50 protein-coding genes and 1 other annotated feature (2 of these 51 cut by a window edge) are annotated in these 57671 nt (G+C 44.1%); of the genes, 34 read left to right on the forward strand and 16 right to left on the reverse strand.

Translation table 11 applies throughout. The features are described 5' to 3' along the window. The 6 genes from LRL21_RS21495 to LRL21_RS21520 all read left to right on the forward strand — a co-directional run. Positions 1-903, forward strand: partial view of an MFS transporter gene (locus LRL21_RS21495; protein ID WP_240417834.1) — the 3' portion only. Its footprint begins 360 nt before the window's first position; only the last 903 of its 1263 coding nucleotides appear in the window; its start codon lies beyond the left edge, outside the window; it ends in the stop codon at positions 901-903. A gap of 236 nt (positions 904-1139) precedes the next feature. Then, positions 1140-2624, forward strand: coding sequence for a spore germination protein (locus tag LRL21_RS21500; protein WP_240417835.1), 1485 nt, complete (start codon positions 1140-1142; stop codon positions 2622-2624). A gap of 11 nt (positions 2625-2635) precedes the next feature. After that, complete coding sequence (locus tag LRL21_RS21505) at positions 2636-3733, forward strand: GerAB/ArcD/ProY family transporter (protein ID WP_240417836.1); 1098 nt, start codon at positions 2636-2638, stop codon at positions 3731-3733. Beyond that, positions 3723-4838, forward strand: a complete 1116-nt coding sequence (locus LRL21_RS21510; protein WP_240417837.1) for a Ger(x)C family spore germination protein — start codon at positions 3723-3725, stop codon at positions 4836-4838. Before LRL21_RS21505 ends, LRL21_RS21510 begins: the two co-directional genes overlap by 11 nt. Positions 4839-4936: 98 nt before the next feature. Continuing rightward, the gene (locus tag LRL21_RS21515; RefSeq protein WP_240417838.1) at positions 4937-5545 is read left to right on the forward strand and encodes a DUF2238 domain-containing protein; all 609 of its coding nucleotides are present in this window, start codon (positions 4937-4939) and stop codon (positions 5543-5545) included. Positions 5546-5624: 79 nt separating this feature from the next. Then, entirely contained in the window at positions 5625-6716 is a 1092-nt protein-coding gene (locus LRL21_RS21520) for a winged helix DNA-binding domain-containing protein (RefSeq protein WP_240417839.1), read from the forward strand. A 3-nt stretch (positions 6717-6719) separates the two neighbouring features. Here the strand turns inward: LRL21_RS21520 and LRL21_RS21525 are convergent, their stop codons facing one another. Both LRL21_RS21525 and LRL21_RS21530 read right to left on the reverse strand, forming a co-directional pair. Then, complete coding sequence (locus LRL21_RS21525; protein ID WP_240417840.1) at positions 6720-9644, reverse strand: DEAD/DEAH box helicase; 2925 nt, start codon at positions 9642-9644, stop codon at positions 6720-6722. Continuing rightward, positions 9641-11200 (reverse strand): SWIM zinc finger family protein, encoded by a 1560-nt coding sequence (locus tag LRL21_RS21530; protein ID WP_240417841.1) that lies wholly within the window; start codon positions 11198-11200, stop codon positions 9641-9643. Before LRL21_RS21530 ends, LRL21_RS21525 begins: the two co-directional genes overlap by 4 nt. Positions 11201-11373: 173 nt before the next feature. On the opposite strand from LRL21_RS21530, the gene LRL21_RS21535 reads away from it, so the two are divergent. Both LRL21_RS21535 and LRL21_RS21540 read left to right on the forward strand, forming a co-directional pair. Beyond that, positions 11374-11700, forward strand: a complete 327-nt coding sequence (locus tag LRL21_RS21535) for a GNAT family N-acetyltransferase (RefSeq protein ID WP_240417842.1) — start codon at positions 11374-11376, stop codon at positions 11698-11700. A 104-nt stretch (positions 11701-11804) separates the two neighbouring features. Beyond that, entirely contained in the window at positions 11805-13550 is a 1746-nt protein-coding gene (locus LRL21_RS21540) for an Ig-like domain repeat protein (RefSeq protein ID WP_240417843.1), read from the forward strand. A 70-nt stretch (positions 13551-13620) separates the two neighbouring features. Here the strand turns inward: LRL21_RS21540 and LRL21_RS21545 are convergent, their stop codons facing one another. Then, positions 13621-14673, reverse strand: coding sequence for an LLM class flavin-dependent oxidoreductase (locus LRL21_RS21545; RefSeq protein ID WP_240417905.1), 1053 nt, complete (start codon positions 14671-14673; stop codon positions 13621-13623). A gap of 272 nt (positions 14674-14945) precedes the next feature. Then, positions 14946-15410 (reverse strand): GlcG/HbpS family heme-binding protein, encoded by a 465-nt coding sequence (locus LRL21_RS21550; protein WP_420832473.1) that lies wholly within the window; start codon positions 15408-15410, stop codon positions 14946-14948. Between the two features lie 101 nt (positions 15411-15511). Here LRL21_RS21550 and LRL21_RS21555 point away from each other — a divergent pair, with 101 nt between their 5' ends. The 5 genes from LRL21_RS21555 (at position 15512) to LRL21_RS21575 (ending at position 19697) form a co-directional block, all read left to right on the forward strand. After that, positions 15512-15997 (forward strand): MarR family winged helix-turn-helix transcriptional regulator, encoded by a 486-nt coding sequence (locus LRL21_RS21555; RefSeq protein ID WP_240417845.1) that lies wholly within the window; start codon positions 15512-15514, stop codon positions 15995-15997. Between the two features lie 94 nt (positions 15998-16091). Further along, positions 16092-16292, forward strand: coding sequence for a hypothetical protein (locus LRL21_RS21560; RefSeq protein WP_240417846.1), 201 nt, complete (start codon positions 16092-16094; stop codon positions 16290-16292). Further along, positions 16255-16758: an anthrone oxygenase family protein gene (locus tag LRL21_RS21565; protein ID WP_338044657.1), complete on the forward strand. Its 504-nt coding sequence runs from the start codon at positions 16255-16257 to the stop codon at positions 16756-16758. Before LRL21_RS21560 ends, LRL21_RS21565 begins: the two co-directional genes overlap by 38 nt. 95 nt (positions 16759-16853) lie before the next feature. After that, positions 16854-17107 (forward strand) — a binding site (T-box leader). A 74-nt stretch (positions 17108-17181) separates the two neighbouring features. Beyond that, the gene (locus LRL21_RS21570) at positions 17182-18861 is read left to right on the forward strand and encodes a glutamine--tRNA ligase/YqeY domain fusion protein (protein WP_240417847.1); all 1680 of its coding nucleotides are present in this window, start codon (positions 17182-17184) and stop codon (positions 18859-18861) included. An 80-nt stretch (positions 18862-18941) separates the two neighbouring features. After that, positions 18942-19697, forward strand: a complete 756-nt coding sequence (locus tag LRL21_RS21575) for an NRDE family protein (RefSeq protein ID WP_240417848.1) — start codon at positions 18942-18944, stop codon at positions 19695-19697. Between the two features lie 38 nt (positions 19698-19735). Here the strand turns inward: LRL21_RS21575 and LRL21_RS21580 are convergent, their stop codons facing one another. Next, positions 19736-20122 carry a MerR family transcriptional regulator gene (locus LRL21_RS21580; RefSeq protein ID WP_240417849.1) on the reverse strand — a complete coding sequence of 129 codons (387 nt, stop codon included), beginning with the start codon at positions 20120-20122 and terminating at the stop codon, positions 19736-19738. Between the two features lie 229 nt (positions 20123-20351). Between LRL21_RS21580 and LRL21_RS21585 the strand changes: the two genes are divergently transcribed. Continuing rightward, complete coding sequence (locus LRL21_RS21585) at positions 20352-22634, forward strand: S-layer homology domain-containing protein (RefSeq protein WP_240417850.1); 2283 nt, start codon at positions 20352-20354, stop codon at positions 22632-22634. Positions 22635-22641: 7 nt separating this feature from the next. Here LRL21_RS21585 and LRL21_RS21590 read toward each other — a convergent pair whose 3' ends face one another. Continuing rightward, a complete protein-coding gene (locus LRL21_RS21590; protein WP_240417851.1) occupies positions 22642-23820 on the reverse strand; it encodes an anti-sigma factor in 1179 nt (392 codons plus the stop codon). Then, positions 23810-24313: a sigma-70 family RNA polymerase sigma factor gene (locus LRL21_RS21595; protein ID WP_240417852.1), complete on the reverse strand. Its 504-nt coding sequence runs from the start codon at positions 24311-24313 to the stop codon at positions 23810-23812. Before LRL21_RS21595 ends, LRL21_RS21590 begins: the two co-directional genes overlap by 11 nt. Before the next feature lie 335 nt (positions 24314-24648). On the opposite strand from LRL21_RS21595, the gene mle reads away from it, so the two are divergent. From mle to LRL21_RS21625, 6 genes are all read left to right on the forward strand, one after another. After that, the gene (gene mle, locus LRL21_RS21600; protein ID WP_240417853.1) at positions 24649-25500 is read left to right on the forward strand and encodes an alpha/beta fold macrolide esterase; all 852 of its coding nucleotides are present in this window, start codon (positions 24649-24651) and stop codon (positions 25498-25500) included. 264 nt (positions 25501-25764) lie between these two features. Continuing rightward, a complete protein-coding gene (locus LRL21_RS21605) occupies positions 25765-27087 on the forward strand; it encodes a response regulator (protein ID WP_240417854.1) in 1323 nt (440 codons plus the stop codon). A gap of 111 nt (positions 27088-27198) precedes the next feature. Beyond that, the gene (locus tag LRL21_RS21610; RefSeq protein WP_240417855.1) at positions 27199-28587 is read left to right on the forward strand and encodes an ABC transporter substrate-binding protein; all 1389 of its coding nucleotides are present in this window, start codon (positions 27199-27201) and stop codon (positions 28585-28587) included. Positions 28588-28691: 104 nt separating this feature from the next. After that, positions 28692-29603, forward strand: coding sequence for a carbohydrate ABC transporter permease (locus tag LRL21_RS21615; RefSeq protein ID WP_240417856.1), 912 nt, complete (start codon positions 28692-28694; stop codon positions 29601-29603). After that, complete coding sequence (locus tag LRL21_RS21620; protein ID WP_240417857.1) at positions 29600-30481, forward strand: carbohydrate ABC transporter permease; 882 nt, start codon at positions 29600-29602, stop codon at positions 30479-30481. Before LRL21_RS21615 ends, LRL21_RS21620 begins: the two co-directional genes overlap by 4 nt. A gap of 168 nt (positions 30482-30649) precedes the next feature. After that, positions 30650-32395 carry a sensor histidine kinase gene (locus tag LRL21_RS21625; RefSeq protein WP_240417858.1) on the forward strand — a complete coding sequence of 582 codons (1746 nt, stop codon included), beginning with the start codon at positions 30650-30652 and terminating at the stop codon, positions 32393-32395. Between the two features lie 59 nt (positions 32396-32454). Here LRL21_RS21625 and LRL21_RS21630 read toward each other — a convergent pair whose 3' ends face one another. The 5 genes from LRL21_RS21630 to tcmP all read right to left on the reverse strand — a co-directional run bounded on the left by LRL21_RS21630 (position 32455) and on the right by tcmP (position 37642). After that, positions 32455-33264, reverse strand: a complete 810-nt coding sequence (locus tag LRL21_RS21630; RefSeq protein ID WP_240417859.1) for an MBL fold metallo-hydrolase — start codon at positions 33262-33264, stop codon at positions 32455-32457. Between the two features lie 269 nt (positions 33265-33533). Further along, positions 33534-33836: a hypothetical protein gene (locus LRL21_RS21635; protein WP_476703985.1), complete on the reverse strand. Its 303-nt coding sequence runs from the start codon at positions 33834-33836 to the stop codon at positions 33534-33536. Between the two features lie 498 nt (positions 33837-34334). Then, the gene (locus LRL21_RS21640) at positions 34335-35177 is read right to left on the reverse strand and encodes a thermonuclease family protein (protein WP_240417860.1); all 843 of its coding nucleotides are present in this window, start codon (positions 35175-35177) and stop codon (positions 34335-34337) included. Positions 35178-35579: 402 nt separating this feature from the next. Continuing rightward, on the reverse strand, positions 35580-36317 hold the full coding sequence (locus LRL21_RS21645; protein WP_240417861.1) for a DUF5131 family protein: 738 nt from the start codon (positions 36315-36317) through the stop codon (positions 35580-35582). 53 nt (positions 36318-36370) lie between these two features. Then, a complete protein-coding gene (gene tcmP, locus LRL21_RS21650) occupies positions 36371-37642 on the reverse strand; it encodes a three-Cys-motif partner protein TcmP (protein WP_240417862.1) in 1272 nt (423 codons plus the stop codon). A 179-nt stretch (positions 37643-37821) separates the two neighbouring features. Here tcmP and LRL21_RS21655 point away from each other — a divergent pair, with 179 nt between their 5' ends. Beyond that, complete coding sequence (locus LRL21_RS21655; protein WP_240417863.1) at positions 37822-40065, forward strand: HD domain-containing protein; 2244 nt, start codon at positions 37822-37824, stop codon at positions 40063-40065. A 203-nt stretch (positions 40066-40268) separates the two neighbouring features. On the opposite strand, the gene LRL21_RS21660 is transcribed toward LRL21_RS21655, so the two are convergent. Beyond that, the gene (locus tag LRL21_RS21660) at positions 40269-40397 is read right to left on the reverse strand and encodes a helix-turn-helix domain-containing protein (protein WP_240417864.1); all 129 of its coding nucleotides are present in this window, start codon (positions 40395-40397) and stop codon (positions 40269-40271) included. Positions 40398-40916: 519 nt separating this feature from the next. Between LRL21_RS21660 and LRL21_RS21665 the strand changes: the two genes are divergently transcribed. Next, positions 40917-41063, forward strand: a complete 147-nt coding sequence (locus LRL21_RS21665) for a hypothetical protein (RefSeq protein ID WP_240417865.1) — start codon at positions 40917-40919, stop codon at positions 41061-41063. Positions 41064-41360: 297 nt separating this feature from the next. Here the strand turns inward: LRL21_RS21665 and LRL21_RS46315 are convergent, their stop codons facing one another. Continuing rightward, complete coding sequence (locus LRL21_RS46315; protein WP_240417866.1) at positions 41361-42200, reverse strand: helix-turn-helix transcriptional regulator; 840 nt, start codon at positions 42198-42200, stop codon at positions 41361-41363. Between the two features lie 233 nt (positions 42201-42433). On the opposite strand from LRL21_RS46315, the gene LRL21_RS21675 reads away from it, so the two are divergent. After that, positions 42434-43459, forward strand: a complete 1026-nt coding sequence (locus tag LRL21_RS21675; RefSeq protein WP_240417867.1) for a glycoside hydrolase family protein — start codon at positions 42434-42436, stop codon at positions 43457-43459. 99 nt (positions 43460-43558) lie between these two features. Here the strand turns inward: LRL21_RS21675 and LRL21_RS21680 are convergent, their stop codons facing one another. Further along, positions 43559-44413: an alpha/beta fold hydrolase gene (locus LRL21_RS21680; RefSeq protein WP_240417868.1), complete on the reverse strand. Its 855-nt coding sequence runs from the start codon at positions 44411-44413 to the stop codon at positions 43559-43561. Beyond that, entirely contained in the window at positions 44406-44969 is a 564-nt protein-coding gene (locus LRL21_RS21685) for a PadR family transcriptional regulator (RefSeq protein ID WP_240417869.1), read from the reverse strand. Before LRL21_RS21685 ends, LRL21_RS21680 begins: the two co-directional genes overlap by 8 nt. A gap of 203 nt (positions 44970-45172) precedes the next feature. Here LRL21_RS21685 and LRL21_RS21690 point away from each other — a divergent pair, with 203 nt between their 5' ends. The 11 genes from LRL21_RS21690 to LRL21_RS21740 form a co-directional block, all read left to right on the forward strand. Further along, positions 45173-45958, forward strand: a complete 786-nt coding sequence (locus tag LRL21_RS21690; RefSeq protein WP_240417870.1) for an arylamine N-acetyltransferase family protein — start codon at positions 45173-45175, stop codon at positions 45956-45958. A 204-nt stretch (positions 45959-46162) separates the two neighbouring features. After that, the gene (locus LRL21_RS21695) at positions 46163-46816 is read left to right on the forward strand and encodes a M48 family metallopeptidase (protein WP_240417871.1); all 654 of its coding nucleotides are present in this window, start codon (positions 46163-46165) and stop codon (positions 46814-46816) included. A 115-nt stretch (positions 46817-46931) separates the two neighbouring features. Next, positions 46932-47597, forward strand: coding sequence for a tetratricopeptide repeat protein (locus LRL21_RS21700; RefSeq protein WP_240417907.1), 666 nt, complete (start codon positions 46932-46934; stop codon positions 47595-47597). 279 nt (positions 47598-47876) lie between these two features. After that, positions 47877-49946 carry a helix-turn-helix transcriptional regulator gene (locus tag LRL21_RS21705; RefSeq protein WP_240417872.1) on the forward strand — a complete coding sequence of 690 codons (2070 nt, stop codon included), beginning with the start codon at positions 47877-47879 and terminating at the stop codon, positions 49944-49946. A gap of 302 nt (positions 49947-50248) precedes the next feature. Continuing rightward, entirely contained in the window at positions 50249-51106 is an 858-nt protein-coding gene (locus LRL21_RS21710; RefSeq protein WP_076238070.1) for an ABC transporter permease, read from the forward strand. Positions 51107-51142: 36 nt separating this feature from the next. Beyond that, a complete protein-coding gene (locus LRL21_RS21715) occupies positions 51143-52018 on the forward strand; it encodes a carbohydrate ABC transporter permease (protein ID WP_240417873.1) in 876 nt (291 codons plus the stop codon). A 20-nt stretch (positions 52019-52038) separates the two neighbouring features. Continuing rightward, a complete protein-coding gene (locus tag LRL21_RS21720; RefSeq protein WP_240417874.1) occupies positions 52039-53595 on the forward strand; it encodes an extracellular solute-binding protein in 1557 nt (518 codons plus the stop codon). A 38-nt stretch (positions 53596-53633) separates the two neighbouring features. Next, positions 53634-54716, forward strand: coding sequence for an oligogalacturonate lyase family protein (locus LRL21_RS21725; RefSeq protein WP_240417875.1), 1083 nt, complete (start codon positions 53634-53636; stop codon positions 54714-54716). 9 nt (positions 54717-54725) lie between these two features. Continuing rightward, on the forward strand, positions 54726-55766 hold the full coding sequence (locus tag LRL21_RS21730) for a Gfo/Idh/MocA family protein (protein ID WP_240417876.1): 1041 nt from the start codon (positions 54726-54728) through the stop codon (positions 55764-55766). Next, positions 55763-56737: a Gfo/Idh/MocA family protein gene (locus LRL21_RS21735; protein ID WP_240417877.1), complete on the forward strand. Its 975-nt coding sequence runs from the start codon at positions 55763-55765 to the stop codon at positions 56735-56737. Before LRL21_RS21730 ends, LRL21_RS21735 begins: the two co-directional genes overlap by 4 nt. A gap of 18 nt (positions 56738-56755) precedes the next feature. Then, positions 56756-57671, forward strand: the 5' portion of a protein-coding gene (locus LRL21_RS21740) for an oligogalacturonate lyase family protein (protein WP_240417878.1). Its footprint extends 131 nt past the window's final position; the window shows 916 of its 1047 coding nt (coding positions 1-916); the start codon lies at positions 56756-56758; the stop codon falls past the right edge of the window.

The following is a 57671-nucleotide window of genomic DNA, read 5'->3' on the forward strand; positions in this document are numbered from 1 at the left end:
GCCTTATTGGCCATAGAAGCTCCCAAGCAACAGGTGGGTAACGCATTAGGCACACTGCAAACCGGACAAGTCACCGGTCAATTGTTAGGGCCGTTGATTGGCGGCGTGCTGGCTGAGTGGTTGGGGATACGGGATTCCTTTTTTATTACAGGCTTCTTTATATTCCTGGCTGCGCTGCTCACCGTATTCGGAGTGAAGGAAACCCATACATACCCGACATACAAGTTCAAAAGTTTGTTGAAGCTGAGTAACCCGTTTAAGTCCAGGATTCCTCAAACGAAGGTTCATGATAAGAAAGCATGGCATGATATTTTTACGCAATCTCCACTTATTATCACGCTATTTATATCTACATTCCTGATCTCTATAAGCTTTGCGAGCATTAGTCCGATGATTTCGTTGTATGTAAAAAGCATGAATATCGTCGATCACATTGAAATTATGGCTGGTCTCATATTTGCTTCTACGGCTTTAGGCACGATGATCACGGCCCCGCTGCTCGGAAAAATGGGAGATCGACATGGTCATACTATCATCCTGCTCGTATCACTTATTCTGATTGCCGCTCTGCATGTTCCTCAGGGGTTAGTCACCAATGCCTGGGTGCTCGTGGGCATACGGTTTATTACCGGGTTATGTATCGGTGGAGTGATCCCGTCGATCAGTTCCCTGCTGCGCAAATTGACCCCGACCCCTGTCCAGGGCAGCGTATTTGCCTATAATGCTAGTGCCGGATCATTGGGAAACTTGTCAGGAGCGATATTCGGAGGGCTTGTGGCAAGCAGCTTCGGCATTTCTCTTGTATTTTATGTTATTGCCGGAGTTTTCTTTGTACATTTCCTGATGATAGCTGTTCAATTCAGGAGGTTCAGGAAAGCGGAACAGGTACAGGATGTATCCTAAGAAATAAACATATAAAATATGAGAGATGGTCCTGTTCAGAAGTAAGTGGACAGGATGATATTTCATCGGAACCCGCGCTTAGCGCGGGTTTTTCGGTTATGCATTCAGGTGCTGAAGATATGTATATGACGGGAAAGGGTAGGGTGAACATGTTCAGCATTCATCTGTAACAATATGGGAATGAAAGAGTATCATAGACAACCTTTTGGGGATAATACCCATTGAGGTGGGGGTACATGTTGATTCTGAAAAAGCTATTAAAGTTTGCCGCTGAAAAAAAACAAGCGGATTTCAAAGAAACGGTTATTGAGGCAAACGAAAGACCGAGCCTTGAACATACGACCAAAGAGTTTACGAATTGTATAGATTTCACACATCAATCATTCCTGAATTGCAATGTCAATGTAGTGTATCTTCACATATTAATTGGAAATGATGAATATCTTCAGGAAATCATTGATCCTTTCTCTAATGCAACGGAAGAGGAAGCGGTCCTTATCCTGGAGCGTTCCCAATATCATCGCATTCAAGATAGCAAAGAATGTATTAAAGGTATTTTAGACGGTCAGGCATCTATCTTTTTTAAGCAAAATACATATTTGGTTGATGTAGCCCATCCAGTCGGTCGATCCATTGAAAGATCGGAGACAGAATCTGTTATTGTGGGGCCTCACGATGCTTTTGTGGAAAACATTTCACAAAATCTAGGTGTGCTTCGAAAAAAAATAAAAAGCTCCCATTTGAAAACCATTAAACTCCAGGTAGGTGAAGTGGCCAAATCCGACATCATCATCGTATATATGGATGGCATTGCCAATCAGGAGCTTGTTCAATTGTTAATACAACGAATCCAGAATATTGAAATTGACTTTGTTCTGGATGGAAACACATTAGTACAGATGATCGAAGAAAATCCTAATTCCATTTTTCCGCAATTTATGACAACAGAACGTCCGGATGTAGTGATCTCTAAAATTATTGGAGGCAGAATTGTCGGTTTTCTTGATGGGAGCCCTTCTGCTTTCAGTGGTCCAACCTCTTTTTTTGATTTCTTTTCTTCACCTGATGACTACTACAGCAGATGGGTTTTAGGCTCAGCTACAAGAATTCTTCGTATGATCGGTTTTATTCTTACTCTTGTATTAACAGCATTGTATGTTTCAGCTACTACCTATCATTACGAAATGATTCCGCATGCGATGCTGTATAACCTGACCGAATCGAGAAGCAAGGTCCCCTTTCCGCCGCTATTTGAAGCCCTAATGATGGAAACAACCATTGAGTTGCTGCGAGAAGCCGGCGCAAGGCTTCCAACCAAAATCGGGCAAACCATTGGCATCGTTGGTGGTATTGTAATCGGACAAGCGGCTGTTCAAGCCGGCTTTACAAGCAATATTCTAATCATGACCGTTGCAACGTCTGCCATCGCCTCATTTGTTGTTCCAAGCTACATTATGAGCGGATCTATCCGGCTAATCCGTTTTGGATTTATCATATTAGCAGGCTTGCTAGGCAACTTGGGACTGATCATCGGAATCGGGTTTATGACTATTCATCTTGCAGGCATCACCAGCTTAGGTACTTCGTATTTAACGCCCGTTTCTCCTCTTAATTTATCCGATATTTTGGACACTTTTATTAGAGGGCCATTCTGGGCTTTAAAGAAGCGTCCGAGCATGATTAAAACGAAGAATGCTAATCGAAATAAAATGAGAAGATGACGGTGACTAATATGAAAGAAAAGTTAAATGTTTTTCATATTGCAATTCTCATCTACATGATTGAATTAGACATTACGATCTTCGAACTCCCGCGTGTCATTGCCCAAAACATCGGGACTAATGGCTGGCTCGGTTTTATTGCTCTTTCTTGTTTAGCTTCTTTCAATATTTATTTGTATTGGCTTGTTTATAAAATGGGAAATGGAAGGTCCGTGTTTCACATCCTGGAAGGAGCTATTCCCAAAGCATTTCTATATCCGTTCTACCTATTATGCGCCTTGGTCTGGATAGGTCTCGCTTCATTAATTGGGAAGCACTTCATTTTTGTATTTCAATTGCTGTTTTTACAATCGATGAATCCAATGATCATATTCTTCTTACTGTGCATCATGGTTTATAGCTTGCTTAGCAAAGATCTGTACAGTATTAGTAAAGCCAGCACCATGTTTTTCATCTTGACCATTTGGATACTCGGTTTGAGCTTTTTCTATTTTAATGATTGGAAAATCATTCGGTTCACAACCTCATATTTTCAAGGAGCTTCTGAAGCACCCTCCATTCATGGTTGGGCGGAAGTGTATCAAGCGTTTATTGGATACGAGCTGTGCATGTTCCTTTTTCCTTATGTAAATAAAGAAAGTAAATGGTTTAGAGGCGTATTCGGTGGACACTGGTTAGTGACCTTTGTTCAATTAATAGTGATTTGGATTACTTTTGGATTCTATAGTCTTAAACAACTGCAGACGTTCCTGTATCCACTTATTAACTTGTGGGGGTATGTCGAGCTTCCGTTTATCAATCGTATTGAAAGCATTATCTTCCCTTTCTTTCTATTAGTGAATCTGATCTCCACAGTCATGTACTGTTTTGCCGCGCTTGTAACCGTAAAGCAGATATTCCCTAAAGCACGACCGAAACTACTCGAAATTGTTATTACTTGCATCACTTATATAGCGGGTTTTATTACCTTGACGTTAAGAAAATCTGAAGAGCTGCTCAGTTTTACTTTTAATATTGAGACAGGCATCGCGTTTTCATTTCCAATTATCTTAATAATTATATTGCAACTGCAAAAACGGAAGGGGAGAAATACGAAAGGTGAAACCTAAAAGTGCAGTTCTAATAGCTCTCATTTTCCTTATCGGGTGCACGGATACAAGAGTTATCGAAAAAACGGGTTTCATACGTTCCATCGCCTACGATGCTGCAAGCAGCAAGGACGACGATAAATTACTGAAGCTTACCATTGCCATACCCAAATCCAACGTAAAGGAAGTCTTGCTTTACACAACTACTGCCAAATCAAGCAAGGAAGCCAGAAAGCTCTTTGACCGTCAAAACAATCGGAAAATTGTGAACGGTCAATTACGTCAAGTGTTATTTGGCGAGAAGATGGCACGCAGAGGTGTATGGTCACACATTGACACCCTGGTCCGAGATCCGTCTATCGGGAATCGGGTCCACGTTTTAGTTGTAGAAGGGGACGCAGAGAAATTGTTATCCAGAAAGCTACCGCAAGGCTCCGGTGTCGGTGAATATATTGATGACCTGATCCGAACTGAGTCAAAATTCAATGAAATTCCTAATTCAAACCTGTACACCTTCATCCGTGATTATTATGATGACGGCATAGATCCTGTAGCTCCCTTAATCAAAGAATCCAAGAATAGCTTGATTCTCACTGGAATTGCATTATTCAAAAAAGATCAATATGTGGCTAAAATAAAACCGGAAGATATGATATACTTTGCTTTTCTTGGCGACAGCAGCATGAATTCAGGCGATTTAAATATGGCTTTGAATAATAAAGGGGGGCAATCCGAGGAGGTAGCGTTATTATTTATATCGAGCCGCAGAAAAGTGAATATTGTATCCGGAGATACATTCCTGCGCGGCGAAAAGCTGAAGGTGTCCATTGACGTAAGTGTGAAAGGCTCCTTGCTGGAATATTCGGGTGCCTTGAACTTGAATAATGATAGCGACCAGAAAAAGCTGGAATCTGCGATGAGCCATAAGATTCAAGAGAAATGTCAATCGATAATTACCATTATGCAAAAGAACAAGGTTGATTCTTTAGGGATTGGGCAATACGCGAGAAATTTAATTCCATATAAGGAATGGGTCAAGCTGCCCTGGGAAAATATTTTATCTGAAGCGGATATTACGGTTCATGCTCATGTAGAAATCAAGGATTATGGAAGATTACAGCAATAATAGTAAGTTCAATCTGACTATGCCATTAGCAGGATGATGTTTACCTGAATGATAGAATGTGTATATATAGATAGGATAGTTCGGAAAGGAGAGATTCCATGAGCACTGACAATAAACAGCGCTTCAACAACTACTTTGAACTGGGTCTGTACCTAGTATCCACAGGATGCCTGATTTACTTTTTGATCCGAGGAATACCTATGAAAGCCTTTCAAGGCATACTCATTATTTCTGTTCTGACGATTATTCGCGGTATTGTTGCGTTTACGAAAACGGAGCTGTTTCCCGCATTGAGGTTTTCGATCTTATTTTTTATTTTCCTTACAATGCTGCTGGCCAACGAATTCGGATTTTATGGTATCATCCCGAATCTGGATAAAATCGAGCATTTGCTGTCAGGCGTAATTCTCCATTTTATCGGCATGTTAATTTACTGGAAGCTTACTGCTGCTGAAGGAAACCAACGTTACGTGTCTTCCACTGCGATCTGGTTTGGCTTCTTTTTTTCTGTGGCGATGGCGGGCTTTTGGGAGATCTATGAATTTACTACGGACTACCTGTTTGGGCTTCAATCTCAGAGAGGCAGCTTGACCGATACGATGGGAGACATCATTTGCGGGTCGATCGGTGCTATGGGGACCAGTATTTATTTGGCGTTTAAAGTAAAAAAAGAATATCCTTCGCCCTCATCAACTTCACATGTATGAATTTCTACTATACATTCGATGGCCCGTCCACTTACAATGTATGAGAAATTACAAATGATTCGATGTTGGGAGGCAGTCCATGAAGGAGCAAAGTATTCCTTATCGTCGGTTGTTCAATTTGCGTATCAATTCAGGAAGGCTCGATAGGCCTGAACAAGTTGTCCAGCAGCTCGGTGCTATGCAGGCACAGGACTACCATCAAGCTCTGTGGGCAATAGGTTTGCGGATGCAAGCATCAACCGCGGCGGATATCGAACAAGCCATCGCAGATCGCAAGATCATCCAGACTTGGCCAATGCGCGGAACGATCCACTTTGTATCGCCAGACGATGTGAGATGGTTGTTGAAGCTTTCTGCTGCCCGTACATTGGCCCAGGATAACCGAAGGCTGGAACAACTGGAGCTTAATCAGGAAATCATCGAACGCAGTAAGCAAATTATGTATGACGCTCTTCAGGGCAATAAGCAGATATCCCGGCCTCTTCTTATGCAACTGCTGGAGGAAGCAGGGATCAGTACGATCAATCAGCGTGGGTATCACCTCCTGTGGTATATCGCACAGTCCGGTCATATTTGTATGGGGCCAAGGGAAGGCAAGCAGCAAACCTTTGTATGGCTGGATGAGTGGGTGCCCAAATCCAATGAATTATCGATGAGCGAAGCGCTTGCCGCGCTTGCTGAAAGATATTTTACAAGTCATGGGCCTGCAACCGTGTATGATTTTGCCTGGTGGGCTGGAATTACTCTCTCTGCTGCCCGTCAGGGAGTCGAGGCTGTGAAGTCCCGGCTGGTGTCGGAGAAGGTAAACAATCAGGAATATTGGGAAGGCGAGCATACTCAAACAAGAGCTACCGATTCTGCATCCACTGTTTATCTGCTACCGGGATTTGACGAGCATCTGCTCGGCTATAAGGACCGCAGTGCGGTGCTGCAAGCCGAAGATGCTCAACATATTGTACCTGGCAATAATGGTGTATTCAGATCGACCATTATCATTGATGGTCAAGTCGCGGGCATATGGAAACGCACAATCAAGAAGAAGGGTATTGATATCGAGTTCCAATTATTTGCGCATCATCAAGACAGGGAAGATGGCATCCTGGAAACTGCTCGTCGATACTGCGGGTTTATGGGACTGCCGTTAGCTTCGACATCATTTACGAATCGATAAGCATTACCAAGCTTGCCGAAGCGCGAACAAATCACGAAGCTCCTCATTAGACAGCTCAGTAATCCAATTTTCCGAGGTAGAGATTACGTTCTCGCTCAGGCTCATCTTGCTTTCGAGCATCTCGTCGATCTTCTCCTCCAGCGTACCCAGTGAAATGAACTTATGCACCTGCACGTTTCGCTTCTGTCCCATCCGATAGGCTCGATCCGTAGCTTGGTTCTCAACAGCGGGATTCCACCAGCGGTCGTAATGGAACACATGGTTAGCTGCTGTCAGATTGAGTCCAACACCGCCCGCCTTCAAGGACAGTACGAAGATACCCGGACCTGATCCGTCTGCAGCCTGGAACGCGTCAATCATTTTATCGCGTTCTGCTTTGGGTGTGCTGCCGTTCAAGTAGAGCACAGGCTCATTCTGTTGAGCCTGCAGTACGTCGGCCAGCATGCGGCCCATGCCTACGTATTGGGTAAAGATCAAGCAGGAATCACCCTCATCCCGGAGCTCGCCAACCATGGCTGCGATCCTCTCGAGTTTGGCTGATCGTGTGATATGTGCTTCACGGTTTTCTTCGAGCATAAGAGCTTCTCCCAATGGCGCAGCTTCCTTCAGCAGCAATCCAGGATGGTCGCATAGCTGCTTGAGCTGAGTCAAGACGGCAAGGATAGCTCCTTTACGCTCAATGCCTTCGAGATTCTTCATACGTTCCATAAGATCCTTGACCACCTGTTCATAGAGTGCTCCTTGCTCGGCAGTCAGGTTAATGTATACTTTCATTTCCTGCTTGTCCGGCAAATCCAGCTGAATGGCAGGATCTTTCTTTTTACGGCGCAGCATAAAGGGTTTGATAAGCTTCTGCAGCTGTGCAGTGGCTCCCTCGTCATGATGCTTCTCAATAGGATTGGCGAAGCGATTCTGGAATCCTCGCTGATTGCCCAGATAACCAGGGTTGAGGAAATCATAGATGGACCACAGCTCTGATAATCGATTCTCAATTGGCGTTCCTGTCAGGGCAATCCGATGTCGTGCCTGGAGTGAGCGAACGGCTGCCGATTGTTTATTTTGTGCATTTTTGATGTTCTGGGCTTCGTCCAGACAGAGGGAGCTCCAGACTGTTTCGCGCAAAGTCTCTTGATCCAACAGAGCGGTTGTATAAGAGGTGATGACAACATCCGTATCTTTCAAAACGGAAGAAAACGCCTCGCCGCTTAATCGTCCCTTCCCGTAATGAAGCCTTACTTTTAAATCGGGAGCAAAACGCGCCAACTCCTTTTGCCAATTACCCAGAACAGAGGTTGGACAGATGAGCAGGCAGGGGTACTCAGATTCTGTTTGGTGATGAAGCAAATAAGTGATGAACTGTACAGTTTTACCGAGTCCCATGTCATCAGCTAAGCAAGCACCAAGCCCGAATTTTCTCAGAAAACTGAGCCATGTAAAGCCTTCACGCTGATAGCCGCGAAGCTCTGCACGCAGTCCGTCAGGTATAGCCAGCTCCTTTAAGCTCGATGGCTGTCTTAACTGACGAAGCAGTGCCAGGAGATGCGAGTTTAACTCAACCTCCAGCTGAATCCGCTTTTCTTCTTCCTCCGCATCCAATTCAGCTGCCGGACCCTGCTCTGCTGGCTCCGCTTCGTTCAACAGATGCAGCTGAAGAACATCCTGCAAGGATAAGCCTTCTTCCGGATTCACGGTTTCCATGAGCCTGCGGATCTGCTCCAGCAGAGCAGGATCCAAGTAGACCCATTCTCCGCGGAAGCGGATCAGCCTTTCTTTGCGGCCTAGAAGTTCAGCGAATTCGGCTGCGTCCAGGTCGGTATCGCCGATCGCAACTCGCCAGTCAAAGTCAACTAGAGCATTGAGTCCGAATAAGGACTTGCCTTTGCCGCCAGCTTCGGACGTAATCCGTGCACGCAAGCGCGGCTTCCGTTTGGAGGCGGCCTCCCACCAGCCTGGCAGCATGACATGCCAGCCGTCGTTCAGCAGCTCTCGGCTATCTACGGTCAGAAACTGCCATGCAAGTTCATCCGTTAGAGGCTCAGCGAAGAGCTCACCGCCGCTATACACGTATGGAAGCGCCTCGCGCAGCCTTGCTGACCAACCGCCAGAACGTTCTTGAATATAAGGGCTCCAATCACTGGCCCATGTACCGGAAGCCTGACCGTCTGAACCTAATCTTATCGGTACAATCGCTGAGCCTTCGCTCTTATCCTGAAGCACCAAACGGAGCTGCCAATCGAACTGCTCGTCGTCCGGCTCCAGCAGCTGCAATGCGGGACGGAAGGGAGCCAAATCCGGCTTCCAGCCAAGTGAGGCAAGCCACTCATCCTCTGTAAACGCTGAAGTCGAGGCAGCTCCAACTTGAGCTCCTCTAAACAACGCCGGGTAATCCCGTCGAAGGTCGGACACGGCTGCTTCATCTGCATAGTGCTCGGTTGTGACAGCAGCAGAAAAGGCTGCGCGCAAACCAGCCATATCCTCGCCTGACAAATCCAGGCTTGCCAGCGTATCCCGATCCAGCTCTTCCAGATGCTCAGATCCAGCCTCCCAGGTCCACTGCAGCTTTCCATTTCGAAATGAGCTGTAGCTTGGTATATAACGGCCTTCCTTGGCTTCTCTGTATAATCGCGGTGCAGCTGCAAGTAATTCTTCGGTAGCTTCATTTCCACCCTGCCAGCGGATAATGTCCATGAAATTCGGATCGGCGAAGAAGGGAAGCACCATTTCTGCAGGAAGGACCGTTACGGTCAGTTCACCGGCCTGCCGCAGCTCCAGTGTGGTTCCGTAGACGGATGGCTCATGCCATGCAAACATAATTTTACGGAATTTATCACCTGCAACCTCATATCCATTCTGAAGTCCCCAGAGTAAGGCATCACCGCTATCCGTTAAAATCACCTGCAGCGTCATCTCATACAATTGTATACTCATTCCAGCAGTTTTCCTTTCTTCAGTTCCTCTTGCAGCGCTCGAAGTCGGCTGTGCCGATCTATAAATCCAGTGAAGAAGCGTTCCCAGCGCTCAGTCTGCTTCATTTTTTTGTATACTTTATCGAGTCGCTTCAACAGCTTGACCGCTAATTTATAATCGTGCCGGTTTTTGAGTGAGACATAATGCTCGATGGCTTGATGATAGTAGGGCAGCAGCAGAGCTGGAGCCTCTTTCTCGATTGGCTGCAGGACGCTGACCCGATGGTAGAAAGGGTCTTGTCCTTTAAAAATTTGCATTTCCAGCCAAGGCTTCCATTGTCGCTGCTCATACAGCATTTCATCAATAATCTGGGCAGAATGGGGCAGCATCTCTTCCAGTACGATCCACAGCTGCTTCTCAGCTTCAGGAACATGCGCGACAGCTTCCTTCCAGTAACCCAAATAGGTATCGAGATCCTTGGTTCTATGACCGTAAAAGTAAGTGGCCGTCTTTAATAACCAATCAATCAGATGGTCCCAATCGCTTGCAGCTGAAAGGTGGTTCAGGAAAGGCAGAAAAAGACGCGTCGGAGCTTTATTTAAAGTACCACTCGCTTCTAAAGCATCCCATGCGTCAAGACTTTTTGATTGATTCAGGTACAAGAACGCCTTCGCAGCTGAGAGAGAAGAAGAGATCGAATCAGGAGTCTGCTGTTCGATTTCGTTAATTTCCTGCGATATCCATTCATGGGCATCGGGATAGGGGGCTATCCAATAGTTCCACAACGCCGTATATAGGCCATAATCAAGATACTTCTGATCCGTTTCTTTGGCCAACTGCTGTCTGATATAGCTTAATGTTTGTTTAATTCGCTCCTTTGCGAGAGTGAAGTCGATTTGTGCTGACTTTTGATGTACCCAGGCTTGGATTTCATCGTACATTCGATACAAGGCATTCGAAGTAAAGTAATTTACATTCCCTTGTGAAGCGTACTCTTTGATTTTTCTCGCAATAAATAGCTCTTGATGCAGCTCAAAAAAGATCAAGTCGTTTGCCGAAAAAGAGATAGATCCCTTTCGGATATTTTGCAGTTCATAGCGCAGCAGGTTGGTATAGGTGCCCTGATCGTAAGATGGTTTAACATGCGCCGTATATTGGTTCAGAAACTTATGCCAGCCCATAGTATCCATGTCAGGCAGCTGCTTAAGCTGCGACTCTGGCGAGGATTTCGAAGTGACCCGTTTGAGGTGAAAATTGGCATTTACAATTTGGGAAGCCGGATAACCCAAACGGTCAGCGAGCTCCATGATAACAGCAGCCAGATGCTTGCAGGAGGTTCGGACTGGGCAGGTGCATATATTGGACATGAACTTGTCTAAGTACAGCTTAACACTGTAGTCTTCCGAGCCTGTTACCCTTGCTTGTACCACACGATTCTCTGAAATAATCAGAGAAGCTACTCGCTGCTGTTTAAAATAATTAAACCCTCGGCTAAGTGTCACTTCATTAAATGATTGAGCCACTTGTTCAAGCAGCTTTAACCATTGCTCATCGTTTAAAACAGGAAAAGAACTCATCGCAAAGCTCCTTGCTCAAAAATAAAAGATGCTAACCATTCTATTATAAAGGGATACGAGAAGAAATACGATATTTTCATAATTTGCGGCAAAGCTAGTTCAGCTTTGAACCGGAATCAATGGTATATTAAGGGATTCAGCTTGAAACGAAATCCAATAGCAGATTAAAGCCGATGGTTCTATTGGGTGCTGAGGATCATGTCATTGGCTACGCTAACATTTATGATTTAGACGAAGGGCTAAGATGCTGGTTAGGTAACGTAATTGTATCACCGGAATTCAGAGGAAAGGGTGCCGCTGCATATTTAATCCGTTCTATGATGTCCGCTGCAAGGGACGAATTACATGTGAAGGCACTACATTTGGTTTGTCATAATACGAATACTAGAGCTTTGATGTTGTACACCAAATTAAACTTCAAGCCCTATGAAATTACAATGAGAACTGATAATCAGGGCCAGACAATTGCCGGTATCCTGATGAAGGCCGATTTGAGCTAACCAAGCCGTCCTCAAGGTCCCATTCTAGCCAAATATTTTATCTAATGTGTTTAAGATGCTGTATAATAAACACGTGAAACTATCTTTTTCAGGAGGATTATGACGTGGACAGATTGTTTAACTTCATAGAACGAATAAGATTCATAGGCTTTGTTTTATTTTTTGTGTTCATAACAAGTATGTTTCCCGATGCGATTTTTGCTCAGAATGTAACCACGTCGACAATATCCGGCACTGTGGCTGCTTCAACTTATGGGAACTCCGTAACCTTTACAACGTATATAACCGATTCTACTATCCAAGGAACTCCGCCGAGCGGTACGGTAGCTTTTAAAGACGGAAGCTTAGCAATGGGAACTGCGACTTTGTCCAGCACTATACCTGTGATAGCTACAGTGCCCAATCAGCCAGCAGTTCCTTCCGGAATGAAAGTAAGTTGTTATTCAGGGCCCAACACCTTTACTTCAGTAGATTGCCCCGTTGTGAAGTGGGGCGATTATACGTACTGGGCATTCAGCTACACTGATAATCGTGACTCCTTGGGCATAGTTGCCTATGATAGCTCCGGGACGATTATGAAGCAGCGGGAACTAACAGGCACTCGTTATCTGTGGCAGATCACCATGGATGCTTCAGCCCAGACGTTAACCTTTTGGGGACAAGACACTGGCAAAGCTACGGTTGGATGGAGTTTTCTTGAAAATCAGAATGCTACCGCCAGCTTCACGACATCCACATTGGCAATAGGCACACACACGATTACAGCTGCTTATAGCGGAGATAGCAATCATACTGGAAGTACGTCTGAGAGTTTTCAGTATACCGTAAATCCTATTGCTACTTTGACCACCTTGGAGTCCAATGCGAATCCGTCTTCGTATGGGAATGCAGTTGATTTTATAGCTACAGTTACATCCTTGGGAGGATATCCAGCAACGGGTACGGTTACTTTTAAAGAAGGAAGTACACCACTCGGGACGGCAGCATTGGCAGGTGGAGCAGCAACGTTCTCTACTTCATCACTATCTGCTGGCACGCATGCTCCGATTACGGCCGTATATGAGGGGGATAGCATACACTCAGGGAGCATCTCCACAGGACTCACCCAGGTTGTAAACAAACTAATGTCGTCCACAAGCTTGACTTTCAGCAGCAATTCGTCAGCTTATGGTGAGTCAGTTACAATGAATGCTCTAGTTACGTCTTCGCGGGGAGGTGAGCCTACGGGAATGGTTACCTTCAAGGATGGTGATACCATACTTGGAAGTGCCTCTTTATCAGGGGGAAGAGCAGCTATTTCGATTACTTCGTTAAGCGCTGGGAATCATTCCATAAAAGCGGAATATACGGGAGATACCAATTTTGTTAGCAGTGCTTCAAGTGCCGCTTCACTAGAAATCTTGTTACGGAGCAATTCTAATCTTAGTGGACTTACACTGGATGGCATTTCGATGACCGTGCCTTTCAACAAATCGGTCTATGTGTATACAGCATCTGTGAGTAATACAGTTCATGCGGTAGCGGTAAGGGCTTCATCGGAAGATAACACGGCATCTATAAAAGTAAATGGAATCGCTGTTTCGGGAGGGCAAGCGAGCAGCCCGATCGAGCTTCGAGTAGGAAGCAATATAATTAGCATTGAGGTAACGGCCCAAGACGGAACAAGCAAAAGTACATACGCAATCACCATACAGCGATCTGCGGGAGAGCGGATGGATGCTGCTCAAGCTCTTGCAAAAATTTCTTCCATGTATGATATCAATATGGATGGCAAGTTCGATGCTGACGATGTCAGAGCGATATTACTTCTGATCGAGCCTGTTAGTATTGTGCCGTTACCCTCTAGCTAAATGAACAAAGGAATGCTTATGCGCAGCTGATTGGGAGTTCAGTGAGCTCCAGCATGAAAATCAAGATTGCTTATTTGTTGGCCTCAATACGGGCAAGCTCCTTACGAATAATGGGTGCAACCTTGGTTCCGAGCAGCTCGATGGCACGCATCACATCACGGTGCGGCATTGTGCCGACATTCACATGCAGGAAGAAACGAGATACTCCCAAATTTTTGCGCAGCAAAATAATTTTCTCCGCGACATATTCGGGATCGCCGACATAGAGGGCGCCTCGAAGGCTGCGTGCTTGGTCATAAGTAGCTCGAGTATAAGCCTGGCCCCAACCACGCTCGCGCCCGATGACGTTCATTTGGGCTTGTGTGGAAGGGAAGAACAAATCGGCTGCCTGCTCGGTTGTTTCACCCACAAATCCGTGTGAATGTGTCGCAATGGGCAGTGTTTCTGGATCGTGACCGGCTCGCGCGGCAGCCTTTTTATAAAGATCGACTAACGGAGCAAAGCTCTCAGGCATTCCGCCAATAATGGCGAATGCGATAGGCAGACCGAGCATTCCTGCCCGTACAGCTGATTCTGCATTGCCACCGCTTGCGATCCACACTGGCAGCGGGCTCTGGACGGACCTTGGATAGACCCCCAGGTTATCGATGGCGGGCCGATGACCACCGCGCCAGCTTACCTTTTCCGAGGCTCTGATTGCAAGCAGCAGCGCCAGCTTTTCTTCGAACAATTCATTATAATCGTCCAGACTGTATCCAAAAAGCGGAAAGGACTCGATGAATGAACCCCGGCCAGCCATAATTTCAGCTCGTCCATTAGAGATGCCATCAAGAGTAGAGAATGCTTGATAGACACGAACCGGATCATCTGAGGACAGCACGGTAACCGCACTCGTGAGCCTTATCCGCTTCGTCATGGCAGCTGCTGCAGCCAATACAACAGCAGGTGAGGTACCCGCATAATCGGCTCGATGATGCTCCCCTATACCATAGACATCCAGACCAACCTGATCGGCCAGAACGATTTCCTCGACTGCATCGCGCAGCCGTGCAGCATGACTAATAACCTCTCCAGTAACCGGATTCGGCGTAGCCTCCAAAAATGTACTGATTCCTATTTCCATACTGCCTGTTAAACTTGTCATAGTGTAACGCCTCCTTCACTATCTATAGTTTACTCATTTTTTTGTAGTTTCTCAAATTTAGTAAGCTACATCCCAAGCAAGTAGAGAGGGATTAACGAGGTTTTTAACGAAAATGAGCCAGAATTGTAACAATTAAAATAGTATTTTATGTAAGATGTTGACGAACATGAGCGCAGCCGGCTTCTTTGCTGGTCAGATTCTGATCAGAAAGAGCCGGTTTATTTTGAATAACGGATCACAATATTTCCCAACTACATAGGTTGATTTGATCCTATACGATAGGAGATGGCCGCTGAATCCCGTTTGTTTTTTAAAGCTTCAAAAACATGTATTGCGGCATTCGCCACTTCGATATCTTGAGCACTGGTGCCGCCGCTTACACCGATTCCACCGATAACCATCCCATCCTTCATAAGGGGAATCCCCCCGCCAAGAATAACGACTTTCCCATGATTGGTCGTATTAATCCCGAACGACGGGTTTCCAGGAAGAGCGGCTTGTGCCAAATTCGATGTTGGCATTTTCATAGCTACACTTGTCCAAGCCTTGTTCTGAGCAATATCGATTCCTGCAAGCCTGGCCGTGTCCATACGATGAAAGGCAACAAGATTAGCGCCGTCATCCACAATAGCGATATCATCAGCCAATCCCATTTCTTTTGCTTTTCTTTCAGCTTCTTCTAACAACACTTTAGCTAGTTCCAAAGTAAGCTTCATTACTGTCATCTACCCCTTAGTTAAAGTTTTTATTAGGGTATGGTCATTGGCCCAATTTGGTGTTTATCTTATTTTAAAGCTAATAGGAGCTTTACAAATTTTTGGAAATATATTATATTTGTATGCGCAAGCAATTTATCGGAAATGAGGTTGGAACCTTGCTGGGGACCTATTTAAAAGAATGTCTATATTTTACTGCGAATAGACTGGGTAGAGTGATTACGAAAATGGCAGAGGACGAGTTTGCCGCGAGTGGATTGTCACCAACGTCTGCTTTTTTATTGATGGCCGTGTTTGAAAAGGAAGGGATTTCACAAAAAGAATTAGGGGAAATACTTCATCTTCAACCCTCAACTGTGACTCGTCTTATTGAGAAGCTTATCATTAAAGGGCTAATTACGAACCGTGTCGATGGGCGTTTGTCACTTATTTATGCTACGGATAAAGGGAAGGCATTAGAGGAGCCAATCAACGAAAGCTGGAATAGCCTTCGTAGTCGTTATTCTGCCTTATTGGGGGAAAAGGAAGGCGACGAATTATCACTTTATCTGTATAAAGTGAGTGATCGCATTGAAAATATAGAATGATCCAACATTCTTTATTTGAATAATATTTGCTTGCGCAAACAATATAATGTGTAAGGAATTTAAATATATTGAAATTAACTAAAGGAGAGATCATATGAACAACGAAACAGGTAAGAGGGCAATTACCGAGGATAAGCAACCAATCTTGATTGTTGGTGGAACAGGTAATACCGGTCGTCGTGTGTCAGACATGGCCATGAATAATGGCGTCAAGCGGATGGTTCTGCTATTCGGCGAAATGCAGCCGCTACCAGTGTGTGGGGAGGTTCGAGATGAGCGACCGGATCGTCAATAGCCTGACCTTGTTCTCGACGGTAGGCTCCGGATTGATAGCAGGAATATTTTTTGCCTTTTCAGTATTTGTCATGACTGCCCTCGTCCGACTCCCAGCGGCTCAAGGTATTGCGGCTATGCAGTCCATCAATATCGTTATACTCAACCCACTATTTGGCTTGGTATTTGGAGGGACGGCCTTAGCGTGTGGAGTTCTGGCGATCACCTCCTGCTTCAAATGGGGCGAAACGGGTATGATGTATCTCCTGGTCGGCAGCATATTCTATCTCATTGGCTCCTTTCTGGTAACCATCGTGTTCAATGTTCCGCTGAACGACGCACTGGCCGCTGTAGACCCTGACAGTGCCCAAGGCGCCGATCTATGGATTCGTTACAACGCTAGCTGGACGGCTTGGAACCACGTACGGACTGTCGCTTCCTTCGCGGCACTGGTATCGTTTATCCTGGCCTTCCGACAGATCGGCTAGCTTTAAGGAATTCAGGAAACAAAATGCACATTGTTGACTCATTACGTATAATGGTTTACACAAAAGGTAATGATTTGATATCATAAAAGAAATATTCAAAAGCGATGATGAGATGAGTAAGTGAAGATGTTCTTGCACAGAGAGCTCCGGCAGCTGAAAAGGAGTCAAGAGCTTTTCCCCGAACCAAGCCTCTGAGCAGTGCGTCGGAACCTTCAATGGGGATGGCGTGACGGGAGCTCCCGTTATAGAGCTAGAGTATAAGCATTGTCTGCAATGCCGTACTTGATGAGGTTAATATGGCGACATATTAATGAAGCTGGGGTGGTACCGCGAAAATTTCGTCCCCGAGACATAAAACTTGTCTTGGAGGTGAGGTTTTTTTGTTGATTGTCCACTTATCACGTTCATTAGGAGGAGTCCATATTGGCTAACGGGAACGAGCATCAAACTGAAAACTTTTTGTTTAGACTGATTAGTGAGGAGCTGGAGGCGGGTAAATTCGGAAGGGATATGTGTACACGATTTCCTCCCGAGCCTAACGGTTATCTTCATATTGGAAGCGCCTATGCCATACACACGAATTATACGATTGCCCATAGATTTAACGGAACCTTTCATTTGCGATTCGACGACACGAACCCTCTTAAGGAGAACATCGAGTATGTGAACGCGATTATCGAGGATATCCAATGGCTTGGTTACGATCCAGGCGATCATATCTATTATGGCTCGGACTATTCAGACGAAATATATAACGCTGCAGTGACCTTGATCAGGCAAGGGAAGGCTTATATCTGTGATTTGACGCCAGAGGAAGTGGCAGAGTTTCGCGGAACCTTGACGGAGCCGGGCAGAAACAGTCCGTATAGAGACCGTTCAATTGAGGAGAATCTGGAGCTTTTTGCAAAAATGAAGCAAGGGGACTATCCGGCCTCCTCCAAGGTTGTTCGTGCCAAAATCGATATGGCATCGCCTAATATCAACCTGCGTGATCCTGTGATTTACCGTATACTCCATGCTGAGCATTACCGTACAGGAAATGACTGGTGCATCTATCCGATGTACGATTTTGCCCATCCTATACAAGACGCGATTGAGGGTATTACGTATTCTTTATGCTCCATTGAATTCAAAGACCATCGCCCCTTGTACGACTGGGTTCTCAAGGAGCTTGAAGTCCCCGAGCCTCCGCGGCAAAGAGAATTCGGTCGGTTGAGTCTAACGGGTGTCGTAACAAGTAAACGGTTTTTGAGGCAGCTGGTAGAAGGCGATTACGTAGATGGTTGGGATGATCCCAGATTGCCTACGCTCCGCGGCTTAAGAAGAAGGGGCTTCACTCCGGAAAGCATACGCAGCTTCATCGAGGAGATTGGCAGTATTCGAACTCAAAGCACGGTAGACATTTCGCTGCTGGACCACTGCCTCAGGCAGGATCTCAAACCGAAAACGATTAGCGTCATGGCCGTATTACAGCCTTTAAAGGTCGTTATTACCAACTATCCGGACAATGAGACGGAGTTGTTACTGGTTGAAAACAATTCTGAGAATGAGGCGCTGGGAAAAAGAAAGGTGCCTTTTTCCAAAACGATCTATATCGAACGGGACGATTTTATGGAGCAGCCACCCAAGGGCTTTCATCGGTTGAGTCTGAATGCTGAGGTCAGGCTGAAGGGAGCGTATTTCATCAAATGCGAGCAAATGATCAAGGACCCGGATTCAGGAGAAATTATTGAGCTTCACTGTACCTATGATCCCATCACAAAAAGCGGTACCGGATTTACCGGGCGTAAGGTGAAGGGCACGATCCATTGGGTCTCGGCAGCGCATGCCATAAAAGCTGATGTGCATCTATATGAGAAACTGCTGCTTGTACAGGAGGTTCCGAAGGATAGCGACGGAGATTGGACGGAAGCGATAAATCCTGATTCACGCGTTATCGTAAAGGATGGATTGCTGGAGCCATTCGTCGAACATGCCCATTCCGAACAAAAATTTCAATTTTTCCGACATGGCTATTTTGGCGTAGATAAGAAGCTCACTACAGGCAAGCAGCTCGTATTTAATCGTATTGTACCGTTAAAGGATACCTGGAATAAAAATTGAGGATGGTGCCAAGAACCAGTCAAAACGCTAACCTGCTGTGTTAGACTGGTTCTTGCCATTAGGAAAGCTGGGATTTCAACATGTGTTTAATTTTGTTTGCTTATCAGGCACACGAAACTTATAAGCTTATCGTTGCTGCTAATCGTGATGAATTTTACAACAGACCGACAGCATCGGTTCATTATTGGCAGGATCACCCTGATGTGCTTGCAGGTCGGGATTTGAACAAAATGGGCACCTGGATGGGAGTGACCACAGCTGGGCGGTTTGCAGCTTTAACGAATTATCGAAACCCAAAGGAATCAACGGACGGCAAACGTTCACGAGGAGAATTGGTGGCAGATTTTTTAATCAACAATGAACGGCCTGAATCTTACATGCAGGAAGCCGCTAACAAACGTAATGCATATCCTGGATATAATTTGTTGGCTGGCGATGCTAACAAGCTTTACTACTATTCGAATATTGAGGATAAGATTCAACAACTGAAACCGGGTGTTTATGGGGTCAGTAATCATTTATTAAATACCGCGTGGCCAAAAGTCGAGCATGGCAAAGAGGGCTTGTCAACCTTAATAAGTGAAAATAAAGGTAATTTAACAGAGCAGCTGTTGACGTTACTCCAAACCGCTGACCCGGCCTCGAATGAAATGCTTCCTAAGACAGGAGTTTCGTTGGAATGGGAACGGACGCTTTCGCCTATTTTTATTAAAAGCGAAGGCTACGGAACCCGGAGCTCGACAGTGATGTTGATGACTGAAAAAGAGATTTACTATAAGGAACGAGTTTACACAGAGGAAGAAGTACATAATCGCGAATTTACTCTTACATTATAGTCTGTTAAAGCTTGGGCATTGGGTTGGGTACTGAAACGTCACAAAGCGCTGGAGTCCCTTTCCAATTGTTGTAATTGCACGTCGTACAAAGCCATCTTATAGTTGATTTTTCCTAATGTTTTCATTAATTGAAGCATTTGTTCCTCGACTCTTTCTTTATGATCCACCATCATTTTTTTTCGCTCCAGAAGAGTCTGATCCCCTTCTTTATGTAAATCCACGTATTGTTTTAAATCAGCTAAAGGCATTCCAGTGGAACGCAGCGATATGATCGTTTCAATCCATTCAATACTGGACTCATCATACAACCGAACCCCATTATCATTCCGTTCTGCATAAGGCAGTACACCCTGTTTTTCGTAGAAGCGCAGCGTATGAGCAGATATCCCCGTTTTTTTGGAAACATCATTGACCGTATATGACATATATGAATCTCCTTCCATTTAATTAGAGTTACTCTAATCCATTATACCTATTCATTCGTGTCTACTCAATAAAATTGGATGTTAACAACGACTGCAGGGGGATAAAATCGGTGCATAATGGAAGACTTCCTGCATATGTATATACTGCTTTTTTGCTACTTTTGTAGAATATACTTGCACAATCAAATATGCTACTGTAGAAATGTCTGAGGAGAGGGTGAGATCCATAATGTTGAAGCAAAGATGGCATATTCAAAGGGGAGTGCTACTCGGTATAACCGTATTATCTTGCTTATTCGGCACATTAGACTCTCAAGTACATGCTATACCGATTTCCAACCTGACGACCCCCGTTATTGACAATTTCCCCCGCATTCAACCTGATCTGCTTATCCTTCCCAATACAAATCTGGGAAATGTCAGCTTAATGTGGGACTTTCCAGCTGCAGACCTTATTGATCCTAAAGGTTCACCGGTGGTGGCAGCGGATGGTACCGTCTATCTGGGATATAACCAGTTTGTGTTTACGGGCTTTGTCGGTATGGTATCCGCTGTCACACGCGAAGGTAAGAGCAAATGGAATAACTTGACTTCAGATCAACTTCTGAGTTCTCCCACAGTAGGCCCGGATGGCACCCTTTACATGGGAGTTGGCAGCGTAAAATATAATGAAGGTAAATTTATTGCAATGAATCCTGACGGAACGCTAAAATGGTCGGCTTCCATAGGTCTCGTGGATGCCAAGCCCGTCTTCGGATCAGATGGCACCATATACGTGGCTGCCAAGGATGGAACGCTGTATGCGCTTCATTCAAACGACGGAACCGAGCAATGGTCCTCCAAGGTTGGGTTCAAGTCTACCGCTTACATGGCCATAGGCAAGGACGGCACTATCTTTTTGGGTAATGAGAGCAACGTTTTATTTGCGGTTAAGCCCAATGGCAGTATCAAATGGACGTACCAGGCTGGAGGACTAGTCAATACTGTTCCTGCACTGGGGGCAGACGGCACTATCTATGTCGGTGCTGCTGACAGCAGGCTGTATGCGATCAGCCCGAGCGGAACGAAACAATCGGAGTACACTTTTGGAGGGAATCCATTTTCTCCTGTGATTGGTTCGGACGGTACGATCTATACCGGGGCCTCGGATCAAACCGTGTATGCACTCCAGCCCAATTTGACACTTAAATGGAAAGCTGTTTTCAACAAAGCGATAACACCGACCGTCATCGGTCCGAATGGATCCATTCATTTGCTAACGGCTAGTGGCATGGTTCATGCCTTGAATCCTTCCGACGGCAGCACACAATGGAGGTATGGCATCAGCACTCCTGACATGGCTCTCGCTCCAACTATTGGAGAGGACGGTACTGTGTATGCAAGTGGAATGAAAGAGACGAAATTGAACCTGTACGCTTTGCGGGTCAAAGTCAATGGGATAACCTTGAATAAGACTCAAGCAACGCTGCAGACTGGCGCAAGTGAAAGCTTATCGGCTGCGCTGTCCCCGAACAATGCACCTAATAAGAATGTCACATGGAGCAGCAGCAAGAATGGAGTAGCTTCCGTGGACAACGAAGGCCATGTAACGGCTGTCTCGTCCGGTACGGCAACGATAACTGCACGGACAGAGGACGGAGGACTATCCGCCACATGCGAGGTTACTGTAACCAATCCTGCAGGAACCATCGAGGTGCAAAGCATTAGTATCCAGCCTGCTGAGTTGTCCGTCAAGGTGGGGCAAAGCGGAAAGCTAAAGGGAAGCGTGCTGCCAGGCAGCGCATCCAATCAAGGGCTGCTTTGGAGCAGCAGCAATCCTGGCATCGCTCAGGTTAACGACTCCGGCCAGGTGACGGGGATTGCACCCGGAAGGGCAAGCATTACCGCGAAGACGGTTGACGGAGGTTTTACAGCTGCGAGTCAGATTACCGTATTGCAGGGAACGACGACGGCTCCAGGCTCGGTTGCATTCACTGACATCGAGGGACACTGGGCGAGTGAGGAGATTGCGCGGGCTTATGAACTCCATATAACGAACGGCTATCCGGACTTTACGTTTCGGCCGAATGGCAGCATCACCCGTGCTGAATTCGTAGTCATGCTGATGAACGGATTAAAGCCAGAGCTGCGAGCATCTGATTTGGAATTTATTGACAGTGATAAGATCGGCATATGGGCGCAGACATCTGCCTCTCAGGCTGTACAGCTTGGTATCGTTAGCGGTTATCCGGACGGTACATTCCGACCAGAGGCCAATATTACGCATGCCGAGATGGCTGTTATGGTATTCAAGGCTTTGGGAATTCCACTATCAGCCGTTACGACAACAAGCTATTCGGATGATAGCGACATTCCCGAATGGGCCAGAGGTGCAGTTTCTACTATAGAGAAGAAGGGAATTAATGTTGTAGGTGGCACAACCACGGGCCCATTCACCCCAAGCAATTTCTCCACCCGCGCGGAAGCGGCTGTATGGATCGTAAAGATGATGGATATCAAGAATAAAAAGTAAATCATTGTCACCGATTATTCCAATTCCACAAGCGGACTTCGCCCACACGGATGCTGGACACCCACTGCTCCTCTTTAAGCTTTAACAGTTCTTTGGTAGGACCGGTCACAACCACTCCGTAAAGCTTTACTCCGTTAGCCTCCAAATAAGTGATGGTTGGCTCGAGTAGAAGCCATGGGGCAAGGCGATTGGTAATCGTTGGATACTTTTGCAGCAGATGCAGTGTGTCCAGAAAATTTTTGTCTCGTACCGATCCGTCTCCATAAGTTTGGATGCCTGGTGAGATAGAGCTTTCCATGACAGTTTTGCCGAACCAGCCTCGCTTTTCTTCAGAACGGCTTGTCACCTGCATATCTTCAGCATGCCAGAGCGGGTATGCGGGAAAGCCGACCGGATTCATCACCAATTCTGCGTCACCGAGCTTTCTTTCTTGGCCAGTGTAGGCGGCAAACCAAACAGGCGTCATATTTTTACCATTAAATTTCTGTAGAAGCTCATCGGTTGCATACCTCTTATCCAATGACACAAAAGCTTCGGTAACCGTACCCTCAGGCAGCTTCTCAAGTGTTGTCCAGTCCTGATTACTGCTAGCCGCATCTGACCCGGAAAGTAGAAACAGACTGGCGCCGGGGTTATTTCTTTCAGAATGCCATGTGGTTTGCTCCCCCATAGGCCAGCCCAACACAAACTTTAGTTGGAAATCTCCGACAGAAACCTCTGAATCGCCAATTTTCTTTTTCATATTACCTTTGTAATCCATAGTGAAATAGGCGTTTGAATTGCTTCCTCCACTTACGGTTAGGTTAGGACGGGTGAGGGCAATCGCAGATGACACAACATCCTGATATATACTTGATCGCTTGCCCAATCCATAAAAAAGTCCAGTCAATATCGCACTAATAAGGGTAAATGTGATCAAGATTCCAATAGCAGTCAAGGCGGTTTGAATTCTTGCCCGCCACTTACTTCTGCGCAGCAGGGAAGCTTCTTTGATCGGTGTGGAAGCCTTAAAGGCACTACCATCTATTAGCGGTTGACGATCTTCATCATTCCCCATAAGCTCACTAAGATAAGCTTGGTAGGCTTCCATCTTTTCAAGCTCAAGCTCGAACTGCTCCTTGTCGTTGCCCGTTAATTTACCGTCTGCATAGTCTTGTAATTGACGCTTGAAATCTTCACTCATCATTGTCCTTCCTTTCATTGTGCTGTCTGACGACTTGTCTGGCTCGGTACAGAAGTATTTTAAAGTGCGATAAGCGGATTTCCATAATTTCTGCGGCTTCGCGGTACGATAGCTCATGAAAGTCGTGCAGCAGTATGGCTTGCTTTTGGTTGACCGGCAGTGTCGATATGGCATCTCCGATGTGACCCCATAGCTCCTTCTTCAACAGCAGCTCATCAGGAGTTTGAGTATCAGAAAGCTGCATGAAAAACTCTGTCCCAGTGGGTATACTTCGCTGTTCCTTGCGATAATAATCTACGAAAACGTTGTAAGCGACCCTGAATAACCACGGCTTAATTTTATCTTCCTTACAGTTGTCCAGGTACAAATAAGCTCGGTAAAAGGTTTCCTGCACCAAATCTTCCGCGGCATGATGATCTCGGCAGAGGGAGATTAAATACCGATAGACGTCCTTTACATACGATTGATACATGCTGTCGAGCGTGTGTCGCTTCATGCCTTCCCCCCTCAACCTATACACGTTTGAATTGGGTAAAGGTTACAAATTAAATGATAGGATGACTTGCTTGGAATCTAAATGATATCCTACAGAGGTTTGTTCGTGCTAGTCAGCAAACCATAACCAGCAGAAATATGGTATAATAAATGAGGGTTACTAACCCTTTTCTAATATGAATCCGGGAGTGCTTATCGTGATTATCAAATTCATTCGTTTACGTTAATTTGAAGTACAGTTTATCTAGACTCATCCATTTTTTTGGAAATGAGCTGAGGTTTATTTAAGTGTACATTTTTTCATGTAAACACATTCGAATGAAACGAGGAATCCATATGAGCGAACAACTAATTAGAGTAAACGGAATTGATATATGTGCGGAAAGCTTTGGGGATTCTCACAATCCAGCGGTTTTACTGATCATGGGTGCCATGTGTTCGATGGTTTATTGGGATGATGAATTTTGCCAACAATTGGCGGATACAGGACGGTACGTGATTCGATATGATAACCGGGATGTTGGACGTTCCACGGTGTATGCTCCTGGAAGTTCAAATTATACGGTCGCCGACATGGCTGAAGATGCTGTCGGTTTGCTTGACGCATACCATATTGAACAAGCACACCTTGTCGGGATGTCGTTAGGCGGTATGATTGCTCAGGTTATGGCAGTACGCTATCCTCACAAGGTTCACACCTTGACATTGATCGCTTCGAGTATATTCGAGTCTGACAATAAGCGGGATTTACCTCCAATGGATGAGCGGATACTTGCTTATCATGCTACTGGAGCCAGTTTGGACTGGTCAGATGAAGATAGGGTTGCCGAGTATTTGGTTGCAGGTTCAAGCTTGCTATGTGGTCCCAAACATAAATTCGAAGAAAAGAGAGCTTACAAGCAGGTCAGAAAAGAAATAAAACGAGCAAGGAACCTGCTCAGCATGTTCAATCATGCACTGCTTCAAGACGATGCTTCTTTTGAGGGGAAGCTGCAGAGCATCCAAGCACCTGCACTGGTTATCCACGGTACAGCCGATACAGTGCTTCCATTGGAGCATGGTTTGGCTCTAGTTGAAGAACTTCCCCATGCATCGCTGCTTTCCCTCGAAGGGACGGGTCACGAAATTCACTCGGACGATTGGGAATGCATAATTAACGCCATTAAGAACCATACTGGGGTCGTGTAGGTTTGGCGGATCTCAATAGCTAAATAACAATACAATCCCGGAAGGGCTGCTATCGGTACAACCGAATAAGCAGCCCTTCTTTTCGATTCCATCTATTCCATTTAAAGGGAATTATCTGCGTATATATAACACAATTATCGTAATCAAACACCTGTCAAATTCGGATGGACTGCCATACAATGAGTGTACAGTTATAGTAAAAATGTGAAATAATGAGGATTACATCCGAGCTATCAAGAACTTAATAAGTATAGGGGTGAGGGTATGTATAATATTTTGATCGTGGATGATGAACCGATGATATGTAAAGGCATCGCTGCAATTCTTACTCAATCGAAGCTGAATATTTCAGAGGTTTTTATTGCATATAACGGATTTGAAGCGCTGGATTTTATTCACTTGGAGAAAATCGATCTGGTGTTTACCGATATTCAGATGGAGAAGATGAATGGTATCGAGCTGATTGAAAATCTTTTTATGGAGGATCCTTCTCTTCCCGTTGTCATTCTATCCGCTCATGGTGAGTTTGAGTATGCCCAGAAGGCAATCCGATTTGGAGCAAAGGAATATTTGGTTAAGCCGATTACACCGGATCATTTGGTTTCGGTAGTTGGCACACTGCTGAGTGAGAAGGAAAGTAAATCCCATCATTGGGCGAACTGGGAAGGGCAGCTGGCGCTGCCTGAGTATTCCAATCTGGAACAGAACTATTACTTGAATGAACTTGTAACAGGCTCGATCCACGAATCCGATGTAGCCTCCATTGTGGAGAAGCTGGGAAGTCGTGTGAACGGCAAATATTTTAGCATGCTCATGATCAAGCTGTCCTTGGATCGGGGCGGTATTCATGATGAAGAAATAATTGCAATGAAGGACAGGAGCCTGCTGAAATACGCCTCACTGAACATTATTGATGAGACGGTGAATCAGTGGAACCATTTTGTTTTTAATAATCACAATTCAACCTTCTCGCTGCTGCTGCAGGTAACCGAAGAAGAAAATCGCGATTTGCTGCGCATGAATCAATTGCTCATGGTTGCCCAGATGATTCATAACAATTTACATAAATACGTTAACGTTAAATGCCATATCGGTATTAGTCGCATCCGTGAAGGCGTGACGCAATGGCCAGTCATTTATAAAGAGGCACTGGAAAGCTTAAATTGGAGCGATACCAACAAGGGGCATTATATGTCCTATATTGGGGATATCGATAGTGTTACAAACGATCAATCCTTAACCCACACGCAAATTGATGAAGTCAATCATCGCGTCGTTCTTGAAACCAAGACCTACATTGAAAGCCATTTCTGTAATAAAGGACTCAAGCTTCAGGTGATTGCCGACAGTGTGCATTTAAGTCCGAACTATTTGAGCTATTTGTTTAAAAAGGTGATGGGGATTAACATCTGGGATTATGTGACGAAGCTGAGGATGGAAGAAGGCCGGCGCCTGATTCTCATGACGGATAAACGGAGATATGAGATATCTGAAGAGATCGGCTACGAGTCGCCAGAGCATTTTAGCAAAATTTTCAAAAAGCATTTCGGAATCAACATATCAGAGTTAAAAAGCACGGGTCAGTAACATGCGACATGATTAGCGTAAGACTGCACATCGTAGTGAGATGAGACTCCCTTTATAATCATAAGTGTAGACAACAAACCTTAATGAAATGATTGGAAAGGGGAACCACACATGAAACATAAGAAAGGGTATTTATTCAGTGCATTTGCACTTACGGCTCTGCTTGCAGGCTGTAGTACGAACAATATGACAGCATCTACAGCTCCGAAGGAAACAGCGGCGGCGAATAAAGTAACCATTACAGCGCAAGGCTTCAAGCCGGATCAGAAGGAAAAAAACGATCAGCTCGATCAACGCATTAATCGTTTCAAGGCCAAATTTCCGAATGTGGATTTCAAAAAAGACGACTGGCAGTATAATCCGCTTGAAATCGGCGTGAAAATGGCATCGAACAGTGCGCCGACGGAATATACGACGTATGCCACAGAAGGTAAAGTGCTGGTTAATAAAAAGTGGGTCGCCGATATGACAGATTCGATGAATACCTGGGATCATGCCAAGGATATGAACGATTTGCTGTCCAAACCATTTGTCATAAATGGTAAAACGTACGGCGTACCCGTAGATGGATATGTCATGACGATTACTTTAAACAAAAAGCTGTTCAAGGAAAAAGGAGTTGAGCTGCCTCCCATCGATTGGACCTGGGACGATCTGCTTGATGCGGCTCGCAAACTCAGTGATCCGGCCAAAGGGATAGCAGGCTTCATTCCCATGGGTAAAGGACCGGAAGCAGGCTGGAACTGGACGAATTTTCTCTACGCAGCTGGCGGAGACGTGCAAAAGCTGGACAATGGCAAGGTTGTTGGCCAATTTAATTCCGAGGCGGGTCTGAAAGCGCTGGAATTCTATAAAAAACTAAAGGATGAAAACCTTATTCCTCAGAACTGGGCACTCGGTTATGGCGACGCATTAAATGCGTTCTCTCAAGGACGCGGCGCGATGGTCATGTGTGGAAGCGGTAACGCTGCTGATACAGCGATTAATGAAGGCGGTATCAGCAAGGACGATCTGGTCGTGTATCCGATTCCATCACTGACTAAAGGTGGCAAGCATACAGGTGTTCTGGGCGGGAACTACCGCGTCATTAACCCTAAAGCCGACAAGCAAACGCAACAAACGGCGTTCAAATGGATCACAGATGAATACTTCACAGATGAATTCCTCGGCTCCACTCAAAAAGAAATCGAAGACCGAAAAGGCAAAAATCGTGTATACATTCCCCAACCGATCAATTACTGGAATGACTCTTCGGACTTTGGTAAAAAATACGCCAGCTTGCTTGCTAAATACGATAACGTGTTCAAATATGATCCGCAATTGCTCAGCCTCTGGGATGGAAAACCCGAAGCTCAATACGAGGCACAAAAGTTCTACACGGAAATGGCCAATGTCATCCAGAAAGTTTTTACGACCAAAAATGTCGATTTGAAGAAAACGTTAGAAGAGACCTCGGATAAATTGCAGACTGAAGTATTTGATAAAGTCAAAGTCGAATAGCAGGCTGCATAATCGGACCTAAACCTCTGTTGGTTTGAGGTCCGATTGCATGTGGATGACATAATGCGATAAGATCGCAACCCGATGAATGAGGAGTGTCTGATATGGAAACCGATGTGTTTTCGCGACAAGCAGTGGTGACGTCACAGGCAAGGAAAAAGTTGAACTGGTATCTATGGGGCACCTTATTTGTTCTGCCTGAGCTTATTTTGTTTTTCATATTTTTATGGGTACCCATTTTTAAAGGTATCGTGTACAGCTTTTACAGCATCGACTTTGTGGATGGCAATCAGTTTATTGGTCTGGAGAATTATCTAAACATCACGCGCGACGAACTATTATTCACTTCTATTAAAAACACACTTTACTATATGTTTCTCGGTATCCTGCTTGGCTTCTGGATTCCACCTCTCGTCGCTATTGCAGTCACCGAATTAAAATACTTTCAGGGAGCGGCTCGAATTATCGGTTATTTGCCAAGCGCCGTACCCGCTATTGTGCTTTATGGGATGTGGTTATGGTTCTTTGATGCGGTTGGCCCGATTAACAGTCTATTGGAAAGCATAGGGTTCACGAAGATAGATTTCTTCAGTTCGCAAATGTCGATGATCTCGATTGTGCTGCTGGAAACCTGGCAAAGCTTCGGTGCTGCGACACTGATCTATATTGCCGCGATTGTCAGCATTCCGAAGGATTTGTACGAAACGGCTGAGCTTGACGGAGCCAGCATATGGCAGCGGATCAGGCACATCACATTGCCCAGCATCAAGACACTCATGGTACTGCTGCTGCTTTTACAGCTGATCACGACATCACAGGGCTTTCAGGCACAATTATCAATGACCGATGGCGGGCCGAACAATGCGACTCTGACTTACCTGCTGTGGATTAATCATACCGCATTTCGTGATCTTGATTTTGGCAAGGCGAGCGCGATGGGCAGTCTGATGTTTTTTGTACTCATTCTATTGTCCATTGTATATAATTTACTGCAGCGCAGAGGTGACAAGGCATGAAACAAAATGATCGCGGGATTATTTCAAGCTATGATTTTAAAAAGGTGTCCGTTAAGCTCGGCTATTCACTTATGGTGCTGCTCATTGTCTGCATGGCGATCACGATGCTGTATCCGTTCTTTGATACCTTTTTCAGCTCACTTAAAACGCGTGAGGAGTTTTTCAGCTTTCCACCGACGTTTTTCCCGAAGGATTGGATCTGGAAGAATTACTATGATGCATGGACACAGTTTGATTTACCTCTGCTGACCTTTCTGAAAAATACGATTTTGATTTATGTCGGTAATATGGTATTTTCGCTGATGTTTATCGGATTGGCGGCCTTTGCGTTATCTCACTTGAAGGTTCCTTTCAAGAAATGGGTGACACTGTACTTTTTGGCTACACTGCTGATACCGCCTGCCACCTATATCGTTCCTAATTTTCTGAATTTGAAAAGCCTCGGGCTTATTAATACGTATTGGGCATTTTGGTTGCCTGCTGCGGTGAATGCGTATTTTATGCTGCTGCTAAAAAACTTCTTTGACGGCATTCATAAAGAAATTTTGGAAGCGGCAAGGATGGATGGGGCCAGTGAATTTAAATCGTTCACAACGATTGCGGTTCCGCTTTCCCTGCCGATCATCGGGACCGTGCTGCTGCTCGCTTTCTCCAATACCTGGAACGATTTCTACTGGCCTAATATCGTGATGACGGAAAAAAGCATGTATCCGCTAGCAACCGGTATTTATCGTTATGTCGTATATCCGACCTCAGTCATTCCGTGGAGCGTTCGCTTTGCCATTCTCACTTTGGCCATGCTGCCGCCGATCCTGTTCTTCCTGACCTTCCAGAAATTTATTATACGCGGCTTAAGTGCATCAAGTGTAAAAGGCTAGCAGCTCCTCAACTTGAAAGAGCACCTTACAGAAGTCATTTTCTGAAGGTGTTTTCTTTCGTTTAAAGGAAAAGGTACCGCTGCCCACGAATTTATTGTAAATATATAACATTTAACATCATGAAACGAGAAAGGGATGCATGAGGCTATGATCAAAATGCTGCGGAATATGAAATTGATGAAGAAGCTCATCATGCTGCTCATCGTATTCGTCGTCATTCCCATTCTGGTTATCGATTTTGTCGTAGCCAAAAAGCTCGAATCCATTACGGAGGAACAGGTTGGTAATGCACTGCTGCAGCTGGTGAGTGGAAGTCATTTGACATTGGACCGGGAAAGTACGGATTTCGAGGAAAAGACCAAGAATATCATGATTTCACAAGAGATTCAGCAGTTGGCCAGTTTGCCTTCCTCTTCCGAATATGAAAGACTTGCTATCTTTAATGCGCTGGACAAATATTTGAATAATTACTCGACGAATGCGATACGGTACTCGCTGTTTATATCGGATAAGGATCAATCGTATTCTTTTGTCCCCAACCCGGATTTGTTAACGAACGGAATTTTCTACTCCACCGATTTTAATGAATTATCGTGGTTTAAGGACGCTAGCGAAGCCAAAGGAAAAGGGATTATTCGGGTTATCGATAAATTCGGATATAATCCTAACCATACACAGACAGTTGCCTACCTGCGCCAGCTGAACAGCATATATAATGGAGAGATGGTTATCGGTTATTTGGCTGTATCGGGTATTGAAACTCAGCTGCAGATGGATTTTACGCCATTCAGCAAATATACGGATGCTGAGGTTGTACTGCTCGACCATACTCAAGCTGTGCTTGCAAGCAATACGAAGCATTACAACGTCGGAACGAACGTGAGTGTGCCGCCAAATAAGCTGGAAGGGGTATACAAAGTAAAAGAGGCCAATCACGAGTTGATGTGCATCCTGCATACAAGTGAATACACGAATACGCAGCTGCTGATGAGAGTGCCTGTGGAGTCGATTATTATCGATCATATCAGTGTGCAGCATTTGGTGAATTGGATTATGATTGTTTACTTCGTGATCCTCATTCTCGCTAGCATGTATTTCATTCAATCGATATTGAAACCAATCTCCAGGCTGGCGCGCATCACGAACTCCTATCATCCAGGACAGTCGTTGTCGATCCCCATACAATCGGACAGCCAAAACGAAATCGTACTGCTGAACAATCTGTTCATTCGTATGACGAACCGGCTGAATCAGACGATATATGACAAGTATGAGCTGGAGCTGAAAAATAAAGAGGTAGAGCTGTCCACGCTTCATGCGCAAATCAATCCGCATCTGCTGTATAACACCTTGGAATCGGTTTATTGGCATACATTAATGGAGGGGGCAGCGGAGTCCGCCCAAATGATAAAGGATTTATCGCTGATTATGCGTATTGGCTTGAGTAAAGGGAAGCTGCTCATTCCTATTATGGAGGAAATTCATCATGCGGAGGCTTACTTGAGGCTGCAGCTATTTCGTTACGAGTACTCGTTTCAGGTCTGTTGGGACATCGAAGAGGAAACGAAACGATACCTGATCCCGAAAGTTGTGCTGCAGCCTATCATTGAAAATGCGATTTTACATGGAATCAAAAATATGAGTCACGATGGAGAGCTAAGGGTTTCTGTCAAAAAGGTTGGTGAACGCATCGTCATCAGCATTGAGGACAATGGGTACAAGCAAGTAGATATTGAGAAGCTAAATGCGATTCTGCATGATGGAGAGACCAACAAAGGATATGGCATTATTAATGTGCAGAAGCGCATTCAGCTGCATTTTGGTAGCAACTATGGTATACAATATTCGCTTCGCGAAGATCAGGGCGTCCGTGCAAGGATCGAGATACCTATGGTGCTGGATGGGAGCGGCTGAGAAGTACGGTTGAGCCCGATCGCGTGCCTAGATCTGTCGCTACATAAAATAGTTCCTCTTCACAATTGGATGACTAGCCCATCATACGCTACTTGTATGCCAGCCGGTGTAAAAATTTCCGTCAAGTCCTCGTGCAATAAGCCGGCATTATGAGAAAAGTGGGTTACCACGACCTGGGCTCCCGGTTTCAGGACGTTGTTGTCCTCCATCCATGTTTTCGTTTCAAGTACAGCTTCGACATTCATATGATTGTTCCTGTTCAAACTATGGCCAGTTGTACATTCCAAGATAACCAGATTGAGTTGTTTATCCTTAAGCCAATTCCAGGTTTGTTCAGGGAACCAGCCACTGTCGTTGCCATACAGTATCGTTGTACCCTCCTTATCAATGTAATAGAGCAGGCAAGTTTCATTTGGATCATGATCCGCCAGTAGAGGAACGATGTTCGCGGTCTGCGTCTTGATCGATTCAAAGGGATCAACCCTATGGAATTTATAGTTGTGGGACAGACCGTTTAATGCCTGCTGACAGCGTTGGAGGGGTATTTCGTGACCATACACATGCAGGGGGCTGTTTCCGAACTGTGCGTAGCCTTTAGCGCGAATTCCCATATCTTCTGCATACAAGTGGTCGGAATGGGAGTGCGTGATCAGCAGATCCTGCACGTCGTTCATATCCATTCCGTATTTCAACGAGTGATACAACGTGTCTGGCGGAAAATCAACCTTCAGCACTTCATCGATCATAACAGATGTCCGTGTCCGAATGTTACGTCCCCCACGTTCACGAGCTTGATGACATGTGGAGCATTGGCAAAAAAGTGACGGAATCCCTTCATACGCAGCGGTACCCAGAAAATGTACTTTCATTCGGTTGGTTCCTCCTTATCGTTGTGCTTCAGAATAGTGGCTTGCCGTACAGTCAAAAGAATAGCCTGCCTAACCTCATGATGGTACAGCGTACGGCTGTTTTCAAGTCTTATTTTTTCAAATTGCTAAGAACTCAATTCTGCATGTAATATTTTGATTTGTCGTATTTGATTTTTTTTATTAAAGGGATGAATTGGGAAAGATAAACCATGTCTTCAAGGATTTGAAGGGCGTCTATATAAGTTTCTATAGTTTGTATACAATTCTTCTTATATACCTTTCTTGTTCCAAGTGGTGTCATCAAATTCATCATCAAATTCTAGATCTAAAGGATCATCATTTTTAAATTCCACCGGTCCCTTATCCATAAGAAATGTACCATCCAGATATAGTAATGGTGAATTTTCCGAGTGGTTATTTGGATAGTTTTCAACATGGCTCACTTTCATTTGGTTTTCATCTGCAAAATCGATATGAGCAATGGCCACCCAATAGGAATAATCATTTTTTTTCAGCAAATTTGCAATTACTTTTTGATCAGAATCATTGCTTACAATCGCATTGACTTTCATACTATTAAAACTACCAGTTCCGTTTGTGACAGCACTATAAGCTGCTAATAAAGCGTATTTTCTGTGCGATGAATTGTGATCGTTTCCGTCCCACCATTTCTTGAATCTCCGTCCAATGCGATGTATGGAGAAGTTTTATATTAAGTGGGAATACCTTTTTTTCCATACTACTTGTGACTGCAGCTTCTGATTTTGCTGGGGGCTCTTTGAACGCAAGTTTACTGTTTTAGTGGTATCCTAACTGATCACTTTCATGGATAGTTAAAGCAATAGAAATTCTTTCAATCGAAGACCCTAACTTTTTCAAGGAAATATTAAAATCGCATAGGTCTACATGGTCTTTTTTAGAGTAAGAGAGCACCTCTCCTGAGCTTACGGGATTTCCGTAAAATATCCATTGTTTTGTAATATCAACTTTTTTCCTTTTTTGTTAATTATACTTAATTCTCCTAATTGCCCCCATCGGAGGAGGTATTTGTTGGTAAACCACTGAAGTTCTTATTCACATGCTATCCCATCGTTATCCCGATCAAGCTTGCTGCTGTAGCCAGGATCGCCGCGGTGCAGTGGGGCTTTGCCGGCCTTTTTTACTTCGGCACAGCTATTGTAAAGAGGGCTGCTTGCTGTTGGTGTTTCCTTGGGTTTTACAGCTGGTGCGGGCTTATGTGTTTCAAATTTTGCATTCATATCAATCCCTGTTTCTTTCTTTGCTTTGCTATCATCAAATCCTTTATCTGTAGCATAGTTTTCAATGCTCCAAATCCCAAGTTTCGCTTCCTGAGCCTTCTTCTGTATCTCCCTAAAATGGTCTACATATTTGATGTCTGGTGGGAATACGGCTACCCGGGCCAGCCCTTTTTCTAACAGCGTCTCATTGAACATTTTGTCACCTATGTAAACGTAGTAGAGGAGGCGCTTATTTTGATCGCGCTCGGAAACATCGCGTTCGAGCTTCACATTCTTGCCTTCGAGTGTCTCTTTTGTAAATGTGAACGCCTCGAGGCCAAACGGTTGTGCAGGTGTATTCGGCTTTTTGGTCTCAGGAGTGTCCACAAGAATCATTCCAACGGTTTCCTTTTTGCCGCCAATCGTTACTTCGAGCGTATCACCATCAATGACTCGGTTTACCTTGGCATCGATAAGCTTTTTATCATTAACTGCAGCAGTGGCTTTTGTGGTCACAGTGGTTGTTGATGCGGATTGTGCTAATGTTGGTCCTACAATTGGTTGCGTTGTTTTTGATGCTACAGGAACAGTCGGCTGTTGTGTTTTTGCAGGGGTGGTCTGTCCGCAGCCGGACGCGAATATAAAGAGTAGGGTAAGTGCAAGTAACTTTTTCATGATATCCCTCGGTTTCCATTAATTGATTCGGGATCATTGTAACACTTATAAGAGGATTATGTAATATAATGGATGTTACATTTTGTCGAATTTACTGATGTTTGTAGATTTTACGGACGTCCATTTGTAAAACTTCTTCAAGATCGCTGATTTGAATTACGAACTGTTGGATTTCATCGGGATGGATAGATTGGTATTGTGAATGCCATACAATCCAGATTCATAAGGGTTATTAATATGAATTTCTTTATGGTCCATATGCGTAAACCTTCTTTCAGCATTTATGTTTAAATTCTCATAATTTTTATCCAGTAATTGGTATGTAAATTCATCTTGTCTGTTCAGTTCGAAATTTCTTGAAAATAAAAACGACCCTCAGTGAGAATCGCCTAAATGGTTAACTTAATTTTTTACAAGTTCCTTTAATTGATACGAGGGAGGGTACTCGTCCCATGTTTTGCCTTCAAGTCTTCGACCGGTTCGATGTTTCTGAACGCCACCCCATTGTTTAAAGAAAAACGCAACATTCTGCTCTTTACACTGATCCCTAATGGTTAACACCCATTTTTCTTCCATAGGACGGGCTCCATGACCTGATTCCCCGCCAACAATTACCCAGTGTATGCCTTCCAAATTCAAATTTTCAATTGGACCTAACAATGGTTCGACAGACAGGAATTTGATTTGTGCAGGTGTTCGTCTAAGATCATCGATCCGATACAATACACGCTGGTCTTCTACACTAACACCTTGCCAAACATTAGAAGGCCACTTTAGTTGATCGGATATTTCAAGTAATCGATCCGAGCGTTTAGTCAATATCTGAAAGGTATGCCAAGATGCTTTTTCCATTGTATCAAAGACCTTTTGTATGAACTCTAAAGGAACATCTTTATGGAATAAATCTGACATTGAATTCACGAATATTCTTCGGGGCTTTTTCCAAGTAAGAGGTAATTCTACCAAATCTGGATGAAGAGTAAGATTAAATCCATCGGCATACCTGGGGTTTCCCATTGCATGAAGTCTCTTAGCCATAGCTGCAGCATAACAATTGCGGCAACCATCTGAAATTTTGGTACAACCTGTAACGGGATTCCAAGTAGCCTCTGTCCATTCAATACTAGACATTGTTGCCATTTTTAAATCCCTCCTTTTTTAAAGTATAACATAGTTGAGAATGGAAATTTAAATTAAAATAAAGTGGGTTGATAACCATCATCGTTGCTTAAATCGATTTGTTCAAGATAAGTAAGAGGCAAATTAGAAATGATCTGATTGATCTCAGCTTCTTCTTTTATATTCATAAATGCTTTATTTGTAATTCTAATAAGTGGATTATTAATAAATAATTTCTTGGAAAATTCATATATAGATTTTTTTTCACTATCAGATGTAAATGGTAAGGGAGTATTTTGTAAATAAAAATCCAATATTTCTGCATATGTAGTAGGAACTTTATTGAAATTTTCTAAAAAATCTTTTACAAAGTCTTTGTATTCATAAGAGCTTTGAATTATATCATCGGAAAACAAATCGTTTTTGAAAATATAATCCCCAAGTTGATTTGAAATTATATACCTTTCCTCAGCTTGTTTTCGCTTTTTTTCGAAATCAACCATAGATTTTTTCATTTCTATTAATCCTTTGCGGTTCTTTGAAACGAATACTAGATGAAAGTAAATATTATTATTTATTTGACTGTGGATACGTTTACTCAAGGTATAGACCTTCGATTGTCCTTTTTTGATTTGTTTTTTATAGAATTCAACTATGCTATCCTCTAGTTTTAGCAAATTCCCAAATTGTTGTTTTGAATTATTATTTGAAGCCATTTTTAGATATTCAGGAATAGTAGCTGGAAGGGACTCAACTCCAAAGAATTTACATAGCTCTTTCTCGTTTGATTGAATTGTCACATTACGAACAATAGAGTAACTCATAACATTTATTAGTAATTCATGAGATGGCTGTTCTAATATTTTTTGCATATCATCCATAAGGACTCCTTTATAACCAAAGGGGTCTATAAAATATAATGAAGGGCTGCCTATAGTTGAGTTAAGAAGGGTACTAAGTTGATCTTCAAATTTACCAAGGTAGTTATGTATTTGATGTGATTGGGAAGATAGAAATTTTATTTTGTTCAGCTCTTCATAGTACACATTGTTATATTCAACATTATGAATCATGAATCGTAAATTATTTCCGTATTCTTCTTGCAATATACGTTGAAAATTTAATAATCGATTCATAGCGATCTGCGGAGATCCAATATTTCCATCATCAAAATATCCTCTTCCGGCAAATCCATCTACAAAATTCACTTTTTTTATTTTTGAACTAATGGAAGCATAAGCAAAAACCTGGCTCCAATTTTTTAGGTAATCTTCGAGTAAAATATGTTTTAAATGCGTTTGAATATCCTTCTTATCAAAATGTTTGTCGCCAATATTTTTGGACATAACTAAATTCACCCCAAGAGATTCATTATTGGATTGTGGATTTGAGGAAATAATTAGGATAATTATACCATCCATCTAGTCCCATGGATACAAAATTTGTATATTCAGGTCGAAATTACTATGGTAATATTACGTGGGGAATAATGTTTAAAATTCATATAATGGAGGCCTTTCCTTAAATGTATAACTCTGTGCATAATGATAAAAGTAAGTTAGAATTAGATCCTCCAAAATTAATTCAATTTTTGGAAGGTAGGAAGAGCGAATTTCTTCCCAATATTTATATGTTGTCAAGAGAGATTGAGTTTGTTTTAAGTAATGAAATTCCGAAAACATTTCCTAAATATACTTTACATGACATAAATCATTCGATACGTATTATGGAGAACATGTATGAGTTGATTTGCGATATAGAGCTACACAATGATTTGGATATAACTATATTAATCTATTCAGCTTTATTACACGATATAGGTATGTCTGTTACCGATGAAGAAAAAGTGCAAATTAAAAGCAACAAATATCTTCATTCTGACATTGTTTTTGATGCATTACTGGAAAAAATGGATGGTAATGAGATTGAGGCAATGCAGGAATATATTAGGAAAATTCATGCTAAGAGGTCTGCAGTATTGATTAAAAATGAGTATTCTCATTATTTTAGTATTCCATCATATCCGAGTAGTAATATTGTTGATGAAGTTGCAACCATATGTAAGGCACATACAGAGGATATTTCATATTTAAAACAAAATTTAAAATCAGATGATGAAAAGGGAAAGTATAAAATTAATCCTTACTTTTGTGGCATTTTACTACGACTAGCAGATATTTGCGATTTTAATAGCCAAAGAACTCCACGAAAACTTTATGAATTGATAAATCCTGAAAATAAAAGCGACGAAGAATGGAGAAGTCATTTTATAATAGAAAATAGTCAAATAATCAAAAAAGATAGTACTGGGACACAAAATTATATAGCATTTTTTGGGCGCTGTGATGATGCAAAAATCCACAGAAATGTTCTGGGTTATTTCAATTGGGTAAACAGTGAAATTTATAGTGCTAACTTAATAACTTCAACTATGTTGGATCGTTATAAGTTAAATATCCGGTCTGAAATAGAAAATAATATTGAGCCTATTGGTTATAGTATTCCTAATTTAAAATTAGATCTTAATTTTAACGCTATAACAAAATTGTTAATGGGTGAAAATGTATATGGTAATAGATTACACGGTTTCCGTGAATTAATACAAAATGCTATCGACGCGACTAAAGTTAGGGAAGAAATCGAAACTAAGAACAAACAATATGGAGATTCGATTGAAAAGCCCTTAATAAAGGTCATTTTAAACAAAAATAACGACCAAATTATCATCAAAGATAATGGTACAGGTATGACATTAGATGTAATTAAAAATTATTTTTTAAATATAGGTGTTTCATTTTATAAATCAGATGATTTTCTTTTGAAGAGATATGAGTACTCTCCTATCGGTAATTATGGTATTGGCTTTTTAAAAAGTAATAATTTATTGCATAATGTCTCAAAGGATGACGATGAAGTAGTGATAGATGTCAGTAAATATTTGGTAGGTATTGAAGGAACAATCACCATTGATGTTAGAAAGCAATTCATGCATAAGGGAATAAGTAATATTAACTATAAAGGAAAACCTTATTATATTAGTAATAGTGAGTCTTTTGAAATAGTTGATTATAATAATTTTGATGTTAGTAAGATATGTGTTGACAATAAAGTGAGGTTTTATAAAATACCGATCATAGATAGAAAGAATTCTGATGAATATGATAAATTCTATGAAGTACTTCAGGATGTAGAGGCTTCTATCGATAAAATAGGAGATGAATTAAAGTGGGTTACAATTTTTCTGGACAAATCAGTGGATGTTAAAGAAAATAGAAAAAGTTATTACCCAAGTGACGACAAAGTATTGGATATTGTTCCAATTAGTTTTTTTGTTGAGTTGGGGCACTACGATTACTACTATCCTATAAGAATATATAGTGACTCCATTGATATTTTTTATGATGAGAAATCCTTAATAAATTTCGTAATTCAACAATCAACATATAGGTCCCTTGCAACATACAATAGCCAGTTATACATTAGAAATGTCCTTTGTAGTGGTTTTAATTTAAAGTTAATGAACACTATAACAGATTTAGAAGTGACAAGAGTGAAAATTAATGCAATTAATCGCTCAATTATTCCCGATGTCTCTAGAAATAATTTGGTACAATCGACGGAATCTCAGTTACAATATGCTTTAAGCAAAGTTATCATCACGTGGGCATTAGAAAATTTGACCCTAGATTTGACTGAGCGTGAGTTGCTAATGAAATACAAAATGTCATTCTTCAAAGAAGATAACATTTTTCTGAAAAATTTAGATTAAGAACAAATAAAACGACACCCTCCCAGGTGTCGTTTTATTTGTTCCTACCTAGTCCCTTCCGATACCCCTCGACAGTTGCCTTCGCCGCGACCCTTACAATCTCCAGTTCTTCCTCACTATATTGATCGGCGCCACCAAAGAAAGCTCGCCCTACGTCAGCTGATTCATTCTTAATACTTTCTTCAGAACGTCCAAGAAGGAAGTCAGTCTACGCTCACCCCGAAGAAATCGGTTATTTTCTCCATTATATCTGTATCCGGCTTTCTAGTTTCATTCTCATAGCCGGAGATTGTTGATTCTGCCAAATTGAACTTTGAACCGAGTTCTTTCATTGTCAGGCCACTTTTTTCTAAGACTTCTGAGTCTTGTCCCGAACTTTATCATCACCTACTAAGATTCTACTTTGCAAAATGGGTTTGAACTTCGCGTTATGCATTCTATTATTGGTTTATCAACTTTGCGTAACGAATAGTTTGGAGGTGCTACATGAGTAGTTTAGTAAAAATGGCAAGATTATCTTCTGCATTTTCTATTGAGGATGCTGCAAGGCTGCTTTATATTTCTGCAGGTTATCTTTCTTAAATTGAAAATGGTCAAAGACAAGTCAGTGCTGCAAGAGCAGAAGAGATAGCTATTCTTTATCAAAAAAAGAGAAGAAATTTTTTTGCCAAGTCGCTACGTGATACGCGAAGTCAATGAGTCTTCTTCAGCTTAAAAGGTATGGAGTAGCAGGCGATTTAATTAATCAAACTGTAGTTAATGGATCTGAATTTTAAGGAGGTGTTATAGCTAAGCAAACAATGCATTTAACCATGCGACTTATTCGAGAGATAAGAAAGGAGCCTTAGACCATGGAAAACGACCAAAACCCAGAAGAAAAAGTCGTTGCCGTAAAAATTAGCCCTACTGAAGAGATGCCCAATTTCACAAGAGCTTTGCGAGGAATCATTGCTGAACTAGCAGTAGTAGAGGAAAAGGTAGATGATAAGCCAGCTTGATGTAAAAAGCCCGTCACCAAGCGGCGGCGGGCTGGTGAAGACTGAGGGGTTTTACAGGAGATTGGATCAGGGAGTAGGCGAGTAATAACAACTAACGTAAGCATATCCCCTTTTCCAGGTACTTTCCATTCCAATTAGGAAAGTTGGCGTTTACAAAAGTGCATTCAACGAAAGATATTTACCCCTTGAGTGAAAGGATATACATCCGAGCATTTGCAATATAACGATTGCCTGTCTAAGACCCTTGATGTATGCTGCTGTTCTTACTGGATCAGTCAAATCAAAGGTTTATCCTGTTTAAATCATTGGACGATCAGAAAAGACGGAATAAAAAGAAGCACGGTACTTAGCCGGGGGCATACCGATGTGTTTGCGGAACAGACGAAAAAAATAGTTCATATCGGAGATGCCTACATGAGAGCTAATTTCCCGCAAAGACAATTCAGAGTGCTCCAATAGATCTCTGGCCTTCAACATCCGAATTCTGTTCAAATATTGGAGAGGCGTTAAGTCGGTATGCTTCTTCAAACATTTGGTCAAGTAATCGATGGAAAAGTTTAATCTCTGCGACATCTCCTCAAGGCGGAAAGGTTTATCTAAATGTTCATTCAGATAGACGATTATATCGTCACATATTTGCTGACTGTGGTAATTGAGGGAAGTTTTCGACATTTTCTGAAGCAACATGAGCAATTGTCCAAATAGCGCCTGAAGAGGGAGCATCTGCTCAACAACGGAAAGGTTGCGAAGATCAATCATATCGTTCAGAAGCGACCAAATCTGATTCGTGTTCAGTTCTTTGAATTTAGGGATATACATAAATTGTTCCTGCGGCTCAAGGTCGCGGTATGTGGTGATGGGTAGAGCGGTAAGCCAACGGATATCTTCGGCGTGCACAAGTCGGCGAGCCTGGAGATGCTGAACATGTATATAATAGATCAACGTGTCCTCCTCGCAAGGGATATGGCCATAATGCAGCTTGCCTGGTTCCAGAACAAGCATCTGGTTCTCCCTAATTTCGTAAGGGATTCCGTCTTCAGTCATGTACAAGGTGCCACTACGAACAAAAATGATATCGTACAGTGAGAACGTACGTTCATAATGTTGAATGGACTTGGGAAATTTGACTTTACTCACCGTAACGAGGACGGGAAGAGGAGGAAACGACAGCTCCAGACATAACATGGGGAAGCAACCTTTCGATTCGTGTATGTAGCATAAGTATAGCGGCATAAGGTGACCCGTGCAACTTACTATAAAATGATTTTGTACTTAATTTGAATGATTTTCTGAATAGTAAAGCATGTGGAGAGAATCTATAATGGAAGGAGAGCATGGCCCTGTCGGGCTGGAATGGAGTGAAAATAGTAATGACTAATAAGAGCTTACATGAACGGTTGCTGCCAGCGCCCCAAGACGGTGGCTTCCAAATGACAGGATATTGGGTTTGGTGCGGATCAGTAGTCCAGAGTGAGGACGGACGCTTCCATATGTTCGCCTCCCGTTGGCCCAAGCATCTTCCTATGCATCCGGGTTGGCTTGCCCATTCGGAAGTAGTGCGGGCCGTTTCCGACACGCCTGAAGGTCCGTATCAATTTCAAGAGGTCGTACTGCCAGCCAGAGGCGCACAATATTGGGACGGCCGCAGTACTCATAATCCGCATATTGTTAAACATGGAAGTAAATATCTCCTGTATTACATGGGTACAACTTATCCGTTCCCCGATGTAGCGCCAGGCGAAAAATACGACTTGGATGATGCTCGTTGTATCGTGGCCAGAGCCAATAAACGGATCGGCCTGGCCACAGCAGATAGTGTAGAAGGACCTTGGGAGAGAATGGACAAGCCAATTCTAGATGTCCGGCCAAACAAGTTCGACAGCTATCTGACTTCGAATCCGGCTCCTTGTGTACACGAAGATGGCTCTGTACTGCTCATATACAAGTCCAGAGCTTACAAGGGACATACCTTTAGCGATATGGCTCTCGGGGCAGCATGGGCGGATCATTACATGGGTCCTTACCGCGCTATGAGTGAAGAACCGATTTTCCCGCCTTCGGATATTCATCTTGAAGATCCCTTTGTATGGAAGACCGAAGGCGGCTATGAGATGATAGCCAAAGACATGAACGGAAACGTGGGCGGAGAAAAGCACGGAGGTATTCATGCTCATTCCCGGGACGGTATGAATTGGCAAATTGCCGAAAATCCAAAAGCTTATTCACGGCAAGTCATCTGGGATGACGGAACGACAAAGCGTATGGGCAATTTCGAAAGGCCGTTCCTGTTGTTCCAGAATGGAAAACCGACTCATTTGTTTGCAGCTACAGCAGACGGAGACGGGAATTTCGGTGGCCGGAACACTTGGAACATGGTTATTCCTATTAAGGAATGATTGAGAAGATGATAAACGCTGACGGAGTGAGAGCTCACTTCGAAGGCGTTTTTTTGCCTGTTTTCCAAGAGGTAAGGATCGTGCGCACTGCTGCTCCATTTATTGATTACGTATTAGCTTAGCATCTAACCAAGGACGTACAATGGGCAGGACGTTGGCCGCTTGCATAGCTTGGGTGTGATCAAGCCCATCAACAATATGAACATCCCAGCCGAGAGCTTCGATTTCGCTCCGTTTGTTAATGAGTGGTCCAACGATGTCCACCTGTACGTCGCCCCAACGTTTGCCATAATCGATTTTGTCGGCAGCTCCTGCAAAGCAACAGCGAGGACACGTTAGTTGTGCTTGAGCTGCTCTATCGTTAAAATTTTGCAGCTCCTGATAGAGGGTGACGAACTGCTTGGTCTGAGCTTCATTCATCGTTACTTCAACATTTGACCAATCAAATTCATCCGAAGTTTGTTGGGAATAATTAGAGGGCTCTTGAGCTGAAATAGACCTTTCATGAGTGGCCATAGTAACTCTTAACATCTCTTGATATGGACCGTCAATAGGAGGAAAACCGCCCATAATGAGTGCAGTCAGTCGATCCGTTCGAAGGGCTAGCTGCATTCCGCTAAGAGCAAGCCATGAATAACCGTAATAAGCAAAACTCTCAGCTTCGACCGAATCTGCTATGGCGAGAAGATCGCGTGTGATATTGGTCGGTGTTAATGTATGGGGTTTAGGTATTTTGAGGACATGACCTTCATAGTCGAAAGCAATTACACGATATTGATCACTAAGACCGTCTATAAGTGACCGGCCCAGAGCAGGATCGACTCCCCATTTTCGCATTTCCTCGGCTTTTGCTCCTTCAGCTGGCTGGGGATTTACCGGAAGCAATAAGCTTGGACCCTTTCCGTGAACCTCCACGTCGATCCTATGTCCATCATGTAGTTTTGCTTTAAGCATGTTGATTTCCCTCCATTTCAGATTCATTTTTAAAAAGATAATTTCCTGCTTTGAGAGAATGCTTGAGCTTTTGAGTGGCTGTCATCGCATATTCAAAGTATCCAATCCACATGCCCACAAGCTCAGGATGCTTGGAAGGATCGGACGGAATGGGCTCCGTGGGTAAGGTTTTCAAGAACGTATCTATTTCTTTGAGTGAGTCGAGACGTTCCTCCAAGAGCGCAATCACATGTTGACGAGGAAGCATTTCCATAAACGCGATCCCTGCAGCCAATAACTGAAAATCGTTGCTCTTGAGTGCTGCTTCCAGTAATGATATAAATTCAGTCTTACCTTGCTCCGTTAGTGTATATTCCGTACGGGCTGGTCCCAGCTTAACACTATCCCCTGAAGCTTCGGCTTGTATCATTTCCTGTGCCTCAAGTTTTTCTAAAGCGTGGTAAATAGAGCCAGGTTTTACACTTGTCCATGTTTCGGCCCGCCATGAAGTAATTTCTCTGTAAACACCATAACCATGAGTGATTCCTTGACGCAAAATGGTTCCTAAAACAAGCAATCTTACGGATGACATCGTAGGCTAACTCCTTCCTCAAAATGGAACTTGGAACTTCATTGTAATGGATTTAAATTTATCTAGTCAAGTTTGAATAGTGGTCTTTTCAAGACGAAAAGAGCCCGCACGAAGGAATCAGAGTTCACAGGCACGAATAAGTTAGTTAGGTGTGAGACTAATGAACGAGGCTGGAGGGGGCATTCACAATGACGGAGTTGAATGAATTATTTCGTAAAAGAATTGGCATTCCAGATCATACAAAACTGACATTTGACATATTGGACTACATTCTTGAAAAAACAGCAGCAGCTATTCCTTTCGAAAATTTAAATATCATTTCAAATACAACAAAAGCTATAACCAGAGAAAATCTGATTAACAAAATTCTCATGAAAAATGAAGGGGGATTATGTTATCATTTGAATCCTCTGCTTTATTTTTTCTTGGTAGAGAATGGGTTTCAGGCCGTGTTAGTTCGCGCAGAAGTGTACAATCAGACAACGAATGACTGGTCCAGACTTGGAAGAACTCATGTAGCTATTCTGTTACAACATGAAGGTCAAACCTATCTGGTTGATACTGGATTTGGTGGAAACCTGCCACTGCGACCTCTGCCGCTAAATGGAGAAACGATTTCCTCTATGAATGGAGAATTTCGGGTCAAACCAGTGGAAAGTGAATATGGGGGCTATATATTTGAATATAAACTAAAATATAAGGATACCGAGTGGAAAACAGGCTATGCGTTTGATACCAAACGAATTGTAGAGGATTTATCTGAATTGAATGAAGTACAAGGAATTATCCTGGAGCATAAAGACTCGCGTTTTAACAAAATCTCACTGATTACCCAGCTTACAAGTGATGGAAATGTAACGTTAACGGATACTTCTTTTACACAATGGATTGATGGAAATTGTACAAAAGAACAGATTGATCGCGATACATTCAAAGAGCTTGCTAAGCTGCATTTTGGATTTCATGATTTATGAGCTGCTGTTAGGGTCAAATAACAGTGGTTGTCCACAAATGGTTCACCCTTTGACGAGGGTTGGGCTGTTTTTGTGTTTATCTCGATGTACCTTTCGGACGATATATTGACAATTTGACTAAACTGTCTTATGGTGATGTGCAATACTGATGTTCCACTACGATTTGAATGAAGCTAAAATAACCTTATAGAAAGAATGTTTAAGATGAAAATTGAATTTGAAAACCATAGTATTGATTTTAATGTACAGTATGGACATACAAAAAAGATATCGATTCGGATCGATTCTGCTGGTTTCATAACGGTCAAGGCTCCCAATCATACAAGCAAAGAAACAATTATTGGTGTTGTCGAACATCATGCCAAGTGGATACTGGACAAAAAATCCAGCATTGCTGAAGCACGACAAGTCCCTAAACAAAGAGAATATCTAGGAGAAGGAAAGTTTCTGTATCTGGGAAAAGAATATTTCCTTCATGAATTAATAGAGACTGGCGATTTGAATGAAGAGCAGCTCAAAAAAAGTCTCAAGAAGTTTTATTTTTCCAGCTGTGAAAAGATCGTGAGAGAACGTATAGTTAGCTATCAAAACCAGCTGAGGGTAAAACCTAAAACCATCGAGATCGTAGAGTCCAAAACCAAGTGGGGCAGCTGCAGCTCGGATAAAAAAGTGACCTTTAATTATCGATTGGCCATGGCTCCAATTGAAGTTATCGATTATGTAATCATTCATGAATTGTGTCATTTGATCCATATGAATCATGACAGATCATTTTGGAGACGTGTTGGAAGCATCATGCCGGATTATAAAGAAAAACAGGAGTTTCTGGCCAGATATGGGGGGTTTATGACATGTTAAAATTGACCCGTACAGCTTGAAACATATGAAAGAGCAAGGCACCACGCTGTAAAGAAGTCAGCATTTGTGCTATATTGGAATCAACTGGAAGGATGGGCAAGGAGGTAGACAGATGCTGAGCAAAATAGTGTTGTTCGTTGCACTCACGTGGCTGACCGGGAGTCCGATTATAGCCATTATCGTATTGCTAATTATTTTTTATGTACTGGAGCGACGTTTTATCGGATTATCACCAAGTATCCTCAAACCGATAAAACGGGCAAGAAAGCTTTCCAGGCTGCGTCAGGAGCTGCGGCTTAGCCCCCATCAAACCTCTGCGAAGCTAGATGTGGCACGAATATTTATCGAGCAGCGGAAATATTCGCAGGCGCATGAGTTACTGCTGCAGATCACTGAGGTGATGACGGAATCCGCTGAGGTTCGAGCAGAGCTCGGGATTTGTGAATTAAAGCTCGGGCATTTGCAGGAGGGTGAGCAAAGCATGCTGCTAGCACTGGAAATGAATCCGCGCGTTAAGTATGGGGAGCCTTATCTGCGATTGGCTGAAGCGTGGGCCGACAAGGACGCACATAAAGCAATCGCCTACTTGCAGCAGTTTCAGAGCATGAACTCTTCCTCATGCGAGGCTTATTATAGGTTGGGGCAGCTGTACAGCCAGCTTGGCCGCAAAGTGGAGGCGCGTGAGGCTTACCGGGCAACGGTTGAGCTGTACCGCGGGCTTCCAAGGTATCGACGCCGCTTCGAACGCCGCTGGGTTGTGCTGGCAAAGCTAAAAGGATAGCCGGGTCATGAAATGGAGTATTTTGCATATATGAGTTGAGGCTGGGAATGAGCTTGAATGCATTCTCAGCTTCTTTGCGTTCAAAATTAAGGAAATAACCTCCAATTACTACCTTTCTACTACTATAGTATACTACCACCCTCTGGGCTCGGATGATAAATTAGAGAAGTTCTAGAATGACGTCTCTACAGAACATAAGATGAAGCCCCAAATTTATTAAAAGGTTAGATGGAGTACTGCTGCAGCGGCATTTAGAGGAAGAAGGGTGCGGACGGAGGCATGTCGAAGGGAAATGACAATACAAGGGACGTTGGGGAACGATTCGTTGACGAAATTGAACAAATAGAACAGCATTTTATGGTGGGCCGAGAGAAGGAGGTCCAATTCTTCCGCGAGCAGCTTTCCAAGATGAAGTATAAAGGAAGTATTCTCAATATTTATGGTACAGGTGGCGTAGGCAAAAGTTACCTCCTCGACGAATTTCGCCGTATTGCCCATCAAGCGCAGATGCGGTTTCTGCTGCTTGACAGCATGGATTTTCCGCATAACCCACAAGACTTCTGTCTTCATCTGCTGCGCCTGCTTCGCTGCAACATATCTAAGGAGGAGCACTCGGATCAACGAAACCATTTGCTAGTGCAGTGTCAGGAAGCTTTTCAACGCGAGGTGGAAATGGGGGGAGTTATCCTTGCACTGGATACGTTCGAGGAGCTGGGAGAACTCGAATATTGGTTCCGCGATGAGTTCCTCACACAGCTTCATTCCAAGGTGCTCGTTATTATATCTGGACGCTATCCGATACAAGGCGCGTGGCTATCCTCTCCTGCTTGGCGCCAGCTGATCTACCCTATGCCGATTGGGGATCTGGATTATTATTCGGTAAAGGAGTATTTGAACCGTTCCGGATTTCAGGTGGAGGCTGATATCCAGCGGATATGGAATAAGACCAAGGGGCATCCGTTGACTCTATCCCTGCTTATGTACACAACAATGTCCGATACTCTGCAGCCAATGGCGATAGAGGAAGATAACGGTGTGTTCGCTCAAGTGGTGCATACCTGGTTGAAGGAGCTTCCGGATCCACAGCTTCGCGAACTGGTAGAGGCGGCGGCGGTATTGCGACACTTCAATCAGGAGCTTCTCTCCTGTGCAATGGGAAGGCCGATTCCGACGGAGGAATTCCTTAAGCTGGTTAGACTTTCCTTCGTCCGCCGGGTAGATCGAGGCTGGCTGCTTCATGACCTTATGCGAGATGCGATCACTCACGAGCTTCAGTTACGCACACCTGAAAAATACGGGGAGATTCGGAAGCGCTGCAACCTGTATTATTATGATCTGATCAAGGAATCCGTACATAAGAGATCCGTCGCTTGGGAAACGGCTGAGTGGTTCTATTATATTGGTGATCCGGCGATTCTGGCCTTTTTTTATCAGAATTCGGGCACATACCGGTGGGAACCGCTAAGCAGCTCCAACTGGTCTGAGGCCGAGCGTTATATCGAGAACAGACGATTATCAGCCAAAGAAGCAAGGATTGCGTATACCAATCCAGAAACGTTAGAGCGTTATGAGTACGTGATATCTGAGGAAGAAAATTTATATACCTTGAAGCATATCCATCTACAGGAGCTGTATGAGCTGGATTTGAGCATCGTCAAGCTGATACGGGACAAGCAAGGAGGTTTGTCTGGTCTCTCGGTAATCATTCCAATTAACATACATACGTTGGATTATCTGCTTACCCGGCCGTTATCTTCGTCTTATTTTGTAAGCTTGCCGGAGCCAAGACTGAAGGAAATGATGGTACCGAGAGAAACGAATGCAGGGTATTTCGTAAAGACGATCGATATTCCCGACTTCGCCGACCAATCGTTGCGTGCAGCTGCCGGTTTAACATTCATCACTCATATTATTTCTGCGGGATTCCTGATCGCGGCGCCTCCAGCCAATCCGTTCTTTGGAGAGATCCACCTCGGTCTTGGCTGTCAGGTCGCCAAGCATGCGGTGCATTACGATTATGACGGCCTTACGCCTACACCTTACTATGTCATTGATACAAGAGGTAATAAATTGCAAAGCTATTTGAACAAAATGCTGGCAGGCTTCGATATGTTGGACGAACGAAGAGAAGACGCGCAGGAGGAGCTTTCCTCACTGACTCCCCGAGAGATCGAGGTCGTGGAGCTAACCATTCAAGGTCTCACGAATAACGAAATTGCCGGAAAGCTTTATCTCAGCGAGGTGACGGTGAAGAAGCATTTGTCCAATGTTTTCAGAAAGCTGAACATTAAAAACAGAAGCCAGCTGGCTTTTCTGATAGGGAAGCATAATTCTTTTCCAAACTCATAATTCTTGTTATTGAAGATAATTCTCCAATACATCATATTAATACCAGAATAACCCCTTAATATCAGCTAATGAGCATAAGCTCATGAAATGATTATAGGGGTTATTCCAGTTGTATGGGCCGTTACCCACACATTGTCGGCTGAAGATTATAGACTGAACAACGTGCGGCGCTCTATGATGCTTAAGTAAACAACGATGGAGAGGAGGTGAAAGCTATCAAACGCAGCTTAGGAGCGGTACCGGTTAAAGATGCGACCACAAGCTTTAAAAGAGCTATCCGAAAAGATATTTGGCTGTATGGTATGATGCTGCCGGGACTGATCTATTATCTGTTATTTAAGTATTTGCCGATGTGGGATATGCTGATTGCCTTCAAGGATTATCAGCCGGCACTTGGCTTTTGGGGCAGCAGATGGGTAGGCATGGAGCATTTCGAACGTTTTTTTTCGGAGCCGATCTTTTGGCAGCTGTTTCGGAATACAGCGATACTGGCGGTATACAACATCGTGTTATTTTTCCCGTTACCGATTATTGTTGCCCTGATGCTGAATGAATTGCGGATTCAATGGTTCAAAAGAACCGTCCAGACCTTCATTTATATTCCCCACTTTTTCTCGATTGTTGTTGTTGTAGGGATCACTTATGTGATGTTTACGACCGAAGGAGGGATCGTTAATGAGGGCGTGGCAGCAATGGGCGCCGATAAGCTCAATTTTCTTACAGGACCCGAGTGGTTTCGGCCGATGGTGACACTGCAGGTCATATGGAAAGAAACAGGATATGGCACGATCATTTTTTTGGCAGCGCTTGCAGGTGTGGACCCGACCTTATATGAAGCATCCAAAATTGATGGGGCGAGCCGCTGGCACCAGCTTTGGTACATTACGATGCCGGCTATCAAAAGCACCATAGTCATTCTCCTCATTCTTCGTCTGGGTAATTTTCTCGATACCGGCTTTGAGCAAATGCTGCTCATGATCAACGCGCTGAATAGAGAGGTTGGTGAGGTCTTTGATACTTACGTCTATACGAACGGGATTACACAGGGGCAATTCAGCTATTCGACTACCGTAGGCTTGTTTAAATCGGTCGTTGGTTTGATTCTGGTCGTCGCGGCTAACCATATTTCCCGAAAATTAGGGGAAGAAGGTGTATATTAAAGGTAAAGGATTCATTAGGGAAGGGGGTGCCCGAGTTTGCACAAACGTTCTGTAGCAGGCACGATTTTTGATATCGGGAACATTACAGTTCTTGCTGTAATAGCTTTATTAACCTTATTTCCGTTTCTACATATCGTGGCCGGTTCACTTGCTTCGGCGAAGGAGGTGCTGGCTAGTAAATTCATATTATTTCCCAAGGAATTTTCGCTGGAGGCGTACCGGTTTATTTTTTCCGAGAATACGCTGCTGCGCAGTTTGCTGATCACGATTTATATTACCGTTGTCGGGACCTTGATCAATATGGCGATGACCTTGTTGATGGCCTATCCGTTGTCCCGCAATGTCAAGGGTAAGCGAACGATTATGCTGCTGGTTGTGTTCACGCTTCTGTTCAGCGGAGGGATCATTCCAAGCTTCCTGGTCGTTAAATCGTTAGGGCTGTTGAATACGTACGGGTCCTTATGGCTTCCCGGGGCAATCAATTCATTTTACATGATCATTTTGATCAATTTTTTCAAACAATTGCCTGTGGAATTTGAGGAATCGGCAAAAATGGACGGCTGCAACGATCCCTTGCTTCTGTGGAAAATTGTCATTCCGCTCTCACTGCCAGCGATGGCCACCTTTTCCCTGTTTTATTCGGTATCGCATTGGAACACGTTTTTCAGTGCCTTGCTCTACATCAACGATTCGCATAAATGGCCGATTCAAATTTTGCTGCGACAAATTGTCATTATGTCTTCAGGAGGCATTGGAGATGCGAGCTTTGCGGCAGAAGCCTCATATGTTGTGCCGCCGCAAACGGTAAAAATGGCTGTTATCGTAGTTGCTACGCTGCCGATTATTATGATTTATCCGTTCCTGCAAAAACATTTTGCCAAGGGCGTGCTGTTAGGTTCAATTAAAGGATAATATGGAGAGGGAGAACTGCGATGAAAAAACGAGCTTATCATACAGCTATATGTACATTGGTCACCTTGTCGGTGCTGACTGTCGGCTGCAGTGGAGATAAGGGGCAACAACAGGGAGAAGCGCTAGCCGCCGCCAGCACGATAACAACACCCAAGACGCCTGATGTGAAGCAGCCGCCGCTCAAGCTGAGTATTATGGCCACTTATTACACCCCTCAGCCGCCAAGCAACCAGAATGACATTTGGAAGAAGCTGCAGGAGATCACGGATACACAAATCGAAATGACATGGGTGCCGCGTTCTGCCTATGACGATAAGGTCAGTGTCTCGATTGCCTCCAATGATTTGCCCAAGGTGATGCTGGCGTTGAATTCTTCGGCCCCGCCCTTGGTGAATGCGATTAAATCTGGATTATTCTGGGAAATTGGTCCTTATTTGAAGGATTACAAAAACTTGAGCGCCCTGAGCAAGCTGCAGTTCGAGAGTACCAAAATACAAGGGAAAACGTACAGCTTATACCGTTCCAGGCCTCTTGCCCGATTTGGCGTCACCTACCGCAAGGATTGGTTGGATAATCTGAATTTGAAGGAACCCAAAACGCCTGAGGATATGTACAACGTCATGAAAGCGTTTGCCAAAAATGATCCGGACAAGAATGGCAAGGATGACACTTATGGAGTTCTTGCTTTTAAAGATGGTCAGGGTTACTTGATCCCGCATATCGCTTCATGGTTTGGAGCTCCGAACGGATGGAAGGAAGAAAATGGACAGTTCACGCCGGATTTCATGACAAATGAATATCTCGAAGCTCTTAAATACATCAGAAGGCTGTATGATGAGAAGCTGTTGAACCAGGACTTTGTCGTGACAGAAGAACAACAAATGAACACGATGTTCAATCAAGGCAAGGCTGGCATTAATCTGGGCCTGTTTGATGATGTCGGTAAACAGCAGATGGAGGTTGCCAAGCTGAATCCGAATGCGAAGATAGCTATTCTCGATACGATAACCGGGACCAAAGGTCAGCGGGTTTGGGCACAGCCAGGCTATACCGGGGTGTTCCTGTTCCCGAAATCCTCGATCAAGACAGAAGAGGAATTGAAACGGATTCTGGCGTTTTTTGACAGGCTGCAGGAGCAGGATGCCGTGAACATGCTGACCTGGGGACTTGAAGGCAAACAATACAAGCTGACGAACGGTCAAGTTGAGAAAATCGGCGGAGATGAGGCCTTCGATAAGGATACGCTTGGTCTCGGTGAGCTTCGCATTGACGACGGCTCGAAGGAGCTCGTTGCAACAGGCGAGAATCCATTGACAACAAAAGGGAAACAGCTTATCAAGGATAATGTAAAGATTGCTGTTGTTAATCCGGCGCTGCCCTTATATTTCGAATCCCCAACCTGGAGCCAAAAAAGCAATGAATTAAGAAAAATAGCTTCCGATGGCGCTGTCAAGTTTATTATGAACAAAATTGATGAAAACGAATGGAAAAAGGTTCAGGAGGACTGGAAAAAGGCGGGCGGGGATAAAGTGTTGACCGAATTCGCCGAGAGCTTTGCCAAAAGTAAAACCAAATAGCGTGCAAACTAGTAAAAGAGCGATAGGAGTGTTCAGTTTTGAGTAGAGGCCGTGTCTATTCGTCGGAAAGACGGTTTTTCAAAGATGCTGTAACAGGGACAGAGATTGTGCAGCTTACCTCATTCCCGTGTATCAATATTAAATTATATTTTCACGTCAATGCATTCACACCGGATTCACAGACGCTTGTATTTCAGGTATTCTCCGAGGCAACGAGGGATTCGAAGGTCGATATTTTCAAGGTCAATATCGATGGCAAGGGACTAACACAGCTTACCGACGCCGCAGAGGCTGGCAGCCCGGTTGTGTCGCCTGATGGCCATTGGCTGTATTATATGTGCCATGGTGAGCTTCGCCGAGTATCGATGACGGATTATCGTGAGGAACGGATTGGATATATAGACGGCATACAGCCGTCTACGGGGCTTAGCAGTAACACGGCTGGTTCAACCATTAATGCCAGCATGAGCAGTGATGGGCGTGTATATTTTACAGATGCCACACTGACAAATGGCAGAAGAGCGATCCTCAGATATACAACGGACGGTAAGGAAGCCGCTATTATTTATGAATCGGATTCGATTACCCATACCCAATGTGAGCCCTCGGAAGCAAAGGTCGTTGCCTTTCAGCATGGACCGGATGCCCGGCATCGCAATATATGGCTGATCAACGAGGACGGAACAAACGTGAGGCCTCTGGACCTTCCTTATGGCAATGGGCATTGGATGTGGCTCGGCTCTTCACAAAAAATCTTGACCAATCTGGAGAAGCAGTTTAACGGCATTGCTGTGATGGGCGAGCATGACGATAAGCCGGAAATCATTGTCACCGGCGAGCATTTCTGGCATGCAGCCAGCAGTCGCGACGGCAAATGGATGGTATCGGACACGAGCTGGCCGGATAATGGCATTCAATTGATTCATGTGGATAACAAAAAGTATGCAACATTATGCTATTCACAAAGCTCTTCCTCTCATACGCAGTGGTCTCACCCGCACCCTTCATTCAGTCCTGACGGTAATTATGTAGTATATAATTCCGACATAACCGGAACTGCCCAGATGTATCTGGTCAAAATTCCTGAACATTTGCGAGCAGAATTACAAAGTGGCGGGTGAAGCATTTCTATGGAGAAGCTGAATATAGCGATTGTGGGATTAAGATTCGGCAGTACAGTCATTGAGGAATTGCTGCAGGGGGCGGGAAATCCCTATTTCCGAGTGCACGCGGTTTGCGATCTCGATCCCTCCAAGGCCGATGAATGCGCAATGAAATATGGAGCGAAGCCCTACTATTCGATTGCGAGTCTCCTTGCCGACCCAGAGGTTCAGGTAATTGGGCTGTATACGCCTCCGGCCGGGAGAGCAGAGCTGATCGATCAGATCATTCATTCTGGAAAAGATGTCATGACAACGAAGCCCTTTGAGCTGAATCCGCAAAAGGCACTCGATATCCTCCATAAGGCTAATGCGATGAAGCGCGTCGTCCATATGAATTCTCCGGGTCCAGCATGGTATGATACGTTGAATTACATCACAGCGTGGAGAACGAAATATGAGCTGGGCAAGCCGATAGGCGGCCGATGGGACATTTGGGTTAATTATCGCGAACAAGCAGATGGAGGCTGGTATGACGATCTCGAAAAGTGTCCGGTCGCGCCTATATTCAGGCTCGGCATTTACATCATTAACGACATGGCTCGAATATTTGGACCCGCTCACAAAGTATCGACTATGAGCTCGCGTCTGATCACGGAGCGGCCTACAGTTGATAACTCGCAGGTGAGCCTGCTTTTCCGTAACGGGGCGATAGCCAATATATTCGGAAGCTTTTGTGTAGATGACAGTCAGAGGTATAAAAGCCCGATGATCCTGAATTTCGAGCACGGAACCTTTTATTGTAACGTCATGCCAACGAATGAAGGGGACGTCAGCAAGCTGCTTCTAGTCGCGCGGCACCCGATAACCAGACTAAGAGTTACCGAAGAGGTCGAGGTTACTGGAGATGCAGGCCGGTATCAATGGAAGGAGTTGTACCAGTCCGTATGTGATCGTACAATGAATGAAGAGGCTTACATCCATGATGTGGTGGAGGGGCTTAAAATCATTGAAGCGATGCGAAGATCCGACCGAAGTGGAAGGATTGAGCTCGTCCAGGAGGAATTATGAAAATTGGCGTAGGCTTATTCGGCAATAACGGGGGACATCAGATACATGGCGAGCTGATTAACCATCCCTATGCAGCTATCGTGGCCACAGCTGCTATGGATAGGAGTCTGCTTACCCCTGAACAGCAATCCGATACGGATATAAGGCATTATGATTCGCTGGAGGAGCTGCTAAAGGATGAAAGGGTGCAGGTCGTTTCCTTATGCTCACCGCGCAGGGCCAACCAGGTCAATGAAGCGATCAAGTGCATGCGGCAAGGCAGGCATGTGTATGCGGAAAAGCCATGCGCCATGCATGAAGCAGAGCTGGACCAGCTGCTGCAGGTTGTGATCGAAACAGGCTGCTTATTCCGTGAAATGGCAGGAACGGGCTTTCAACAGCCGTACCTGGCCATACGCAATCTGGTTCAATCCGGTGTGATTGGCGAGGTGGTGCAGGTATTCGCCCAGAAGTCGTACCCGTATCATGACGCTCGTCCGCAGGATGAGGCGATAGACGGGGGGCTCATCGGCCAGAACGGCATTCACGCGATACGATTTGTTGAGCACGTGGCGTGCTTAAGAATCGAAGAGATTCACGCGATGGAAACCAGGCTTGGCAATCCAAGCGAGCACGGCGGACTTCATATGGCAGCCAGTATGATGATGAGACTCACGAATGGAGGTGTCGCCAGCATTGTCGCCAACTATTTGAATGCCAAGGGGTTTGGAAGCTGGGGCAATGAGCACTTGCGGATATTCGGCACAAAAGGGTTTATCGAAGCAGTCGATGGCGGAGCCAGAACCCGGCTTATCGTGGGCGATACCGACATGGGACCCATCGACACATCCGGGCCTAAGGAAAACTATTGGGACATGTTCATCCAAACGCTGCTTGGTAAAGCAGAAATGCCCATTACGCTTGAGGAAGAGCTGCATTGCACAAGAATGGCAATAAGAGCCAAAGAGTCTGCACAAGCACATACCCATTAACGAAGGAGTGTTACCAAAATGGCAAGAGGCCAGGCATATCCATCTGAAAGGCAATTTTTTGAGGATAGCAGAACCGGCGTGAAGATTACCAAGCTGACTGCGTTCCCTACCATTAACAGCAAGCTATATTTTCATATTAATGCATTTACTCCGGATTCCCGGTCATTGGTATTCAATACGTACAGGTCCGCGCAGCGGGATTCGCAAATCGATGTTTTCAAGGTTCAAACAGACGGTATGGGTTTGGTTCAGCTGACCGATCGTCCAAATGTGAGAGGAGCCATGGTCTCCTATGATGGGAAATGGTTGTACTACGTCACAAATGGCGAGCTTCGCCGAGTGTCTATGGACACCTATGAGGAAGATAGCATCAGCTATTTGGATGCACTGACGTGGGATGCAGAGTGCGCGAGTATGACTTATGACGACAAAAATTATTATGTAGAGGCTACTCTGAAAAATGGTCGACGCGGGATTGCCAGATTCACTACAGACGGTAAGGAGGCAAACGTGATCTTTGAAAATCCGGATATCACACATACCCAATGTGAGCCAACGGAGGGCAAGGTTATTGCTTTTCAGGACGGACCTGACGCATTCAACAGAAATATTTGGCTGATTGATCAGGATGGCAGCAACCTGCGTCCTTTGGAGCTTGCCTTTGGGAATGGACATTGGATGTGGCTTGGAGGCACCAAACGGATTATGTCCAATCTGGAGAAGGAGCAGCAGGGAATTGCCATCATGGCGGAGAATGATGAAGAGCCTGAGCTATTTGTCAACGGGGAGCATTATTGGCATGGGTCCTGCAGTAAGGATGGGGAATGGATGGTCTCGGATACGAACTGGCCTGATCATGGCATACACCTGATTCATACAGCAACGAAGAAGCACAAGGTCCTGTGTTACCCCAACAGCTCATCCTGCCATCCAC

This window comes from Paenibacillus periandrae (genome assembly GCF_022458865.1).
GTDB classification, from domain to species: Bacteria; Bacillota; Bacilli; order Paenibacillales; family NBRC-103111; genus Paenibacillus_S; species Paenibacillus_S periandrae.

Bases quoted from the DNA above. Each gene is read 5' to 3' on its own strand.
- LRL21_RS21500 (WP_240417835.1), top strand. From the start codon at position 1,140: ATGTTGATTCTGAAAAAGCTATTAAAGTTTGCCGCTGAAAAAAAACAA.
- LRL21_RS21505 (WP_240417836.1), top strand. From the start codon at position 2,636: ATGAAAGAAAAGTTAAATGTTTTTCATATTGCAATTCTCATCTACATG.
- LRL21_RS21515 (WP_240417838.1), top strand. From the start codon at position 4,937: ATGAGCACTGACAATAAACAGCGCTTCAACAACTACTTTGAACTGGGT.
- LRL21_RS21520 (WP_240417839.1), top strand. From the start codon at position 5,625: ATGAAGGAGCAAAGTATTCCTTATCGTCGGTTGTTCAATTTGCGTATC.
- LRL21_RS21525 (WP_240417840.1), bottom strand. From the start codon at position 9,644: ATGAGTATACAATTGTATGAGATGACGCTGCAGGTGATTTTAACGGAT.
- LRL21_RS21530 (WP_240417841.1), bottom strand. From the start codon at position 11,200: ATGAGTTCTTTTCCTGTTTTAAACGATGAGCAATGGTTAAAGCTGCTT.
- LRL21_RS21535 (WP_240417842.1), top strand. From the start codon at position 11,374: ATGGTTCTATTGGGTGCTGAGGATCATGTCATTGGCTACGCTAACATT.
- LRL21_RS21545 (WP_240417905.1), bottom strand. From the start codon at position 14,673: ATGGAAATAGGAATCAGTACATTTTTGGAGGCTACGCCGAATCCGGTT.
- LRL21_RS21550 (WP_420832473.1), bottom strand. From the start codon at position 15,410: ATGAAGCTTACTTTGGAACTAGCTAAAGTGTTGTTAGAAGAAGCTGAA.
- LRL21_RS21560 (WP_240417846.1), top strand. From the start codon at position 16,092: ATGAACAACGAAACAGGTAAGAGGGCAATTACCGAGGATAAGCAACCA.
- LRL21_RS21575 (WP_240417848.1), top strand. From the start codon at position 18,942: ATGTGTTTAATTTTGTTTGCTTATCAGGCACACGAAACTTATAAGCTT.
- LRL21_RS21580 (WP_240417849.1), bottom strand. From the start codon at position 20,122: ATGTCATATACGGTCAATGATGTTTCCAAAAAAACGGGGATATCTGCT.
- LRL21_RS21585 (WP_240417850.1), top strand. From the start codon at position 20,352: ATGTTGAAGCAAAGATGGCATATTCAAAGGGGAGTGCTACTCGGTATA.
- LRL21_RS21590 (WP_240417851.1), bottom strand. From the start codon at position 23,820: ATGATGAGTGAAGATTTCAAGCGTCAATTACAAGACTATGCAGACGGT.
- LRL21_RS21595 (WP_240417852.1), bottom strand. From the start codon at position 24,313: ATGAAGCGACACACGCTCGACAGCATGTATCAATCGTATGTAAAGGAC.
- mle (WP_240417853.1), top strand. From the start codon at position 24,649: ATGAGCGAACAACTAATTAGAGTAAACGGAATTGATATATGTGCGGAA.
- LRL21_RS21605 (WP_240417854.1), top strand. From the start codon at position 25,765: ATGTATAATATTTTGATCGTGGATGATGAACCGATGATATGTAAAGGC.
- LRL21_RS21610 (WP_240417855.1), top strand. From the start codon at position 27,199: ATGAAACATAAGAAAGGGTATTTATTCAGTGCATTTGCACTTACGGCT.
- LRL21_RS21615 (WP_240417856.1), top strand. From the start codon at position 28,692: ATGGAAACCGATGTGTTTTCGCGACAAGCAGTGGTGACGTCACAGGCA.
- LRL21_RS21620 (WP_240417857.1), top strand. From the start codon at position 29,600: ATGAAACAAAATGATCGCGGGATTATTTCAAGCTATGATTTTAAAAAG.
- LRL21_RS21625 (WP_240417858.1), top strand. From the start codon at position 30,650: ATGAAATTGATGAAGAAGCTCATCATGCTGCTCATCGTATTCGTCGTC.
- LRL21_RS21630 (WP_240417859.1), bottom strand. From the start codon at position 33,264: ATGAAAGTACATTTTCTGGGTACCGCTGCGTATGAAGGGATTCCGTCA.
- LRL21_RS21635 (WP_476703985.1), bottom strand. From the start codon at position 33,836: ATGAAAGTCAATGCGATTGTAAGCAATGATTCTGATCAAAAAGTAATT.
- LRL21_RS21640 (WP_240417860.1), bottom strand. From the start codon at position 35,177: ATGAAAAAGTTACTTGCACTTACCCTACTCTTTATATTCGCGTCCGGC.
- LRL21_RS21645 (WP_240417861.1), bottom strand. From the start codon at position 36,317: ATGGCAACAATGTCTAGTATTGAATGGACAGAGGCTACTTGGAATCCC.
- tcmP (WP_240417862.1), bottom strand. From the start codon at position 37,642: ATGTCCAAAAATATTGGCGACAAACATTTTGATAAGAAGGATATTCAA.
- LRL21_RS21655 (WP_240417863.1), top strand. From the start codon at position 37,822: ATGTATAACTCTGTGCATAATGATAAAAGTAAGTTAGAATTAGATCCT.
- LRL21_RS21660 (WP_240417864.1), bottom strand. From the start codon at position 40,397: ATGAAAGAACTCGGTTCAAAGTTCAATTTGGCAGAATCAACAATCTCC.
- LRL21_RS21665 (WP_240417865.1), top strand. From the start codon at position 40,917: ATGGAAAACGACCAAAACCCAGAAGAAAAAGTCGTTGCCGTAAAAATT.
- LRL21_RS21675 (WP_240417867.1), top strand. From the start codon at position 42,434: ATGACTAATAAGAGCTTACATGAACGGTTGCTGCCAGCGCCCCAAGAC.
- LRL21_RS21680 (WP_240417868.1), bottom strand. From the start codon at position 44,413: ATGCTTAAAGCAAAACTACATGATGGACATAGGATCGACGTGGAGGTT.
- LRL21_RS21690 (WP_240417870.1), top strand. From the start codon at position 45,173: ATGACGGAGTTGAATGAATTATTTCGTAAAAGAATTGGCATTCCAGAT.
- LRL21_RS21695 (WP_240417871.1), top strand. From the start codon at position 46,163: ATGAAAATTGAATTTGAAAACCATAGTATTGATTTTAATGTACAGTAT.
- LRL21_RS21705 (WP_240417872.1), top strand. From the start codon at position 47,877: ATGTCGAAGGGAAATGACAATACAAGGGACGTTGGGGAACGATTCGTT.
- LRL21_RS21710 (WP_076238070.1), top strand. From the start codon at position 50,249: ATGATGCTGCCGGGACTGATCTATTATCTGTTATTTAAGTATTTGCCG.
- LRL21_RS21720 (WP_240417874.1), top strand. From the start codon at position 52,039: ATGAAAAAACGAGCTTATCATACAGCTATATGTACATTGGTCACCTTG.
- LRL21_RS21730 (WP_240417876.1), top strand. From the start codon at position 54,726: ATGGAGAAGCTGAATATAGCGATTGTGGGATTAAGATTCGGCAGTACA.
- LRL21_RS21735 (WP_240417877.1), top strand. From the start codon at position 55,763: ATGAAAATTGGCGTAGGCTTATTCGGCAATAACGGGGGACATCAGATA.